This window comes from Pseudogemmobacter lacusdianii (assembly GCF_030848395.1).
Classification (GTDB): Bacteria; Pseudomonadota; Alphaproteobacteria; order Rhodobacterales; family Rhodobacteraceae; genus Pseudogemmobacter; species Pseudogemmobacter lacusdianii.
Map to the genome: position 1 here is coordinate 109,678 of NZ_JAVDBT010000008.1, position 55,668 is coordinate 165,345.

The following is a 55,668-nucleotide window of genomic DNA, read 5'->3' on the forward strand; positions in this document are numbered from 1 at the left end:
TAACCAACAGGCTGAGGACGAAGGAGAGCGTCACACGACGACCTTCCGCATCCTCAAGGACCGATACACGGGTCAAGCCACCGGGGTCACGTTCCCTATGGGCTACTTGGCCGCAACCGGACGAGTGATCCCACCTGAAGTCATGGGCTTCGAGAAACCTCAGAAGGACGAAGAGTTCTAATGGATCAATCTAAAGCAGGCGTCCCTGATCAGGTCAGGGTCGTCGCACTCCAACTCGCCATCCAAGCTCACGCAAGCATCAAAGACGGCTACCCCGATGGGGTCATCTGTCAGGCCCGTGAGTTTGTGGAGTTTGTCACCAACAACGACCCCGTTCTGGACTGTGGTGTCCCTGAGGATGGGGTCGAAGTCGATGAAGATGGCAACACCGTAATCCACCTGAGCGAATACCTCAGGGGATCAAACAAAACCGACAACACATAAGGAGAGAGATGATGTTCGGGAAGATGCTTGAGAAACTGAGCGGTGGCTTTTCGCGCCTTTCAGGCCGCACTGACCTGCTGGAAGGTATCGCCGCCGCTGCTGCCCTTGTCGCCGCTGCTGACGGGGACATCGAAGATGAAGAAGTTGTCGCGGTCCTCGCCGCCCTTGAGAACCACCCGGTCCTCTCAAAATCCTTCAAGTCGAGCGAGATTGAGCGCATTGCTGACACCATGCTGAAGCGGGCGAAAGCCGGGGCTGCTGGCCGTCTGGGCCTGATGCGTGAAATCGAAGAAGCCAAAGCACGTTCCTCGGTCGAAGACCTTGAGATGCTGCTGGTCATCGCCATCGACGTTTCCAACTCGGACGGCGAGATGGAGCCGCAGGAGAAGGTCGTTCTAGGCAAGATTGCCAAGACGCTGAACCTGAACCTCAGCACCTATCTGGACCTCTGAGATGCCGGAATACCTGAAGAACCCTTGGGTCTACGGGGCCATGGCCTTGGTTGGCCTTCAATTCACCGCAGGCATGGTCATGGATGTTATCCTTGGCGCTGCTATGGTGGGTATCGTGGCCTATCAGGCTAATCGGATGTGATCCAAAGGGAGGGGCTTAGGTCCCTCCCAAAATCCCCTGAGGACAGATGACAGAACTTCTCTTCGCTGACTGCGAGGGGGACAACTTCCTAGACGACATCACCAAGATGTGGACTTTCCAGCTTGCCAGTGGTGTTGACGGAACAGTTGAGGTCTATGCAGACCAGAAGGGCTTCCCCTCACTTAACGAGGGCTTGGAGCGTATGAAATCAGCCGAGAAGGTCGTCTTCCACAACGCCTTCGGCTTCGACTTCTTTGCCATTAACAAGCTCTATCCCGGCACCCTTCGTCGGGAACAGATCATCGACACGTTGATCATCAGTCGCCTTATGGACTCGACCTCCATGCGGCACAACCTTGCCGAACTTGGTGAGGGTCTAGGCTTCCCCAAGGGCCATCATACGGACTTCTCGCGGTTCTCTGCTGAGATGGTGACTTATGGTAAGCAAGACGTTCGCATCTTGCAGGAGGCATGGAAGGGGAGCGTCCACCGCAAGTTCCGGTCGTTCGGTAAGTTCTACGAGGAATACAAGGACGCCTGTGAGCTTGAGTTCTATGTTGCTTACTGCATCGAAAAACAGCGCCAGCATGGGTTTAGGTTCGACTACGACCGAGCCTTAGAGCTTGAGGCGCAGTTCAGACAGGAACAGAGGGACTTCCAAGACCAACTTCAGGAAGCCTTCCCGACGATCATCACACCCCGTTACTCGGAGACCCAAAGGGACAAGGCCACAGGTCAGTTCAAGCGGCTCAAAGATGACGTGGATGTCTTCAATCCCGGCTCTCGGGACCAAATCGCCCAGCGCCTGATCGCCAAGTATGACTGGAAGCCTAAGGCTAAGACCCCCAAGGGGAAGCCTCAGGTGGACGAGACTATCTTGGAAGCCCTGCCCTACCCTGAGGCCAAGCTCTGTGCTGCCTACATGAAGACGGGTAAGAAGCTGGGGATGATCGCTGACGGCGAGAACGCATGGCTCAAGCTGGCAACTCAAACCAACACCGGATGGCGTTTACACGGCCAGATTAACACTCTGGGCGCACGGACCCACCGGATGTCCCACTTCAAGCCTAACATGGCTCAGGTGGACTCGGATCACAGGCTGAGGGAACTCTTCCTGCCCGATCTTGGTGACGACTTGGTTGGTGTTGACGCTGAGGGTCTTGAGCTTCGTATGCTGGCCCACTTCTTGGCTCCCTATGATGGCGGCTCCTATGCCGACACCGTTCATAACGGCGACAAGAAACTGAAGACGGACATCCACTCGGTCAACCAAAGAGCCGCTGGGTTGTTCTCAAGGGACAGCGCCAAGACCATGATCTACGCCTTCTGCTACGGCGCCGGAGACGCCAAGCTGGGTCAGATTATGTTGGACGATCTAAAGGAGGCTGGGGAACCAGCACCTAAGGCGTCCCCGTCGAAGCTCGGAGCGGGCCTTCGTGCGAAGCTGCAAACTGGGATTACAGGTCTCGGTGAGTTGGTGGCTAAGTGTAAGCGGACCCACCAGTCCAAGAACGCCCTACCGGGTTTGGATGGCCGATGGATACCCAACCTGTCCGACCACGCCGCCTTGAATACCCTGCTGCAAGGCAATGGGTCGATCATCATGAAGAAGGCTTTGATTGTCTTCGATGAAGAGGTTGAGGTTCGTGGTCTGAGTGAGAAGGTAAGCTACTGCGCCAACGTCCATGACGAGTTCCAGCTATCGGTCGATCCTGATTATTCGACCTTGGTGGCTGAGATTGGTCAAAAGTCCATCACCCGAGCCGGGGAACTCCTGAAAGTCCGTTGCCCCTTAGTTGGGTCTGCTGACATCGGGAAATCGTGGGCAGACACTCACTGATGCTCTTCGATCCCTCGCAACAAACAACGGCCCTCTTCGTATCGGAGGGGGCTGCGTCTCGGGCTGCGACTATGGTGGCCCGCCAACACATCGACAAGGTTTCAGGGACCAGTGTTCGCCCTCACCGCCGTCAAGGAGAGATGCTGGGCTACAAGGTCCTCGTCCACTTCAAAGACGGAAGACAGACCTCGCCGCTGACCAACAGCGACTTTGAGCGTCTGCATTAGATCACATCCAAAGGAGAGAGAAATGGATACCCAAGAATTAATTGGCCGCAAGGTCAAACCCCGCTCGACGTTCAATTTCAAAATCTACAGCGGCCCCGGCAAGCCTGAAGATGAAGGTGTCATCGCCCGTCTGGGTGACGAGACCGACTTCGACGGCATCGTCTGGGTGAAGTGGGCTGATGACGTTGAGACTGATCACCTGATCATCGCTGAGGATGTCACTCCCGACGACGAATACGACACCCACTACGCTGTGGTGCTGATCGACTGATGGCAAAGATCACCGCGTTCATCGACGCCGACATTCTGCTCTATCGGGCAGCTTCGTTCTGCGACGACGAGTTCGATGGTGAACCTATGAGAGACGTGCGTCAGGCAATGACCATGTTCGACATGCTGCTGAAGAAGTGGCTCAAGGATGTCGAGAAGGCGGTGAAGCTGGATGACTACTTCTTGGTTGTGTCCAAGGGTAGAACCTTCAGGAAGGACCTGTATCCCGAATACAAGGCCAACCGGAAGGACATCAAGCCTCACCCCGTCCTCTTCCCCTTGAAAGACGAAGTGATGGAGCTTCAGGCTACCATCTGGGAAGACGACATGGAGGCCGACGACCTGATCGGCATTAGGGTCACTGAAGACCCCTCCATGCGTCTCGCCGTCTCTGCCGACAAGGACTTCGCAACGCTTCCCTGTCAGTTGTTCACCCCAGCCTCACATGGGAAGACCCAAGGGTCACTCACGTCCTACAACGAGGACGAGGCTAACTGGAACTGGCTGATCCAAGCCATGACCGGGGACACCATCGACAATTACAAAGGCATCCCCGGAGTGGGGCCGAAGAAGGCCGCTAAGGTCATACCAGCCCCTGCCCCATTGGATGTCATGTGGCCTGCTGTTGAGCGGGCTTTCATCGACGCAAAGATGACCAAGGACGATGCCCTAACGATGGCCCGCTTGGCTCGGATTTTACGTCACGGCGATTACAATTTTGAGACCAAGGAAACGAAGCTATGGACACCTTCAAGGTAGGTGATCTGGTCGAGTGCGTGAGCAAGGACCCCCTTACCTCCCGCCTGCACAACGGCAATCTCTATACGATCACCAGAATTGCGAATGGGTTCTGTTGTGTATGGGATGAATATGGAGATGAATCTGGGTGGTATCCACACCGCTTCAAGAAGGTTGGGCAACCGACCGCTGGGATCAACCCTAAGGACGCCATAGGCTCCCTGAAGCCCTCCCTCCGGTTCGTCCCTATGGCCCCGATCTACATGGCCGGGGAGGCTATGGCGGATGGTGCGGAGAAGTATGGCCCCTTCAACTGGCGTGAACAGCCTGTGAACGGCTCGGTCTACTTCGATGCCGCCCAGCGCCACTTGAACCAATGGTTCCACGGGAATGACCGGGCTGAGGACTCCAATGTCCACCACCTCGCTCACGCCATCGCCTGTCTGCTGATCATTCTGGATGCCGAAACCCAAGGCACCCTGAACGACGACCGACCGAAGATTGGTAAGCCTCTGGATGACTTCATCGCAGCCAACACCAAGACCAAGGTGGCGGCATGAGCGATCCTGAAATCCACGGGACGATCAAGGATGCTATCATCACCGACTGGGGTATCGCCGTGGGCTACATCCATGGGGATACCAAGGGTCGCTTCATTGACGGGACGTTGATCAGCACCTCTCGCATCCTCAAGCAAGAGGGTGACATCATCCATACGCGCAACTCGGTTTACCGGGTCGAGCGTAAGCAGGGCAACTAGGGTCGCTCCCTAGGACCACACGGCTGCGGGGCAACGTGTCTAAACAAGCCCGCCCATCATCTCCCCAAAGAGTGCTGTGGGCAAAGCCTCCCTCTAGGCCAAGAGGGGCAATCGGTTCGACTCCGTGCGGGGAGCCTTCTTTAGACTAAATCCAATGGAGAGAACGAGTGGCTGACATCAAGCTGAACTTCAACTGGGACATCAACGAAGACGGCGAAGTCGAAATCACCCTGTCTCCGTCCAAGGACTCGGGGGTTGTTCTTGGGACATTCACCCTTGACGACGACCTGTTCATCCAAGGTCTCCAAACCGACATCAACGCCTTCACGACCGAGGGCGCTGGTGAGGAAGTCTTCTATGCCTACGAGGACTTAGCCGACAACCTGACCGACATCGCTGAGACGATCACCAAGATGATCGAAGAGGCCAAGAAAGGCCGTGAGGTCGCTCGGTTCAAAGTTTACCACAACAAGCGGAGAGCCTGAGATGCAGGTCGATTTCCTTAACCACTGGGGTAGCGACCTTGACGTGGTGAATAATGCCCGAGTGAGCTTCGACAAGCAGTCTACGCTTAACCATTTGGGCAACCTAAGCCTCGAAGACCAACGCCTGATTGGCTACCTCGCTCGGGGCTGTAAGCAAGGCTATTGGAACGACCTGATCCTCGAACTGAAGGCCACTTCAGAGACCGAGCAGATCATCGCCATCCTGAACGAAGTCAAACACATGCCTGAGCATTGGGCACCCTTTGCCAACGGCATTGGGGCTAAGTTCCGCATCAAGCATACCATCCCGATCATGCGGCAGTTGTTCAAGACGAAAGTTGGCACGGTCGAGAGCGAAGTCAGCCGCCGCTATGTGGACTACACACCCGAGGTGCATGAGCCTGTCTGGCGGAAACGGGCCGAGGATGTGAAGCAGGGTTCTGGCTCCCAGTTCCCTGAGGACCGTCAGTGCCTCCTGAACCTGATTTATGGCACTGCCACGGATGGCGCTGTGAGGGCTTATGACGCTCTCTTGGAACTCGGGGTCTGCCCTGAGCAAGCCCGCTTCGTTCTGCCTCAAGGCGCCTACACCGAGGCCGTCATCTCGAACAGCCTCTATGGCTGGGCCAGAGTTTATAACCAACGGTCTGACCGGAAACATGCCCAAGGCGAAATCGCTGACGTTGTGGACATCATCGCTAACCACATGAGCAAGCTCTTTCCGGTTTCGTGGAAGGCGCTGACCCGCTCGTGAAGCTCTACTACGTCGAAACAAAGGTTCGCTGCCCCTGCGGGTGGCGACCTCTCCGCATCATTTCAGGCACCCTCTCTGTCCGGTGTCTCGAATGTAAACACCCCATCCAAATCCCAGAGAAGGATCAAAAATGACGCCTGAAGATATTGCTGCCCTACGGAACACCGCGAACAAACTGCGCCAACTCTGGGGCAATAACCCGGATTCCGCTCTGATCGACAAAGCCGCTGACCTGCTCGACCAACCCCCAGCAACCGAAGTCCCGGCTGCTGACAAACCTTCCAAAACCGCCAAGAAAGGCTGAGACCATGATCATGAACAACCCCTTCGCACAACGCTTCATCCCGCAAGTCGTCGCCTTTATGGAGGCGGCTGGTCAAACCCCGAATATGGGTCTTCAAGCCCAGCTTATGCTGGAAGAGTCTCAAGAGGCTTTGGAAGCTCTGGACGCCTATCATGCCAACCCCTCTGTCGAACTCGCCGCTGCCTTGCTGAAAGAAATCGGTGACGCCCTCTATGTGTCGGTCGGTGTTGCAATTGCGGCTAATTACTACCGTGATAACAATCTGGTCTTTGAGCGGATTGAAGCCAGCCCGGAAGGGGTCATGGCCTTGGACGGCTTCGGTAACATCCTCCATGAAACCGCAGCCATGATCGGTGACGAAGGTGTGGCGGAAATCCTACAACGGGTTGTGGACTCCAACATGACCAAGGTCGCTGGCGGCGTGGTCCGTGACCCAGAGACGGGGAAGGTTTTGAAAGGTCCGAACTATGTAGCCCCGGACCTGACTGATCTTGCCGTGACCGTCCATGAGAAGGTCTCCAAGATGAACGAAGAGCTTGAGGGTCTTATGACAATTCTTGCCGCGCTTGGTATCGCACCTGAACAACCTGCCTCAACCGAGTTGGCGGCGTAAGAACACCCGGCGCAACCGGAAGTGTGTGGGTCTCCTTTGGATCGTCCAAGGGAGACCCTTTTATTTCAACCATCAAGGAGAAAGATTTGACGTTTAAGTCAAACACCAACCCCATGTTCCGCTCGGCCTTTTCCGAGGACATCTTCAACCACAAGTATGCCCATAAGGCGGACTTTTCTGGTGCGGAAACTTGGGACGACCTCGCTGCCACTCTGGTCATTGACGTTTGCGCGGGCTTTTTGACTCCCCATGAGATGATCGCCCTTTACGAGTTCATCCGCGATCTGAAGTTCATCCCCGGTGGCCGCTACCTCTACTACGCTGGCCGTCCGAACAAGTTCTTCAACAACTGCTATCTGTTGCGGTCGGAAGAGGACACCCGAGAGGACTGGGCCAACCTGTCGTGGAAGGCCGAGAGCGCCCTGATGACTGGGGGCGGTATTGGGAACGACTACAGCCGCTATCGCGCCGAAGGGACCCCTATTGCCCGCACTGGTGGCAAGGCATCCGGCCCCATCCCGAAGATGCAGATGATCAACGAGATTGGTCGTCGCGTCATGCAGGGTGGAAGCCGTCGATCCGCCATCTATGCTTCGCTGGATCGGACCCATCCCGATGTCTTCAAGTTCCTCGCCGCCAAGAATTGGCATGAGCAACCTGTCGGCACCACTGGCCTGACCTATTGGGACATCAAGCAGCAGGACTTCAACTTCCCTGCCCCGCTCGACATGACCAACATCTCGGTCAACTACAAGACTGACTGGCTGGTCCCTTACAACGATCTGGGTGAACTCAAGTATGTCGGAGACGCCGCTGACCCTGTGTTCCGGCAGAACGTCCTTCAGGCGCTTCAGACTGGTGAACCGGGCTTCAGCTTCAACTTCTTCGAGAAGGAGAATGAGACGCTGCGGAACGCCTGCACTGAGGTCACTTCCGAGGATGACTCCGATGTCTGTAACCTTGGTTCCCTGAACCTTGGACGCATCCAAAGCAAGGAAGAGTTGGCCCAAGTCACCGAGCTTGCGGCCAAGTTCCTCCTACTCGGGACCCTCAAGGCACAACTGCCCTACGAGAAGGTCTACCGGGTGCGGGAGAAGAACCGCCGCTTGGGTCTTGGAATTATGGGTGTCCATGAGTGGCTGCTGAAGCGTGGCTATCGTTACGAGGTGACACCTGAGCTTCACGAGTGGCTGACCGTCTGGAAGACTGGCACCGACTACCATGGCGACAAGTTCGCTGACGAGCTTGGGATCAGCCGTCCGGTCGCTAAGAGGGCCATCGCTCCGACAGGCTCCATCGGCATCCTCGCCGGGACGACCACGGGGATCGAACCCCTGTTCGCCGTTGCCTACAAGCGCCGCTACCTGAAGGGCCAGAACGACTGGCACTATCAGTATGTGGTCGATGGGACGGCCCAAGAGTTGATTGAGGTCTACGGTCTTGATCCTGAGTCCATCGAAACCGCTGCCGACCTTGCGTTGGACCCGGAGCGGAGAATTAGGTTCCAAGCAGATGTCCAAGATTACGTCGATCAGTCGATTTCCAGCACCATCAATCTCCCTGCATGGGGCAGTGCCGGAAATAACCCTGACACGGTGGATGGTTTCGCTCGGACCTTGGCTCAGTATGCTCCCCGCCTTCGGGGCTTCACTTGTTACCCTGACGGGTCTCGGGGCGGTCAACCACTGACCCATGTTCCCTACAGTGAGGCTAAAGCCCAACTCGGGGTCGAGTTCTCGGAGGCTGTCCAGACCCACGACATCTGCGACATCTCGGGTAAGGGTGGGAGTTGTGGTGTCTGATCGTCTGTTCGAGATGATGGACGACATCGAAGTGAGGACCGGGGCGTTTGAACCCGGCCTCGCCGTCGAAGCCCTTAGGGAGTCTGGGGACCATCTCATAGCCGATCTGATTGAAGGCTTGGTGGACCGGATCGAAGAGCTTCAGAGAAAACTTGAGAGGACGGAAGCCCGTCTTCCATTGAAACAATCCAAAGGAAGGAAGAGACGATGACCCGTAAATTTGAGGTCAGCGCCGTTCGCTGGACAGGTGACGAGGTTTCTTTCGAGACCATTACCGATTTCAAAGCTGATGGTAGCTTGCTGATCATGCAGCATGATGGCGAGAGAATTACCGTTCTCCCTATGCAACACTATGAGGCAGTCCACCTGACTCCCATCCCGGTCCACTAATGGCTCTGCTGGATAAGCGGATGCAGGACGCCACCAAGTTCAACCGCAATCTGCTGGTCCCTTGGTATCTCATGGCGTCCTACGCCTACTATGAGTTGGACGAGCCTTTCCTAACTGACGCTGCTTTCGATGCGATGGCTAAGCGTATGCTTCAGGGTTGGCCCGCTATCCGGCATCGCCACAAGCACCTGATCACCGAGGACGACCTGAAGGCAGGCACCCTGCTCAACCGGGATTTTCCGGGGATCGTCAAAGGTGCTGCAATGGACCTGATCCAAAGCACGAAGAAGAGGAAGACCGATGGTCGTAATCCTAAAGCGAGGGAATCCCCCATCTGAGCGCCGACATGCTGTGACGTGTCGATACTGCTCGACTGTTTTTGAGTTCAAAGAGTTCGAGGCCAAATATCATAGCGACCAGCGTGACGGTGATTTTTTCGAGATTAACTGCCCGGTCTGTCTCAAGCCTGTGACAAAGAGCGCAAGAACATGAACGACAACCCCTTTCTGGGTCTGCTGTTCGCCATCGCCGTATTCTTTTGGCTAACGCTGAAAGACGATGATGACGACATGACGCCAGTATGAAAAAATAAGCCCCACCTTGGAACCTCTTATGAGGAACCTTGGTGGGGCTTATTTTTCCTTACCCGCCGATGCCTAGGATCACTAGGTCGAACATGGCTTGAATAACGCTGACAGGGACTTCGGTGGGGCCTAGGCCAAACCAATAGAGGCCGATCAGGAGACCAAACCATAGCATCATCAGTGGACGCCAGTTACGCTGTAGCCAGCTTCCGTCCTTATGGTCAGTTGCGACAACTTTGGCGGCTGTCTCAATCATTTCCTTACTCGAACGGATAGCACGGGCCTTCTCGCCAACGGCGCCGACAACGGTGCGAACTACGCGGGGAAGGATCACTTTAGCAATCTTCCCGACAGCCATTTTACATTCTCCAAATACGAGCCAACAAGGAGGGTTCCTCATTGTCATTTGCAGGTTCTGTCTTGGACTGATCCAACCCAGCCATAGCTAAGGCAGTAACAGTCGTATCAACCCCTCGGCGGAACCAGCCAAGACCATAGGTCTCGAAGGTGCTGATGTTGGCCCAGAACATGAGCCTTTGAACTGAGAACTCCTTGACCAGCTTGGTGAGGTCCTTCTTGGCGACAGCGGCCAAGGTTTTAGGACCGAGGATTCCATCCTGCCCAGCGCCTGCCGCTGCTTGAAGGAGCTTCACGGCTCGACTTACACCGTGGTTCACCGCAGCATCGAAGACGATGTAATCAAGTCCAATAGCCAGTTGATCACAACCAGCCTTGCCCCAAAAGTCCTTCGCATAGATGGCCTTGGCCTGATCCAGCGTGATATTCTTGATGTCGAGGTGTGGGTAGGACATGGCAGAGATGCCGAACTTGGTTCCCTTGAGTTCACCTACGCCGATCTTCCCGGTGGTCCAGTTTCCCCGATCCCGCCGATCATTGGTAAAACCCCCCTCATGTCCAACGACAAGTTCAAAGGACTTCTCGAAGTTGCTTCTCATAGGATTTTACCCTCCTTTCCGAAAATACGGACCCGGCCCCATTCGTAAATGCGGATCAGCGTCCAGATGATGGCCAGCAGAGCGGCAGTCTCGGGTAGCCATGCTAGGTAGCTACCCAGAGCGGCAGACCCAGCAGCCACGTCCCCAACGTCTTTCATATCAATAGCCTCTATGCTGAAGTCTGGTTTGCTCATGTTTTCACATACCCTCACTGATTGAGGTTATTGGGTGGTAAGGGGTGAACGTCCCGCTGTTGGCAATATCGCGGAAGGCAGCTTGTGCCCAATCCCGTATATGCCTCAGTTCTTCCAGAGTGGTTGAATTGGTTAGCAGAACTTTACAGGTCCGTCTGACCTCTTTTATTTTTGCCCCCACCGCCCGCCACAAATCTGTCTGGAAATTAACATCATCCAAGACAGCCTCAATCGTAGCTTCAGGGTCTGCCGCTCTTAATGCGTTCAATTCAGCCCGAAGCATTGGGTAGTTGTCTAAATCCGGGTTAGGGTCCTTAACCCAGCTATCTGCTTCGAGTCGAGTTTCGCTGTATTCCAGAGCTTGACCACCTCCCGTGGAGGTGAGGAAAACAGAGCGACACTGTTCAGCCGCTTCATCAGCGAGGTTTATAAGCTCCGCTTGGACTGCAATATAGGATCGAGTCTCTACGACATAACCACGAACCACTTTGTCCTCATAGATCACCCAATCGGACTGATCTTGGAGGGAACATCTCTCGAAGTGGGGATCAATCTCAGGAGGCGGTTGAACTATGACAGGAACCCAACCGTCCCGTCCCTCAGCCAACCTAGGTATCCCCATGTCATCTAAGACCACCTGCCCAGCAGAGTCTGTCATGAACCCACCTGCCCGCAAAACATCGTCGGACACAGGCGCATCTTCGTAAATCCAAGTCGGCCTCTCTCCCACCGATAGGATTTTAGACCTATCGGCAGTTACCAGCGCATAAGTAGTCATAGTTTCCAAACTCCCGCCTCTTTCAGATATTTCTTAGCGGGTTTCCAAATACCGCCGTCTTTAACCCATCCCGTGCCTACTTTCCAAACACCGGAGTCCTTAACAAAGACCCCATCATTCGGCTCATAGTGGATATTGAGTTTAACCCATGACAGAGAAACCGCAGTCTTGTTATCTCCAATGGGGGCTGTGAAGGCGCAGACAACTCCGAACGTGGGGCTATTAACCATTACGTCTGTCAAGTTAGACACGCCCCAGAGGTCCGCTGCGCCGCCTACTGTCAATTCGTAGAGAACGGGATTATTAACGATAGATACTGGAATTGTCGGACTACTTTGATTACTACCTATAAGAACACCACCATGCGTCAGTTGGAGAACATGTGCGGCGCCATCTGCCCCGGCGACCCCTACCCGCATCTTCATCTCAACACCGACAATACGGGAGCCACTGGGAATGGGTGGAAAGCCTGTAATCCACAGTTGTTGAGTTATCGTGGCGGAGTTCTTAGGCGCTGCGGATGTGGCTGTCGATGTTGAGTCAACAATTACGTTACCGGGGTTTGCCCAAACTAGAGAGGACCCACCTGTGGCTGTAACTACAGCGGTTCCTATTTTGAAGTCAGTCTGAGGCATAGGCCCTCTCTAGTGCCGAATTGATCAGCTTTTTGACTTCATCATCGCAGAGGTGCCAAACCTTCATTTTAATATTCTCCGCCGCGTCAACGATCACCCCTTGGACTGGTCGTGTGAATAACTCTGCCAGTGTCTTATCCCCCCACCGTCTCGTCCTAATCGTGGTCCGACACATATCGTTGAGCTTGATTAGGGGGTGTTGCATCACCTCTTCAGGATGCGTCTGTAAAGTGAACATAGTCACACCACCTTGAAGTAAATGTCCCCATTAGCGCCTCCTGTCGGGTCGGCGGCGCCAAAGGAGAAGGCCCGGTTAGCCATGGTTCCCACAGCATCCAACTTCGTCTTGTCCTCTTTGGACATGAGGCCGTCAGCGGTTTGTGAAGCATTACTAAGGACAGGGGTAGGTCCTGTTGGGCCAATATCCCCTTTATCACCCTTATCACCCTTATCGCCTTTATCGCCTTTGACGCCTTGGATACCTTGGATACCCTGAGGACCTGCCTCGCCTTGAATACCTTGGATACCCGGAGGACCCTGAGGACCTTCATCCCCCTTGTCCCCTTTATCGCCCTTATCGCCTTTGACGCCTTGGAGACCTTGGATACCTTGGATACCCTGAGGACCTTCATCCCCCTTGTCCCCTTTATCGCCTTTATCGCCTTTGACGCCTTGAGGTCCTGCTGGGCCTTCTGGTCCTATGAGTGAGGCTAAATAGTCATCTAGGGTGCCTGTGTTACCGACTGAGAGCCAGAGGTCGTATGCGTTATCAATCGTGAGTAAGAACCTCTCGAAGAGTTCCTGATCACGTTTTTGACCACCCCGCAGTGCGTAGAAGGAAGTGCTTTCTTTCATGCGATACCCCCACCGTAGGGAGTGACAACAAGTCCACCCGCGAGTTCATCAAGAGCAGACATTTCATCAATCTCAGCCTTCAGCGCCGCCGCGACTTGCTCGAACTCAGCCTTTCGTGCATCAGTGTAATAAGTGGCGGCGAAGATCAGACCGGAGAAGATAACAAGATCAGACAACACCAATCCGTAGTTGGTCGTCCCACCGGGGTCCGGCGTCTTGTCAAACTCTGCGTAATACTCGATTTCGATGACGGACTGGGGCTGGAAGGTTCCGTAGAGCTTGAAACCATCAATACCCAGCTTGAACCCAGACATCGCGTCAGTCTGCCCGCTGGTTAGTCTCTTCAGAGGACGCCCATCAAGCCTAACCTCAATCAGACCTAGGTAGTCCCGAGGGACATCTACAATCCCGTCAAAGGCTTCTGGGATGATGAAGCTTTCAATTGCCTTCTGTAGCGGGGTGCGGAGAAGTCGCTCGACCCGCCGAAGTCCCATACTGATGAACTGATCGGCAAGTTCGTCGGAGCAATCGTCTCGGTTCAGGAACCCATGAAACAGGGTCCGAAGCTCAGTGTAATCCATAGCGGCTCCTTTGGGGTTTATCCAAGAAGCTCAGTGGTCGAAGGTCTTGTCGCCTGAAATGATGAAGGCGTCATAATGTTCGAGGCGGAGCTTTTGGAGGATTTCATTAGCTGGCGCCGACCAGAAGTCGAAGCCTTCGCGTATCCATTTGTTGACCAGCCCCTCAGGGATGGTTGCGACTGGGGTTAGACCGTTGAGGCGGAACGAGAAGTTCTCTTTAGCCTCTTGCAAGTCGTCCCAAAAATCTTTGCCGAGTTCTTGCTCGGACGTGATGACATCCTGTTCGTCGCCCTGCCCCAGTATGAGGTCTTCAGTAGCTCCAATCAGGTTCGGGTATGCTGTGCGGTGTGTCATTGCCTCTCCAAAAAAGAGAGGACCACCTAAGCCGGGAGAGAGACGGCTCAAGTGGTCCTCAGGTGCCTTGGATTTAGTCCAAGGTAGACTTGGGTGGGGCCTTAGCCCCTACCCTTAGGTCAGGTTGGTGATCAGGGCGGTGGCCTGTTTGTTGTTGTGCTTCAGGCCGAACTCACCAAGCATCATCCAACGCTCAGCGTCACCGACTTTCGCCAGCTTCTCGCGGAACCAGTTACGACCCTTCAGGACAGCCAGCTTCCAGTTGGCCGGATCGTAGAGCAGCGCATCGGAAGCACGGAGGCGGCGGTTCTTGACCACTCGCACAGTGCCGAACGGCGACTCATAGACGTTGACCACGTTGGTCAGCTTGGTGTCACCGTTGTCGGTGGTGTGGGTCCGACCCGAGGATTGCAGCCAGCCTGCGATCAGCTTCGAGTCCGAAGGCTTGATCATCAGCGTGGTGGCATCCGAACCAGCGTTGTAGAGCTTCTCGTGAGCCGAGATGACCGCAGTCTCAGTCAACGGGCCAGCTTGGTTGCCAGCAGTCGAGCCGTCCGAGTCGATGGTTACGGTCACAGCCGAGTCGATCTGAGCTTGAACACCAGCGAACTCGCCAGCAACAGCACCAGCAGCGGCGACATAGGTCTGACCAGTGCCGACCAGAGAGTGTTCAAGGTCCATCTTCAGGAGCTTGCCAGTCTTCATGGTCTCACGGGCGGTCACTTTATCACGGCCATAGAGCTTCACGGCGTCAGCGGTCCCCGAGACTTTGAAGGTCTCTTCGAGGATTTGAGTGCCGTTCTGACGCATGGTCGGCTGGTCGCGGTTGCTGTCAGCGGCGTCAGCGCCTTCGAGCTTGGCGTTCTTAGCGACAGCCCGCAGTTGGTCTTCCATCCACTGGTAGAGCGTGTTCTCGACGGTCTCAGTCTTGATCGAAGACAGGAACGGAGTGTCGCTCGGGGTGATCATGGAGATGTAGTCCGAGACCTCTTCTTTTTTGCCAACGAGGTCGAACGTCTTCAGGTGAGTGGGCATTGTATATCCTTACTTCTTGGTGGCGGCGAAGAACGCTTCAGCCACGTCATCAACAGAGCCAGAGGCGGCGGCAGCTTTGCGGAGCTTCTGAACAGCGGAAGCTTCCCGATCTACGGTCTCCGATTTCTTCAGAACCTTGGTCGGGGCTTTCGCCACCTTCTCCTTGACTTCCGTCTTCTTCTCTTGGGCGAGGTCGTAGAGTCGGGCCTTGTTCATCATCACGATGGCACCGGGGTCCACGATGGTATTCACAGTGTCCCGGTCCATGCCTTGGGCCACTGCGTAAGTCCTGATCTGGTCGTAGAGCGCGTCATTCCAATCAGGGATGGCCTTGGCGATGACTTTCATCGACTCCTTGGCCTGTTCACGGAGAAGACGTTGATGTGCGTCACGGCTCCGTTGGACGAACTCCTTACCCTCAATTTCAAGGGCCTTGAGTTCACTTTCGGCACTCTCCTTGGCGGCGCGGAGGGCATCGAACTCTTCTGGGTCAAGCTCACGGGAGGCGCGGAACAGGTCCACGTCCTTGTATTTCTCAACCTTCTCCTTGGCCGCTTTGAAGCGATCATCAAGGACTTTAGCGAGATAGAGACCTTGCGTCTCCATAACCCGGCGTTGGGCGGCGAGAGCAGCGGCAGTGGTCTCAAGCTGGGTCTTCTGCGCTGCGAGGGCCTTCAGGTCTTTGACGGCGAACTTCTGTTCCTTGCCATCGACCGTGACAACGACCTCAGCGTCATCTTCAGCGACCTTTGGTGCAGGGTCTTCATCACCCTCACCTTCTTCAGCAGCTTCAGAGCCATCACCTTCATCCTCACCACCATCATCTTCGGCGGTTTCAGCCTCGGTGGAGACCTCTTCCTCTTCATCCTCAACTTCAACCCCAGCTAGGGCTTCCTCGTCAGGGGTCGATTTCATAAACGCTTCTACAGCGTCATCTAGGCTTGTTTCAGAGCCTGTCAGTTCAGGGTCCATGTTTTCTCTCACACGATAATAGGTTCATCTTCGTCGCTGTAGACCAGAGACTTCATGGCCTCATGGTCAGCGTGGGCGACAAAGGAGCGGAGGGTAGCAAGCAGGTTGTCCAGACACCGGGCCTCTAGGTAGAGAAGCTGACGCTTGTCGGTCTCATGCGGTAGGGTGCTGAACAGGACAGTCTGGTATTCGTCCTTCAGAACCTGAACCGCTGTCTCAAAACCTTCGTCTTTCATGAGGTTCCGAAGCCCAGCGCCTACTCTCAGGGCCTTCTCTTTTGTTAGCTGAATGGTTCTCTCTCCATCGGTGGGAGCCTCCCTTGGATAATCCAAAGGAGGCCCTTAGGTTTAGATGTCAGGCGCGAAGGTTGCCTTCTTGTCGGGGACGGTCTCAGCGATCCTGAGTTCTTCACGACCGATGTGGATTTCGTTCTCGACACGCTTGGCTTCGATCACCGAGTCAGCCTGCTTATGGCTTGCATCGGCTTGGGCCTTGATCAGAGCGGCTTGAGCCAGCATCCGGTCGCTTTCGCCCTTCATGATCATCGCCTGAGCTTGAGCCTTCTGATACTCAATCTGAGACTTCATCTGCTCCATCTGAAGCTGTTCAGCGGGGCTTGGTTGCGCCGGAGGCAGCTTGTCAGGCGGGGTCAGGAAGGACTCGATGTCCTCAACGCCACGTAGCTCTAGGCCACGACGAAGGACCTCATACCGTTTGGTATAGTCATATGCCGGGGCAAGCTGAGGATCGGTCCTGAAGTATTGGTCGATTTCCGTCCACTTCATTGCCTCCCTCTGCTGATCCCCATAACCAAGGGATAGCTCAATGGAGGCGGCAGAACGCTCAATCCAATCCGCAGGCTTGACCGGAACATAGTTCCCAGTCACGTCCAGATATTCAGCCTCTTCTACGAAGTCGATGACAGTATCGTAGATCAGGCCGAAGAGTTCTCGAACGAACTTACCGAAGCGGCGGGCCACAATCTTCTGACGCTGCTGCGACTGGCTGATCAATTGCTCAACCATGCCTTGGGAGTTTTGCGTCGAGATAGCATCCTTGTTCATCCCTTGGGACAACTTGGAGATGCCTGTGACCTCTTCCTTGTCTTCATCAATCATACTGATCAAGCTGAAGACGTAAGGGTTAAGTTGGCCCTGAGGGATGGGAGCGATCCCGTCCATCCTGCGGACGTTCACGATACCACCGATGCGGTTCTCGACCAGTTCTGAGGCGTTAGCCACAGTGCCTGTCATGACCATCTGACGTGGGTTGTTGGTGATCAGAGCGTGGTTGATAATCTGCCGGATCAACACCGTGCGGGCGTTCTGAACCGGGATCACAGCCTTGCCAAAGTTCTCACCAAAGAAGGTGTGAGGGACTGGCAGAGGAACAAACACCGCGAAAGGCTTACGTTTTACTTGTTCCTTGTGAAGCACCACATCCTGGGACATCGTGATCTTCCAGAGTTGGGTCTTACCCTCCCCCTCCATGTCAAGGTCGATGTAGGCTTCGTAGACCGTGACCTCTTCGACAGCGCCTTGGTAGGCGTCATTGTTCGAGAACATGTCGTCCACGACTTCAAACCGAGACTGCTTCTCATAGTTCTTGTCGATGTCGAAAGACGCTGAGAAGGTCAGTTCCTCTACCTTGGACTTATCCAAGCCAGCCTTCAGAAGCTCAGACTTAGATTTGGTCATCCGGTGGATCAGATACTTGGCATCACACAGCTTGGTGGTCCGAGAGGAAATTAAGATGTCCTCAGGTTGAACCACTTCGCAGACAACCCGGCGTTTACGGTTGGTGACGATGAAGGAACCGGAGAACAGTCCCTCAGGTGTCACCTCAGCCTCATTGAACTCATAGCTCGGGTAATCAGCTACAGCCGCCGTGAGTTCATCCTCGGTAAGAGCCTCGAACTCGTAGGTATGGTCGTCGGTAAGCTCTTCTCCAAAAACCTTGACGATACTAAAGCGTTTCATCAGGCCGTCCGTCAGGACATCGTAGAGAAGCTGCTCACCGTCATTCTCTTTGAACAGGACGTGACGGCAGTAGTCAGTCGCCTGTTTGGCATCATCGACAGTCTCACCCTTTTCGGGGCTGAAGTTCACAATCCGAGAGTGGGCTAAGAAGGCTTCAAGAACCGTGGACCTCATTGAGTCCACAGCGTCGAAGACATCTCGGCTCACATACTTGGAGTCGCCTGCATGGAGAGGCGCAGGTAGTTCGCCACGGTAGTAGCGTTCTACTTCCTGCCGCTCACGGGAGAGCCGACCATCGGTAATGTGTTCGCTGTCACTGATGGCCTTTTGGAGAATGGTGACGATCTTTTCGTCGTCCATTTTCTTAGCCATAGGTTTCCTAGATTGCGTGGACGTAGTGGGAAGCCGTCACAGGGATCGGTTTCCAAACTCCGTCATGGATGTGGTTGCAGATAGCGAGGGACATCACGCAGTCGTCGTGACAGTCACCTTCAGCTTCCAGTTTGCCGCTCTCCTTGACCACGAAGGTCAACAACTCGGAGATTGTCGTCTTGTCGTTCAGTTCCAACTCACCCAGCCTAAGAGCGGCCCTAAGGTCGTCTATGATCAGAGGCTTGGTTTTGGCGTTGGTGATGAACCCAAGATTAGGGGTGTCCACGTCTGTAATCTTGTCTTCGACCACGTTCATGTAGACGTTGGGATAGTGCCATGTCTTGAACAGGAGGTTGACCGTCAGGAGGCCGTGGTTGTTTGCCTCGACCGCGATCTTGGCATTGTTGAAGAGGGTCCCTAAGCGGAACAGAACCTCAGCATAGTAATCAGGGTGAACATGCCCCCGCCACACGGCGACTTGACGCTTCTCTGAGTCCAGAACCTGAGCTACCGAGTAGTCTCCACCTCGGACGCCCATCGCCACGTCTGCACCGATGAAGTAAGTCTCACCGGGGTCAATCTGACGATAGAGCAAGAGTTCCCCAAGGGGATGCTCATTCCAGCTAGTCAACTCCAAGGCCAGCCGAGAGATGGGTCCCTTGAGTTCAGCGGCTCGTTTAGTCAGTTGCTCGGGATCGAACACGGGCCGACCAGTCGTCAGAAAGGCTTCTTCAGGCTCACAGGGGTATTCCTGCTTGAACATGTCGAGGCCGTTCTGATTGACCTTTAGACGCCTCCAATAGACCTGTTCGTCATCTAGGCCATACTTGAGGGCAATCTCCTGCTCCTGAGGTGTCTTCTCAAAACCTTCGGGGACAGGTGTGCGGTATTCGGTCTGAAGGAACCAAGGGATGAAAACAGCCTTGTAGCCGTTCTCCCCCGCAACCGCGCCCTGCCACATCTCGTAGAAAGGCCCAGTCACACCGTTGGCAGTGCTTTCGATAAAGACCGCTGTATCGTCGGCATCGGGGATCGACTGAAGAAGACCGTTTAGGTTTTCCCTAGCGAACCCTTCCTTCCAGAAAGCCAACTCAGATAGATGGGCATGGGTGATCGTCTCACCCCGAGCGATGGCCTCCCCACCAGCCGTTGCGACAATGTAGGAAGAGTCCAAGAGGTCGAACACAAGCTCCTTCCGAGAAGAGTAGCTGGTGCTGGGCTTGAGGATTTCTGGGACGTTCTCGTGATACCGCTTTGTCATGTTGAACAGAGCAGTGGTCGAGTCCGATTTGTGCGTCACCACGATAGCCTTCTTGGCCGTCGATTGTGAAACACGGGAGTAGAGGTAGCCGCCAACATAGGTGGACAAACCCTGCTGCCGCCCTTTCAGAATGATGATACGAACCCGACCTGTCTCGGCCATAGAGTCGTCAATAGCTTTCTGAAGGATGCGCTGCGCTGCGTTCAACTCGAATGGAACGATCTTGGCATCCTTGGTCCTGATCTTCAGGGCATTTCGGGCGTAGTAGGGAAAGTCTTCCTTCAGCTTTCGGCGGACCTCTAAAAGAGCCGCCTGTTGGTCAACCATTGTCTACGTCCCACTCCGCATCTTCGATACCGTCAGTCATTTCATCGACTTCAGCGGCGCCGTAGCCAGCTAGAGCCGATTTCTCAGCGAGGCGTTTAGCCTGCCGCTTCTCGAACTCGACGTGCATCCCCCTTTCGACGGGCTGCATCGGCTGGGGCATGGGGATGTCCTTACCTAGAACCTTGTATTCGTCCTTAGCCAACTCAAGGAGCCAGTCCTCAGGCTTCAGGTGGGTGGTCGTGCTGTGGCTGATGTTAGGAGCCTTGGAATGGGTATAAGCCGCCAACTCCTTCAGAGCGGCGACCTGTTCCTTGGGCGTAAGAAGCCCTGAGCGGACTAAAGCCTCCATCATCCAGAGAGGGTTAATCTCTAGTCCGGTGCGTTCCCTCACATCATCTGGAAGGAACTTGAAATTCGTGGGGTCGATCATCTTCGTCGCCTCGTTAAGTCTGAACTGCACTTCCTGCTTGGTCATGCCGTTAGGCCATGTCCTGCGGCGGCGGGCGGCGATGAAGGCATTGATCTTCTGTGCGAGGTCGGCCTTTTCAGGGTCTTCCTCTCTGATCCTGAAGGGCATCCCCATAGGACGATCCTCAACGGCGATGCCGTAGTGGTCGCAAGCCATCTTCTCTAGCTGCTCGTCCGTGTATTCGGGGTGTTCAAACCACTCAGTCAAAAGACGACCTGTGGTGACGCACATCTCTGGCGTAAAAACGGTCATCATTCTCTCCTTGTTCCCCCTCCCTTGGATTCGTCTAAGGAAGGGGGATTTTTTTTTTACGACAGCGCGGTCGGGATGGACCGTGCCGGGACAGGCTCCACGCCCTGACGACCCCAGACCATTTGGTCCACGGCCTGCCGGAGTGCGGCGTCCTTGATCTGAGCCAAGAACTCTTGGCGGCTGATCTGGTTGGCTTCCAGAATGTCGAGGAACAGGTTGTAGTCACCTGAGCCAAGCTCTTGCATCACCTGAACCCAAGTCTCTTGACCGACCTTTGCGTCCGAAGGGTGGAACCCATAGGAGTCGTGGATCGGGTTAAAGCCCTTCAATTCCGGCAACCGCTTCATGGTCTCCCTGAGGGACCAAGCGTCATTCTGGTGAGTCATGAGGGCAGCAAGCCCACGACCAGCAAGTTTGAACTCGTCAGTCTGGACCCCAAGCGGCACCACCCTGCCTGTAGGCAATTTGGTCTCAGCCGCAATGAAGACCGGGTTCTGGTTGAACTCATACCGCAGCATCATCCCGTCCTTGGTAGGGACGTTGACACCCATCTCACCGCGACCTTTAGCAATCTCAGAGACCACCGAAGCGAACTTCAGATAGTTACGGATTGCCGGATAGCGGACATTCATGTCGCGGATCAGTTCGTCATTCATCCTGACGTAAAGGTCCATCTCATAGGCATAGGCCATAGCCTCACGCGCATCAGCGAAAGCCTTTCGACTCGACTGGAAACCAGCGTTGTCGCCCTTCGCCGTCTGAAGGACCCACTTACCGTTGACCTCAGCCACACGCTTACGGACTCGCTCGGTCTTCTTGACGTTCCCTTCAATGTCGTATTTTGGCACGACAAACATAGCGCCTTGTTCGGACTTGAGGTCCGCTACAGTTTGCTCAGGAATGTTAATCAGACCATCACCGTCGATACCGATGATGGGAGCGTCCCCAGCCAGCTTCGTGAAGACATCGCGGAAGGATTCCTCACGGGAGTTGAACTCAGCCGCATAGAGATAGGTCCCGATGGCCTTTTTGAAGAGCTTTCTCAACTCAGTATCCGGCAAACCGACTGCTGCCAATTCGGGGATGCGTTCTGCAATCGCTTTCGCAGGTTGCAGGTAGATGTCAGCACCTTGGATCGAGTCCGGGTCCCCCTCGAATCCCTCCCGAGGCAGTAGCCCGGTGGCTCGGAGGACACTGCTCTCAGCCATCGTCATGCCAGCAATCTGGTAGGCGTTGTTCGAGGCGTCGAGTTGGACAATGAAGTCAGTCGTGTAGTTCTCAGCCAGATCGGCTTGAACGTCAGGGTCCTGAAGCAGTTGGGCGTTGGTTAGCTTCGCTTTACCCTTATGACGGGCGCGGGCGAAGTCGATCATTGCCTTAACCTCATGGGCAGCGTTCAGGACTTGGAAGAAACCTTCCCCGTTCTTTACCAGCTTCCCAACTTCAGTCTGATTACCGTTCCGGTCCTTCATTGTCAGTCGGCCAAAGGGGTCCTCTGCGAACTTGATCAGACCGTCAGCCACACCCGGTTGGAATAGAGCGTTACGCCGCTCAGCCGGGGACTTCTTATCGAAGCCCAGCAAGTTCCCGATACCGTGGAAGACGAACTTGAGACCATCAGCCCCACCCACAGGATGCTTCTCAGGGGTGCGGAGAATACCTTTCATAAGGTCCCCCGCCTGAGAATGGGCCAAACCGTTCCGCGAGTAGATGCGCAGGTTTGCGCCCGCAATCCACTCCTGACGGATCAGATTGGAGGTTCGGCTATCCTTGTCACCCAGTTGGAACAGTAGCTGAGCCACAGTCCTCATGGTCGTATCGTCTGCCCGCCCGAACTTGTCCTTACCGATCAGGACAGAACCAATGGTCCCGACCTTCTTATCACCAGTCCCCTCAAGCCCTTCTTCGATCTGCCGAAGCATGTTCGAGTTTACTGCCATATGGGACGACCGGAGTCGGTTCAGGGTGTCCAGAATAGGCCGGAAGGAGTCATCAATCCTCTCAGCGGGAATGTCCTTAATGGCCCTGAAGGCACCCTCGGTCAGATTACCGGGAGCATACATGGTATCCGGGTAATCCTGATTGACCATGTTCTCAGCCTGTCGGACGGCCTTCGCAACTTCGATATTCTCAATCAGTTGCGGGTCCTTGAAGTTGATCTGGACGACCTCAAGGCGCCTGCCCTCAGGGTCCTTCACATAGGAGCCATCATACCGGAGACTGTTCGAGCCGCTTGGGCTGAAGCGTTCAAGACGACCCTCAGCTTCCATGTTAGACAACGCATCGTTGACGATACGAGCCGCTTCCAACGGGGGCAGGCCAAAGCTCTTGGCGAATTGGTCCACCAGTTGGTTGACTGTCACCCGATCAGAGGCGAAGTCATAGAGCATCTTCTCTACCCGGCCCTCAGTCGTCGGAGGAAGGGCTGCGATGTATTCTGCCAGATTCTGAGATTCACCCTCAGCCAGTGCCAAGGCGTAATTGATTTGATCAATCCGATCCTGAACACGATCTTTCAGGCGTTTACGCGCCCGACTGCTGACAGGCTTTGCAACCTCCTTTGGACTGGGTTCAACGGAGACCGGAAGTTGAGGCTCGGTGGCCTCCACGACTTTAGTGACCTCAGTCTTAACCTCGACATCTTCTTTAGGAGCCGGGTTCTTGAGTTTTGCTAGAGCGCGGTCTTCCGTTGTCTGCGGAGGACTTTGGCCAACGTCAGGCTGTTGATTGTCATTCGCAGCGGACGGCTTGGCTCCTTTCTTCACACGCTTTGAGACAGCTTCGAGCGTCTTCTCGAACTTCTCTTCTTTCTCGACCTGCTCCTGATCAACCTGCCGTTCGATGGCATAGTCGTTCCCAATCGCTGCCAGAGGCGTAAACTTGTTCCGCCAGAACTCAACCATGACCGGGTTTTGGAAGATTTGAGGCAAGACCTCATTCATCATCCTGAACCGATCAGCACGGGTCATATTGGCCTGATCCAAGTCGGACCTAAGGGCATAGAGACCTTGGTATTGCTCAGAGGGGATGGTCCCTTCGGCCTTTTCAATCTCAGCCGTTAGGTTGGCTACGATCCTCTCGCCCTCACGGGCTTTGAACTTCCTGCGGTCTCCGATGGGTCGGTTGTCGGTCGCTTGGAACTTCTTGAGGACATCCTCAGGGTTCTTGGTTGGGTTGAAGTTGGGTCGATGGTCTGGGTTCACCCTCTGCCGGATCAACTCCTGAATGGCATAGGTTTCATCCTCCTTGGTCGAGAACGAACGGATGTCTTCTCGGAAACGCTGGGGAGCGTCAGCCGGGATCACACCCTCTTTAGCCAGCGCCTCCATTACCTGAAGGGTCGTATCAGGCCCAGCGCCCGTGGCCTGCTGCCAGCGGAGGTAGGGTTCCATATACGGAACGCCTTCTGGGACCTTATCATCTGCAAAGATTTGCTCGGTCGCCTTGCTGTTCATCGAAAGACGCTGAGCGTTTACGTCAACCTGTGCCTGCTGTGCGGCCTGTTGCTGGACGGCTTGGGTCTGCTGAGCTTGAGCAACCGTAGGGGCAGCTTGTGCCATCTTGGCCTGCTTAGCAGCGGCTGCGGCCTGTTCTTTGGACTGATCCAAGGCAAACTTACGGGCGGCGGCTTCTGCCTTCTGCTGAGCCTTGAAATCCTGCAAGGAGTCGAAGGCGGTTTTACCTTCAATCTCGGTTGGCAGTCGTCCGGCCCTATCTACGGAGTCCACAAAACGCTTCACCCGAGAGCGGTTATTTGTCTTCCGGTCAATTGCCCGTGCGATGCGGTTGACCATCCAAGCACTACCAATTCCGCCCAACCCAGCACCCACCCCAGACAAACTTACCCCAGCCGTAAGGGCCGCATAGGCGCCGAGCTTCAGAGAGTTACGCTTGTCCGTGATGTCAAAGTTTCGGGTGAACTGGCTAAGACCACCCATGTCGCGGGTCCCGTTCAGGGTGAAATCCTGAATGGTGTTTGCCTGCTTCGCCAGAGAGGCTAGTCGCTTTACGTCTGGCTCATTTGGGAAGTATTGTTCCAGCTTGGATACGAAGGTCGTCGGTGTAGGGGAACCTTGGTGGCCCAGAGTCCGCATCACAGCGTCAACTGCGGCCTTACCTTCCCGATTGCCCGTGGCAGCGGCTAGTGAGCGGAGGCTAGTGGCGATGGTGCTGGCTTCAGCCCTCACCTCACGAAGAGCGGCGTTTGCCGCGCCTTTAGCGGTCCCCTCGCCCACATCATCTACGTTCCCGAGGACATCCATATTCTGGTCCGAGGCTTGCCAGAGCCTATCTGCGGCCCTCACCTCGTCTTCAGAGAAATCACGGTTATCGTATCGGATTTTGTCAGAGACGGCACCTACGGCATTGCCTACGCCATCCTTGACGGCGGTTGCACCAGCCACGGTGGCGTCGAACATACCAGCCGAGCCTGCACCAGCGATTGCCTCAGCACCTGCTTGACGGAGGTCAATGTCGAGACCCTTATCGGTCCCAGCGGTCTCACCCGTCTGTTGGATAATGGACTGACCACCCTCAGTGACGCCCTCAATCAGCATACGGCGTAGGATGCCCTCAGAGCCGGGAGCAAGAGCGTTCAACGCGCCCGATGCACCAGCCGTTGCGAAGGCATATGACCAATCTTCGGAGTTGGGCTTCTCGCGGCCATTATTCCGAGCGCGTTCAATGGCAGTCGGCCCGAGGATTTGCATACCCTCGAACAACGCTGGCCCAGCGAAAGCACCTACAGCAGCGCCCACACCAGCACCACCAATAGCGCCGGGGCCTGTGATAGCAGAGGAGGCACCACCTACAGCAGCGCCAACACCAGCACCTGCGGCCCGAGAGGCCAAAGACCCACCCCACTGACCCAACTGCTCAACGGCAGCGCGGGGCAAATAAGATAGGTCATAGAAAGTGCCGCCCTCGTTATAGAGGCCCGTCATTGCACTTTCGTAATTCTCAGGCTGATCTGTAATCCCCCGCAGTGCGCCACCAGCGGACTCCATCCCAAGAGCTTCGAGAGTGATCCCGATATTCTCAAGAGGTTGATCCAGACCAGAGGACAAAGCACCGAGGAAGCTCGTATCTGCTTCAGGGGCTTCAGTGACGCTGGCTTGTCTCGCCTTCAACTTAGCTTGCGCTTCGGCCAAAGCCTGAGCTTTTTGTTCTTCCAGCGTCACTTAAAGTCTCCTTAATTCATTGGGTCATTCCCAGAGTTTGCGCTGTTCAGGGGTCATCACCTCCCATAGTGCAGGGTCCACACCTTCAGGCACTTCCGACGAGAGAGCGCCCTTGTCGGTCTTACCCTTGGTGATCGACGTGAAATCCGCGTTTGGGGTATGACGGGGGATGTCGATGAAACCTGCACCGGGGATATTCCGATACATGTCATACTGGTCGTGCATCTGTCCGTAACGGCGGGCCATGCCCTCATACCGTGTGGTCAGCAACTCAGTGGCAACTTGCGGATTAGAGAAGATACCTTGAGCGTCACCACCTAGAGCGGACAGAACGCGGAGGGCATCTGCTTCGGTCATAACACCGGGGCCAACGACCTCAGTCCTTGCTTGTCCGATCAGCCCTTGGATGTCCCCTTGAGCGGCACGGCGAAGGATTTCTTCCTCAGATAGACCAACAGTTCCTGAGAGGGTCTTCAGGTTGATCTTCAGGTCTTCAACGAAGCCGTCCACACCGTAGTCCATCGACTGGATCGTCGGGAGGATACGCTCAATGGTCCTCATACCCGTCTGAAGCTCTTGGACCTCAGCCTGAGCTTTAGCGACCATGTTTCCAGTCACAAGTTTATCACCAGCGGCGGTTGAGTTGTTCAATGGGACAACACCCGGCATAGCCTTGAAGGAGCCGTCAGCTTGGACTTGACCATACATCCCCGTATTAGGGTCAAAGGCCACGCCACCGATGATTTCACCTGTGGTCGGGTCCATTGCGGAGCCTACACGTTGATAGCCCCCTCCCCCGGCTTTCCGCGCCTCTGCGGCTGCTCCCAAGCGCCGTTCCTGCATCAGCCAATCGAAGCCACGGTCTTCTTCCCGGCGTTCGCCCTCACGCTCTTCTCCGCGAAGACCCATGAGGTTGTTGGCCGCGCCTGCGAAGCCATCGTTCCAGTTGGTCCCTGAGAGCAGTCCTGCTCCAATCGCCAAGAGGCGGTCTTGTCGCTGCTCCTTGGTCATGTCCGGCATGAGCCAAGCCAAGAAGCCTTTTTCCTTCTCGGTCATATCGTCTTCGTTGAGTGCGCCTCGGGTAGAAGCATGGACAGGACCAGAGCCACCACCAAAGTCGCCAAAGCCCGGTGGCATGGAAGGCTCGGTGAAGGCTCCAAAGCCCAGTGCATCACTCTCAGCCTTCCGTATCCCCCACTCGGCCCGTTGGGCTACGATTTCAGGAGGGAGTGGACTACCGTCGAGGGTCTGGACATCGAACAGATCATCATAGACACCCATTCCCGGCCCCTCACCCCCACCTTTTGAGGACTTGGTGATGCTTCCACCGCCAGTAATACTAGCGATGTAGTTCCGCGTTTCTTCGGGAAGACTGTTAGGGTCTCCGCTCCATTTGTCGGCGTTTCCAGCACCCCAGTTGTAAGCAGCCAAGGCTCGGGGAACATCACCGTTGTAGCGGTTAAGCATGGTCGAGAGATATTCCGCGCCGAACCGTAACTGGTCCGTAGGGTCTTCGACATTTGTTAGGGGAGTAATCCCAAAGCCGGGGTCGCGGGCGGTATCTGGCATAACCTGAGTCAGACCATAGGCACCCTTAGGGCTGGTCACGTTAGGTCGCCAACCGCTTTCTTGAGTGATCAGAGCAGCGAAGAGGTTCGGGTCAATGCCATACTTCTGCGCCATCTGGGCGGCAGTTTGACGGTAATCCATGAGTGGTTTTCCTTAACCGAAGGGAGACCAACCCAAGCCACCGAGCGTTGCGGCACCGCCGAGAAGGGTCTGGAAGGGGCTGGCTTGCTGGTAAGTCTTGGTCTGATAGCCGTTAGAGCCGTAGTTCCCACCAATCGCCGCCATATATTGGCTGATCATATCCATATCGAGGCCCGCTGCTTGGAGCTTACCTTGGATTTCCGCTTGATCCTGACCTTGGATAATCCCTGCTGCATTAAGCGCATCAGAGAGACCCTGAGCGCCCATTGAGACACCACCACTTGCGAGATTGTAACCAGTGAGGGCTGAATTACCCAGTTCAGAGTTGATACCAGCCATTCGGTCGAAGGTGTTCTGCTCAATCCCCATAGCCCGGTCGAGTCCAGCCTGATAAGCGTCACCGCGCATGTTTGCAGAAATGCTGGCCGAGCGATCCATAGCGTCATCCAAGGCCAGTGCCTCAAGTGCGCCTGTGCGGGTCGAGTTCATGTTACCAGTGCCAACAGCACCGGAGTTGATCCCGGCAACCTCACGCTGGAAGCCTTTGTTCACGTCACCGATGGCGGCGTCGATCTGAGCTTGGAGGTTAGGGTCATTCCCGAAGGCGGCGGCGTTATCTAGGATACTTTGGGTGGGGTTTGCGCCCGCTTTCCCGTAAAGGTTCTGAAGATTGCCGAGATACTGGCTCATACCTCCGAGAGCTTGTGTCCCGGCACCGATGGCCGCACTTGATACCGAGCCTGCTGTCCCGGTCCCGTGGTTTTGGATTTGGGAAATCAGCGCGAGTTGGTCAGGGGTCAGGTTGGCAGTGAGGTCCCCGAGGTCCCCCAATTGCTGTAGTCCACTTGAGAGAGCGCCCGAAGCCGCGTCAAAACCTTCGATAAGGTATTCTTGCTGCGGTTTCCAAGGATTAGACTCGAATGGCTCCTTGACTGTTTTGGTTTTGCTAGAGAAGAGGCTACCCATAGCGTTTTCCTTTGGATAGGTCCAAGGGAGGGTAGAGGTAAAACTCAGCCCATTCCCCGGAAGGCATGAGCCTTTTGTGGTGAAATACTCCCCCAGTCATCTTGATGAACTTGAGTAGCTTGGTGTCGTGAAAGGGGGCGTGAAAGGCGTAGACAGGACTTCTCGACCGGAGAGAGATTTGCGCGAGTGCGTCCCGAAAGCGTTTCAACACCCCCTTAGTCCACGGCACATGGACATCCGCATGTAGGATCAATCCGAACCACACAAATTCACCAGTGATTGAGAACTCAGAGTTCTGAACCAAAGGTGTAACTATCATGGGGTTGATGCTGCGTGTGTCTGTAGCTCCTTGATGGCTTCAACCGCTTTGGACAGCACTTGACTAATCCTGCGTAGCTCTAACTCAAGGTGGCGGCGATCCGTCCCCTCCATTTTGGGACTTGGGGACGGAACATAATTTTCAGGGATGTGGACGGGAGTGAATGGCATTATCTCCCCGCAATCTTCTGAATGTCGGCGTCAAAGCCATTGATTTCCCCAAACGACCCAGCCGGAAACTCGAACCTCACTGAGAAGTATCGGTCGTTAATCCTTGAGTCGTATTTTGAGTCTACATACCCGGTGATTGTCTTCATCCGGCCCCAGTCAGTAATTCCAGCCGGGACGTTTGTCTTCCCGACCGAAACCCGAAGTGAGTATTCCTCGTCGCCAAGAGAATATTGGATGACCAACCGCCTCAGCAGCTTCCTACCCAATAGGTCTGGCGCAATCTCGTCTAGGTCGCAGAAAATCCGTTCGCAGTAAGCATCCCAAAGGACCTCAGGGACAACCTCTGTCGAATGGAGACCACCAGACCCAGAGTCTAGGAAATATGGCTGCGGACTTACCGGAGCGTCCCCACTACGGCCCCTAGAGCAGAGAACCAATCCCTCAGGTGCTACCCCAGAGACCGAGGACCATGCACTAACGGTGCTGCCCCAGCTACCTTCGATGGCTTCCCAATCAAGGATTTCGGAGAGGGATACCTCAGTCCATCCTACGAGACCGGGTAGGTCCACAAAGGTCCATGTGAGGTCCTTGTAATTGTAGACCGCGGCCTTGTTGCAGGACTGACAGTCAACAGCCGACCATTTGTTGTCATCCCCCTTACTGGGATAGCAGAAGGCAATCTCGTTATTCACCCGGTCATGGTAGACGAAGCATTTATAGGCAAGCTCTTGATCAATGTCCGAGAAGATGCGTTTGGCCACCTTTTTCGTCACAATCGACTGCTTACTGACTCCATCGTGCATATAGATGTCAGTCCGCCCGAAGACGTAATGGACGTTATCCACATATACGGCGCAGTTCTGCGCGATGGCCCCTTGGTCCTCGAAGAGCTTCTGAACTTGGAAGACAAAGGGAGCGCCTATGAAGTCCATACGGAAGGTCTGGTTATTACCGTAGAGGATGAAGGTATCGCCCAGCGCGAGACCATCTACTAGATGGCCCCTAAGGTCGTTCAGGACGGTCTCACCAGCGAGGGAGCTTGGATCAAGCACATCCCAATCATCAGGAGGGAGGCCATACTGGGCAGCATCGGACCACTTAATCATCCCGTGATAGTCGATACCTCCTTTGGATACGTTCAACGCAACTAGGAAGTCTTTATACGACCTGAGGGCCTGACAACGATCTGACGGGTCCCATCCTGTTAGCTTCTTGAACGCACCTTCACCGGGGTCTTTCCGGTAGTAAGGAACATCAGCAACTCGGTTGATATAGGTTAGGCCCCCTAGGGTAGTGGTGGTCATCTGAACATCAGTGACGCCGGAGGCGCCTACTGGTGTCACATCCATAGACGCACCGTTGGTGATCTGAGAAATCGTCCCATCGGTGAATACAGTGACCAGATAGCCCTCATGGTTGGCCCCTCCCTTAAGAACCCCGACCGGAGTTTTCGCGTAAGTATTGGCCGAGGAAACTTTTTTGAATACGGAGTAGCGGCTTACGGTCTTGTTGGAGAACCGGATGTTTCGGGCATCAGTCCAAGCATGGATTGGGAGGTCCTGAGGGCTTTGATCGGTGATGACACCAATTTCGCCCACCCCTCGGATCGGAAAGACGGGCATAGGTGATCCTTAGATTTCTTCGGTTACAGAACCGTGGCGGAACTTCTGATGGGCCTTAGTCATTGAGACGTTCTGAGTTAGAGTTTCATGATGTAGGCAAGGGCAAAGTATGGCGGGCGGATGTCCACCGAGGCTGCACCAGCACTGGCTGTGCTTCCGGTCAGGGTATGCGTATGTTCCCCTGTGTCCGTGGTGGTGATTGTGTGGCTATGAGCACCAGCGGTGCCAGTATCCCCAGAACCCGCCCGTGCTGAGGCGGTGTAGTTTTCACCCGAGGCAAGATTGTTCCTATTACTAGTCGGTGCACCGCTGTGCACGTGGTTGCCATCAGTCGAGGTCGTCCCAGTATGGGTGTGACCACCGCCGACTGCCGTCAGGGTGCCTGAGCCGTGACTGTGGGCAGGGACTTCGGTAATGGCGTTAGCGCCACCTGTATCCCCCACGGAATAAGACCCACCAGCGCCTACGATAAAGCGATTCCTGAGGTCAGGTGTGCCATTGGTGCCGTCACATAGCGCCCACCCTGCTGGAATAGCAGCGATAGGGCCGGACCACATTACGATCATCCCGGTGTCAACCAAAGCCTTACCGGAGGTGCCCCCACCCGCCAACAAATTTAGCTCAGCAGAGGTAGCTTGGAGTCCAGCCAGCTTACTCAACTCAGCAGCGGTCGTCGGGAGACCTGTGAGCTTGTTTAGATCAGCGGCAGTAGCAGTCACTGCGCCACTTACATTGGGAAAAGTATTCTTCAGAACCGACTTGAGAAGGCGGATATGGTTGTCGCCCTCTGACATGGCGTCAGTCGATAGTGGGTAAGCGGTATTGAGGCCGCTCAGAAAGGATGCTGTCTCAACAGGCACTGGGTCCCCTAAGGATTACTCAGGGGACGCTTAGGCCCCCTTAGGTGGTCGCCTCAGCCGGGAGATAGTCCCCAGAGGCTACTTTGGATTCGATCCATTGTTCGAGGTCAAATTGACCCAGATCGTGTTGGCCGAAGATGGCCTTGAGTTCTTCGTCGGTGTTGCCCCCGGTCTCCCAGAGGCGGGTCTCATGAGCCAAGTGGTCGATCACGAAGCGTTCTCGCTGTGTCGAGGTGGGGTCATAAGGGGTCCCAAGGAGATGATGGCTCAGGAGGTCTTTAAGTTCTGGAATGACATCAGCCATTGGGTTTCTTTCCTACCTATCAGGTCGTTTACGGTTACAGCCTTAGGAGTTCAGGTCTCTCACTGCTCCACCAATCTTTAATAACAATAATAATAACAATAAAGGCCCCGGCTTTTTGAAGTCGATTTTTGCAACCCCCACCCCCTTCGGAAAGCCTTTGAAAACCGGGGGTCATCTAATGTCCAATCAGTTGACCTGCCTAAGATTATCCTTAGTTATCAATGACTTAACCATCATGCTGCTGGTGTTGTGCTTATATTGTGCTGGGATGCTGTCACCGTAGACGGACTGACAAGGGGCAGCGTGACGCGCTGTGGCCATAATGGACGGAAAGCAACGGGGCAATCCCAACGTCCAAACCCTGCAATCGCTTTTGAGAGGCGCAAACCATGATTTATATTCTCGACCAGAATGGAATGGTCATTTTCCTTGGGAAACCTAAAGGCCGCAAAGGCTAGGCTTCTGATCCTACCTATCAGGCCGTTTACGGTGACGCATTGGCCCTAGCCTTAATTGGCTGGGGCTTTCTCAATTCATCCCAAGGGGAAACCCAAGTCATGCCTATGCACGAAGCTAAAATCATCCTGCCGAAATTCGACAATCAAGGCAAAGCCATTGATCATCTGCATCCGCTGATCGCTGAGTCAATCCTTGCCAACTTTGGCGGCTACTCTGTCCAAGACATTTGCGGAGTCTGGAAAGACCCAGATTCTGGCCGAGTCTATCAAGACAAGTCTTCTGCCTATGTGATCGCTGCTGATTGGTCTGGAATGAACCCGGTTAAACTTCGCTGGATTGCCCGCCGTGCTGCTGTGCTGCTGTCCCAAGAGTGCATCTATATGGCCTTGCCTTCCGGTGTTGAGTTTATCGGACAAGAGGCTGTGCAACCTGCAATCGCCGCCTAAGAAACTTTCTTGCCTCAGTCCTTAATGGGCTGGGGCTTTTCCTTTGGATTATCCAACGCAAACCCTGTGCCGCTTTGTGGGCATATTGAACAAAACCCCCAAGAGAGAGACAACCAAAATGAACGCTATGAATCCCGCTGACGCAATCGCCCAAGACATCATCAACGCTGGCATGGCTGAGGCTGTGGCCGATCTATTCCCAAACGCTGAAGAGGCAAGCCCGAAGAAGGCCAGCAAGGCCAAGCCTGCAAAGCCTGCCAAAGCCAACGCTGCAATTGCCAAGGAAAAGGCCGAGGCCGCTAAAGCCATCCAATTCAAGGCTGCATCGGGTGAAGTCTATGACCTCGCCGCTGGGGCTGATCCTAAGGCCCTAAAGTCGGCTGCTGCTGACGCTGCAAAAGCCCTTGGCGCCATTGGCAAGAAAGACGCTGACCTGCTGAGCCATTATCTGGCCCTTGGCAAGTTCCAGTCTTCTGCCGCCCCTCTGTTCAAATCTTCCAAGCTGTATGGCCAGTTTCTGGCTAAGGAATTGCCCGCAAGCCAAGACCTTGACGCTGCACTGAGGTCCAATTCCAAGTGGCTTTGGGAAGCCTTGAACAAACCCGGCGCTGAAGGTGGTGACTTGCTTGTCGTCCTGAACGTCAACCGGATTGAAGACTATAAGTCGAAGAATCCCACGGTGATCAAACGGGACTACAAGGCTGCAAAGGCTGAAGCCGAGAAGCTGGCCGCTGCTGAAGAGATGGGCCTGAGTGTCGAAGAGGCTGAGGCTCAAGCCCAAGCTGAGAAAGAGGCCGAGGCTGAAAAGCTGAAAGCCCTTGTCTTGGAGTTTGCAAAGGCTGTGGCCAATAAGAAAGACAAGGCCGAGGCTGAGGCTGACATCCGTGATGCTCTGCTGCATGGCCTATTCGGTAAGAAGAAAGAAGCCTTTGAGTTCATGCAAAGCGTGATGCCCTAAGGCCACCTGAGCCAATCCCTAGACTGCCCTAAGTGGTGGTCTAGGGTTTTTTATCCATTGCCCGCACCAATTGGGCCGAACAATCGCAAACCCTAGGTTAATAACCTAAGTTATCTCTTTAGGTATAAACTTTGGAGGGCTGGGGCAGGTCTTCTGCCTATCAGTCCGTTTACGGTTACAGCCTTCCCAAGTTTGCACCTATCGCCGCGCCTCAAGGCGACTACTCCCTAGCTCTGGCTCACGCTGGACTAGGGTTTTTTATTCACAGGAGAGGCCCTGAGAGGCCCAAGCCTGCAACCCATACCTTACCCACACGACAACGCGACATGATGCCCTGAGGGGCTGCTGTGGCGCCTTATGGGCATAATGGACAACCAAGGAGGTCAAGCAATTGAGCCTGACCTTTGGACTCAATCCAACGGAGAACCTGAGCAATGCAAACCGAACAACGCTATTTCCGCGCCAAGGTAAGAAACCAAGGGGCGTTGGGCCGCTTCTATCGCCGTGACTTTTGCCTGACGGTGGAGGTCCAAGGAAGCCATGACAAGCTGATAGCCGAGGCAATCCAAGGGATTACAGCCAAGGGTTACGAGGTCCAAAACATCCTGAGCCATTCAGCCAAGAAGGATTGCCTGTAATGCCCGCGCAAATCCAATTCAGCCTGAGGGGTTATAGCTTTTGGCAGGACACCGAAAAGGACGGCTGGAATGTCACTGAGGCCAATTCAAGCCAACCCCCGAATTGCGCTTATGCCACGCCTCAAGCCATTGCCGAATTGAAAGGCATACCGAAACACCTGATCCCGCGTCCTTGGAATATCCTAGGGCCTGCATTGGACCAAATCCAAGGGAGAGAGAATTGACCCTCTTTATCCTGTCGGTCCAAGAGACCTACGAAAAACACCTAGAAGAGAGGCGGGCTTATGGCTTTGCGCCTCTTTCCCGCGAGACTTGGCAAATGTGGCGCACCCACGATCTGCAAAGGCTGAAACACCTGAATATCGAAAGGATGAAAGAATGACTATCATCGTTCTGAATTGCGCACTCAACCCTGTGGACGAATTGAAGTTGAAACACTGCACCTCCGATCCCACCAAAGTCCTTCTGCATGTCGCGGAACATGCGGGAAACAATGAGGCAGGCTTCTTCCTGACTCAAGCCACCGCAACCGAATTGCGGGACAATCTTGATCAAATCCTTGCCAAAATGGAGCAAGCCAATGCTTGACAATCGCACCGCCCAAATTGCCGCCCTGAATGACAAGCTGAGAACGACCTTCTTTAACGGTGGCCGCACCATGATCACCCGGTCAGTCGCAAGTCTTGACGAAGACACGCGCCAGAAGGTCCTCCGGGCTGTCCAAACCTTCGACAACTTCAACGAGGACAACAACCCATATGGGGAAAGGGACTTCGTGAGTGTTGAGGTTGATGGTGAGAGATACTTCGCCAAGATCGACTACTACGGAATGACTTTTGACGAGGGCAGCGAAGACCCTGCGAACCCTGAGGTCACGACTCGAATCATGACCATCATGCACTCAAGCGACTACTGAAATGGTCGCCTGAAGGGTCAATTGTGACCCCACGTCAGACTGAAAAAATCGTCCAGAGAATCAGACGCTTGGCCCAAAGAGGTCAGACTCTGGAAACAAACCTCCGCGCCTGAAGGGATTATCCATGCGTCAGCAACTGCTCGAAGAAAAAATCAAACGCATCAACAAGATCGCTAAGGAGGCTCTGACCAAGCCAGATGGGGCCAGAGTCGATGCCCTTATGCAAATCCTGAAGCTGGCCGATAGGGAGTCACCCATCCCCGGCTGGTCGCAGCACTGAACAAACCTAAGCCCCTGACTTTTCGGGGGCTTTTTTGTGTCTTGGACAAAATCCAAAGGAGAGGCTATGTCAGAATCAAGGCAACCGTTTGATGAAGTAGGCTTCATCATGGAAGTGGAAAGCGAAGGTTTTGATGCTCAGAACGACAAACACATCGCAGGCGTTCAGGAGATGATCAGGACCAAGCTGATCTGGCAACTACAGGGTTCATGGCAGCGACTCGCCACGGCCTTAATCAACGCCGGGCTTGTCAAGCCCTAGATACAACCCAGACGGTCTTGCAAACCCCTCTCGCGCATCTGTATTCGATTGCACAGTGATGACGAGGGAGGGGAGTCCCGTTATGCTACGCCTTGAAAGGTTTTTCGATTCTATATTGGAAAACGGTGGGATTTTAGATTTAGATGGCCTGAATGAAGCCATGAGGCTGAAGCAAGTCCTCAGTGATTTAAGGCTTGAATACGGCCCCCAAAAGATAGGGAACTTATATGCTGTCAGAGAAAAGAAAGGAGCGCAACCGGGGCAATCTTGGGACCCGCCTGAAGGAATCTCGGATTGCTGCGGGATTTACCCAGAAGGCTTTAGCGGAAGCTGTGGGCCTTGAATACTATACCATGATCAGCCAAATGGAATTAGGCTATATTTCAATACCTGCGGCGCTTTGGATACCATTGGCCGACACCCTCCGATTAAATGTGGGGGAATGGGCTTTAACGTGCCTGAAGGAATACCAGCCTGAAGTTTATTCCGCTTTATTCTCGCGTGAGAATATAAGTGATGCGGCCTTAATTCTAAATCTACTCCGTCAAGGGCAATTGGACGAAGTAATTAAGGCTCACTCCAATTAAATAAAACCCCCTGTGCCAATTACCTTGGATTTAATCCAAGAGTGCTTTGCTAGTATGGGCCTACTAAACTAGAACTGACACAATATGTCACCGTAAACGGACTGACAAGGAGATGAATCCGTGAACCTTTTCAAGAAGCCGGGATCACCCTTCTGGTGGGGGTCTTATACCGTCGATGGGAAGCAACACCGCTTCTCGACCAAGAGACCCTTCAGCGACAAGACGGGGGCCATGAAGGTCCTCGCCCAAGAATACAACCGACACCAAAACGAAGCACAATTCGGGCAGAAGCCTCAAATCAGCCTCCAAGCCGCAATGGATCGGGTGGTCGCCTCAGTCGATGGGAAGACCCAAGAGAGCTACAAGACAAGCCGGGATCGCTGGCTTGGGCAGGGTGCTTTCAACGTCAAGGGTCATTGGAGCTTGGACCCTGCCATGCCCTTATCGAAGCTGAACCAACACCACCTAGAGGATCATCTGGTGGCGCGGTCGCAGGAGGGTCTGAAGGCCAATTCCATCATCGTTGAGGTCCGCTTCATCCAGAGGGTCTGCAACATGCTGGCCCCACGGTTCGAGGTCAATCGGGACCTAATCTTCAACAAGCCCAAGCCCTTCGCAAAGACCCGATACTTGAGCGATGAAGAGGTCCAAGCTGTGATGAATAGCCTACGCGACAAGGCGCCTTCCCCGGCCTACGTAAAGGCGCTGGACCTGATGATCTTCCTCCTGAACACCGGGGTCCGACTTCATGAGGCTACGGCGCTTGAGTGGTCCGCTATCAGCTTCCCAAGGAAGACGATTGAGGTCTACAGGGACAAGACGGACATCCTGTCTCTGATCCCTATGTCGCGGGCAACTGAGGAAGTGCTTCAGCGCCTCCACAATCAGCCCCGGCCCTTTGAAAACATGTCGAGAGCTATCCGCATCCTTCGGACGGCTATCGACACCCACTGCAACACCAACGCAACTATCGTGCGGCAGAGGGGAAAGGCCACGATCCACACCCTTAGGGACACCTATGCCACTCGTTTGGATATGGCAGGAGTGAGCCTAGGGAAGATCGCAAAGCTGCTTGGTCATACTTCGATCAAGATGGCTTCCAAGTATGCTCAAACGGAGTCCAGAGACGCCGTGGCGGCAGCATTGGCCGTGCTGGATGCACAACCCAAAGTGGCCTAGCACAATATTATCACCGTATGTAAAGTCCATACAGGAGGCAGTGTCTAAAAGAGTGCTAAAGCGTTGAATTTTCAGGGATATTTGGTGCCCCCAGACGGTCTCGAACCGCCGACCCCCTGATTACAAATCAGGTGCTCTACCAGCTGAGCTATAGAGGCATGCGGGCTAAATAGCGGGCTTAGGGGGGCTTGTGCAAGAGGGGCGTTGCGACTTCGGCACGAAGTTTGGCTCAGCGCCCTTCGCCTTTGGCCACCACCGCCACGGCAACCAGCCCAACGGCCATCACCAAAAGCGCCGCCGGTGCCGCTTCAGACAGCCGCTCAAGCGAGGCCAACTCAAAAACCCGCGTTGCTAAGGTATTGTAGTTAAAGGGCCTTAGCAGCAAGGTCGCCGGCAATTCCTTAACGCAATCCACGAAAACCACCAAAAGCGCCACCAGAACAGACCGGCGCATCAGTGGCATATAGACCGCGCGCAAAGCCCCTCCGGCGCTGCGCCCCAAGGTCCGCGCTGCCAACGGCAATGAGGGCGAAACGCGACCAAAAGCCCCATCGACCGCGCCTTGGGCAATGCCGAAGAACCGCACCATATAGGCCAGCCCCAAGGCGAATCCGGTGCCGGTGATCATCAGCCCCGGATCAAAGCCCGTCAGCGCCAGCACGGCATCCGCCAGCCGGTGATCCAAAGCCGCCAGCGGGAACAAAAGCCCAACCGCCAGCACCGCGCCGGGCGTGGCATAGCCCAGCATGGTCACCGGCAGCACCCATTTCGCCAAGCCTCGCCCAGCCAAACGCACGCCGTAGACCAGGAAAATCGCCGCCGCGACGGTGGCAAAAGCCGCCCCACCCGCCACCGCCAAGGTATTGCCAAGCGCCTTCAAAAGCCCCGGCGCCAGCCACTGAGCCGGAGCCGCCGCCGCATGCCAAAGCATCACCGCAACCGGCAAGACAAAGCCCGCCATCACGGGCGCAAGGCAAGCCGCCAGCGCCAAAGCCGCCCGGCCGCCGCGCAAGGCATGCCGCTCGACCGGGCGATGCGCCCGTGCTCCGGCATGGAACCGCGCCCCGCGCCGCGATACCCTCTCCAGCGCCACCAAGACCAAGATCAGCGCCAAAACCACGCCGGAAAGCTGCGCCGCACCACCAGCATTGCCGCCATCCAGCCAAGTGGTGAAGATCCCCGTGGTCAGCGTTTGCACGCCAAAATGATGCACCGTGCCGTAGTCGGCCACCGTCTCCATCAGGGCCAAGGCGACCCCAGCGGCAATCGCGGGGCGCGCCAACGGCAGACCGACCCTGCGAAACACGCCCCAAGGCCCCTGCCCCAAAGCCCGCGCCACCTCATAGGTCGCCCCCGATTGCTCGGCAAAAGCCGCGCGCGCTAGGATATAGACATAGGGATAAAGCGCCGCCGAGAGCACCAAAGTCGCCCCCCAAAGCGAGCGCGTCTGCGGAAACCAATAGTCCCGCGCCGAGGCCCAGCCAAACCAAGACCGCAAGGACGATTGCAAAGGCCCTGCATAATCAAGCACATCGACCAAAGCATAAGCGCCGACATAGGCCGGGATCGCCAAGGGAAAGGCCAAGGCCATCGACACTGCCCGTCGCCCAGGAAACTCATAGACCGAGACGATCCACGCCGCCCCCGCTCCAATGCTCGCCGTCAGCACAGCGACACCCAGCATCAAAAGCACCGTCGTGCGCAGGTAACGCGGCAAGACGGTCTGCATCAGATGCGGCCAAATGTTTTCGGTCGGATGCAAGGCGATCCAAAGCACCGAGATCACCGGCGCCAAAACCAAAGCCGCAATCAACAGTGCGCCCAAGCTCCAGCCATCCAAAGGCAACCGCCACAAGGGGCGAGCTGCGACAGGCTGGGGCAGAGGTGAGGGATCGCTTGGCATCTTGCCCCATGCCTAGGCCGGAACGCCCGCCGCCGCAACCTCTCCTCCCGCCGCGCTCATTTTCTGTCGCTAAATATCCCGGGGGCCCGGGGGCTGGCCCCCGGCCGCCGCCAGCAAAGCCAAAGCCACGCGCCCGGAAAGGAAACCTATTTAACTGCCAAAGCTCTGCCCCTATAATCGCCCCCTAAAGAACGACCGGGCAGCACGACATTCATGCGCATCGTCTATCACCTCGGAGCCCATTGCACGGATGAAGAGCGGCTCGTGCGCTGCCTTTTGAAAAACCGCGCCACTCTGGCCGATCAGGGCATCTTGGTGCCCGCCCCCACGCGCTACCGCAAATTGCTGCGCGACACCGCCGTGCAGCTCAAAGGCGCCGCCGCCACCGTCGAGACGCAATCGATGGTGCTTGAGCAGATCATGGATGAAGACAGCGCCGAGCGGCTGATCCTGTCTTGGGACAGCTTTCTGTCCTTCCCGCAATGGGTGCTGCGCGGCACGATCTATGGCTTTGCCGGTGAGCGGATCCGCGCCTTCACCCAGATCTTCCCACAGATCGAGGCGGAGTTCCACCTCGCCATCCGCAACCCCGCCACCTTCCTGCCCGCGCTTTTCGACAAGCAAAAGGCCAAGACCCATGCCGAGTTCATGGAAGGCTGCGATCCCCTTAGCCTGCGCTGGTCCACCGTGGTGGCACAGATTGTCCAGCAAAACCCCGGGGTGCCGCTGACGATCTGGGCCGATGAAGACACGCCGCTGATCTGGCCCGAGGTTCTCGCCGCGGTCTCAGGCCATGCCCCCGGCACCAAACTTGACGACACCGATGAGCTGTTGGCCCTGATCATCTCTGCCGACGGCCTGTCACGGATGCGCAATTACATTGCCAAGCATCCGCCGGAAACCCCGGCCCAACAGCGCCGCATCACCTTGGCTTTCTTGGATAAATTCGCCCGGCCCGATCGGGTCGAAATGGCCTTTTCGATGCCCGATTGGACGGCCGATATGGTCGCTGCGATGACTGAGACCTATCTCGACGATATCGCTCAGATCCGTGCGATGCCGGGCGTGACCTTCCTAAGCGCTTGAGGCCGTGACAGAAGGCTGGGGGCATTCTGCCCCCAGACCCCCTGAGGATATTTAGAGACAGAAAATGAGCAGGGTTCTGCTGCTATTGTCTGCCTATGCGGGCCTGTCTGGGCTGCTTTGCGGCAAAGAAAAAGAGCCGACCCGGAGGCGGCTCTTTCAAAAGACCCTCAAGGGGCTCGCGCCTCAGCTCATGCCAAGAGCGGCCTTATAGAGCTCGAGAACAGCCTCTTCTTCGGCAATCTCATCGGGCTTGCGCTTGCGCAGCGCCACAACTTTGCGCAGAACTTTGGTGTCATAGCCGCGGCCTTTGGCCTCGGCCATCAGCTCTTTTTGCTGTTCGGCCACATCCTTTTTCTCGGATTCAAGCTGTTCAAACCGCTCGATGAACTGGCGCAGCTCATCCGCGGTGACATTATAGGGATCATTCGCGTCGGCCATAGCGTCCTTCCGGGAAATCTGGGATCTGCAAGCTTGCGTGATAGCCTGCCGAGGATGGGCTGTTCAACCCCCGCAGTGGGGCCCCCACAGGATGAGACGCGCCGAAATGGCGATCCTCCGCTGCTTTGCCGCAAGGCCAAGCGCCGGTCTTGGGTCTTGCGCCGCCACGCAGCTCGGGCTAGCGACGGCAGAGAGTTTCGGCACAGCGAAAGGAATACCGATGCAGGCTTTGGTCTGGGCAGGCGCAATCGTCTCGCTTTGTGGCGTCTTTGGGCTGTTTTACTGCGTGATGCGCGCCCTGCGGCTGCGCCGGGCAGAGCTGAGCGATGAGGCGATGCACGCCGGATTGCAACGGGTTGTCTTGATCAACATGGCCGCGCTTGGCGTCTCGGCCTTGGGGTTGATGATGGTCGTGATGGGGATTTTCCTGAGCTAACGCTTTGTGAAGTCAGCTCAATCTTGATCGAGATCGGCCAGCTTAATCCCTTCGGCGATCAACCGATCCAGCAGAGCATTCGGGGCCCAAAGTGCCGCGGCTTCTGAACCGGGCGGTGCCGCTTCCACCCATTTCCGCAGATCGCGGCGCAGCACCATCAGACCGCGCTGCCCTGCCTCATGCATCGGCCCGCCGCGCCAGCGCGGAAAGCCAAAACCCAAAACCATCACCAAATCGATGTCCGAGGGGCGCAGCGCCACGCCTTCCTCGAGAAGGCGCATCCCCTCTTGCGCCATCGCGCCGAGCCAGCGGCGCAGGATCTCTTCTTGCGGCATCGCCCGCATCTGCGGCGGCGCGAGATCGGCCAAATCCGGCACAGCATGACCAAACCGGTCCAGAGCCGCTGCGATCGCGCGGGGCGGCACGCCCATCACTTGCAGTTCTTGCAATGCGCGCCGCCCGGCCTGCGCCACCCGCCGCCCGGCCATAGGCAGAGCACCTTCGATGACCGCGACCAGCCCAAGCCGCCGCAAAAGCTGCACCGCCAAGGCCAAATCGGCCGCCTTAAGCTGCGGTGGCACCGCCAACTCCGCCACCCGCATCGAGGGCGCAAGGCTCAGCCCCAGCGCGCCCTCGCCGCCGCCGCTGACGAGATGCGGCACTTGTGGCAGCCAACGGCTGAGCCGCTCGAAATCCTCACCCGCCGCGGCATGGATCACCATCTCGACACCGTCCAAGATATCGGCCGCATTGGCAAGCCGCAGCCGCGCCGTCTGGGCCTCATACTGCGCCTGCGACAAGCGCCCCGCGCGCTGCTCGCCTGCCTGCCAATCGGCCAGCCATTGCGCATTGGCCGCGCGCGCTGCGGCATCGGGCAAAAGCCAATGCACCTCAAGCCCCAGCGTCAAAGCCATTGCGGCAAGCGGTGCCATCTGCGGCCCGGCACCTGAAAGTCCTAAGCAAGTCAATACCTTGGGGCGGATCTCCGCCACCGCTGGCGGCAAGGCTGCAGCCCGACGTTCCGCCAAAGCGAGGGCCACCAAAGCCTGTGCCTCTGCACCAGTTTCCAGATCCTGTCGCGTCACCGCCTCAAGCGCGAGGCCGCTTTCAAAGGGCAGCACCAAGGCCGCCTCCAGACAATCGATCAGCCGCTCTGGCGCGAGCATTGGGCTGCGCTGCACCTCGGCGCGGGCCGCCGAAAGGGCGGCTTGATTGGCGGCGAAATCCAAAAGCCCCTCATTGCGCGCCCGCACCGGGCGCGGAGCTCCCAGCGTCAGGGCAAAGCGCGCGGCGCTTTCCAAAAGCGCCGCATCGTCGCCCTCGAGCAAGGCATCAATCAGCTTGGCCTCCAGCCCCTCTTCGGCCGCCAAAGCCCGGGCCGAGAGCAAAAGCGCCAAGGTCTGAGCCATGCCGATCAGACGCGGCAGGCGTTGCGTGGCGCCCCCTTGCGGCACAAGTCCAAGGCCGATTTCGGGGAAACTAAACCGCAGATCGGCCCGCGCCACCCGGCCATGCGCCGCCAGGGCCAGATCCGCCGCCGGGCCGCTGACAATGCCTTTCAATGCCACAACCACCGGCAGCGGGAGATCCTCAATCACTTGGCAAAGCTTGGCCAGAGCAAGCCCAGCCTCGCGCGGCTCCAACCCGGTTGAGATCGAAAAGTGCCGACCTTCGGCCCCGAGAACCACCGCGCGCGCGCCCCGCGCCTCGGCGCTTGCGAAGGCTGCAAGCAAAGCCGTCTGCAAAGCGCCGGTCAGCGCATTGCTCGGCGGCTGCGCGATGGTGATTTGCAGCACCCCATCTTCGCGCAAAAAACTGCGGACCGCTGCCCCGCCTGTCACCATAACTTGCCCCCGTGGCGGCGCCGACTGCCCGACCTGCCGCGTCCCATCGCTTTGGCAGTTAAGGACAAAGCACCCCAGATTGGCAAGCATTTGCCGTGAAAGCGTCGCTTCCGGCGATGCCTATGCCGGCTGCGCGGGCGCAGTCAGCCCCGGCAACGCCCGGCGCAACGCCTCCATTTCCGCCAAAAGCTGCGCAAGTCTGGCCGAGCGCGCCTGATCTGCCGCAGCCCTAGAAACATTGGTCATCACAAACACCTTCTTTAGCAAGTGGCCTGAGCCGTAACATGCCCTTGCCAAAAGCCGCCTTGCGCCAGATCAAACCGGATGCGGGGCTTTCGTCTGCCGTAGCCGCGCGTTATCTTTAAGATCGAAAACCGGCAACGCCGCCCCAACAACCGCCTCAGACGCAAGGACCGCACTGCATGGACATCCGCCAGCTTACCGAGGACTACGCCGTCTCGCCGCAAATCCAGCCCGAGGATCTGGCCGAGTTGAAGGCTGCAGGCTTCACCACCGTGATCGACAATCGCCCCGATGCCGAAATCCCCGACGCGTTGCAAACCGCCGCGATGCGCGCTGCAGCCGAGGCACTGGGGCTTCGCTTTGTCGCCAATCCGGTCATCGGTGGCGCGCTGACGATGGCCAATGTCGAGGCGCAAGAGGCCGCCATTGCCGCCTCAGCAGGTCCGGTCTTCGCCTATTGCGCCAGCGGCAACCGCAGCTCGGTGGTCTGGGCGCTGGCGAATGCCGGCAAACGCCCGACCGATGAGCTGATCGGCCTTCCGGCGCGTTTCGGTTACAACCTCGAGCATCTGCGCGCCACTTTGGATGCAGCCAGCAACAGCTAAAGCGACCCAACAAAGACGCTTACCTCGCGAAGGCAAGCGGCAAGGCTGGCAACACACTAAATGCCCATCAGGGGGCCTGTTCGGCCCCTTGTCTGCCCCACCAACGCGCCCCTAAGCCATCCGCCTTTGGCCTTGCGCGGCGCGCCGCAGTCGCTATGGCCCCCTTTCGCTAGCCTGTCGCCCGCAAGCCGCCATCGGCCTCTGGGTCCAAGGCAAAACCCGGGAAATCAGCACCCGCATCCATAACTGCCGGATCCGTGACCAGCCCAAGGCCTGCGCCGTCCAGATCCGCCATTCCTGCAAAAGCTGCCATCTGACCCATTCCCAAGCCCTCGGTCAGCTCTGATCCAACGCCCAATGCCATGCCATCAACGCCAGCTTCAGGCAGCCCCACCGCAGAGGTCTGCGCCGTTGCCACAGGCGTTCGACCAGCCGCCCCCTCCGCCTCCTCCAGTCGCAACGCCCGCATGCCACGGTTCTGCCCCAACCGCGCCCGCGCCAATCGCCGCCCGTCGATCGTCTCAAGCTGGATCCGGTCCAGTGCGGCGTCAGGCAAGGACAAAACCTCATCCACTTGCAGCGCCATCACCTGCTGCAAGGGTAGCGTCATGCGGCCAATCACGCCTTGCAATTGGCAGGCCACGCTTTGCACCGCATCGGCCAAATCGAGTGGCAGATCCGCCGCAGCGGCCCCCGAAGGCAGCGGTCCCGCCCGGCCCAGAGGATGTGAAAATCGCCCCTCAGCCGGCAGCGCCAAGATCAGCTCCCCTTGCCGCGCGCCATCGGCAAAACTGATCTGCGCGACCATCACCCGATAGGGGTGATCTTCGAGCAAAAGCCCCAAGGGCCGCGCATCTTCAAGGAAAGAGGCATAACGAAAACCGCCGGTCCATATCAGGTCAGGCTGCCCTTCCATAAGCACTTCAAGCTCTTGCAAGGCGCGATCCAAGGTGCCCGCCACCATCGCCGCATCCGTCCGCGTCGGGCGGCGCGGCAAAGCCGGCTGGGTCGAGACCCTTCCGGTGGTTTGCATCTCAATCAGCGCCGCCATCAGCTGGGATGAGAGCATCATCACCCCCAGCCCCGCCTTCGGCCCATCCAGCATCGCCAAAAGCGCGCGCTCTGGCGGCAGTTCCAGCAGCTCTGCCAGCGACTGCCGCAACAGCCGCAGCCCCGTCACTTCAACCAAAAGCCCCGTGCAATCGCGCGCCGCGCGGGCAAAGGCCAGACGCCAATTCGGATCCACCCCCGGCCCGGCCCGCCTCGTCGGCCCTTCGGCCAATTTGGCCTGCGCTACCTTGCGCTGGAGGATGCCATTCATCACCGGTTACCCCCTAACAAAAGCCCTGATCGTCTGGGCCGCACTCAGAGTTATGCCAACATTCTTGCCAAAGGGTTAACCGCCTTGCCCCTGCGCGCCCAGATCCAGCCGCAAGGGCAGGATCAACCGAAAAGCAGCGCCGCCTTGGCCCGGCAGATAGGCAATCGTGCCGCCCAAATTCTCGGTAATTTCACGGCAAATCGCCAGCCCCAGCCCGGCCCCCTTGGCCCTGCCCTCCTCCGGCAGCCGGGTGAATTTCTCAAAAATCGTTGATTGGGCGTCTTTTGGAATGCCGCGACCGTTGTCGATCACATCGATGATCACGCGCCCCCCCCGCATCCGCAAATTGATACGAATTTCTGGGAATTCTGCCTCACAATACTTTCGCGCATTTGAAATAAGGTTGATGAAAACCTGCGTCAGACGATCGGCATCGGTGCGCAAGAAGATGTTCTCGCGCATCAGATCGCGTCGAAACACCACCTCGCGCTCAGGCTTTACCTGCTCTGAGGCTTGAATCGCCCGATCAATCATATCGCGCAGGTTCGACAGCGTCAGGCTCAGCGTCACCTTGCCGTTTTCCAGCACCGACAGGTCCAAAAGATCGTCCAAAAGCCGGGTCAGGCGCTTGGTTTCTTCATGGATAATGCGCCCGTTGCGCGCCACCATTTCGGGCGGCAAATCGCCCTCGGCCAGGATCTCGGAGAAGGCCCGGATCGAGGTCATCGGCGTGCGCAATTCATGGCTGATCTGGCTGAGAAACGCGTCCTTTTGCACCGAAAGCCGGGTGAGCTTCTCGTTAACCTCTCGCAATGCGCCGGCCGTGCGGGCCAGTTCAGCGCGCTGCGCCTCAAGCTGGGCGGAGTGCTCGGCCCGCTCGGCCGATTCCGAGGCCAGCGCCATCAGATCCCCAACCGAGACCGCCGCCCCACCGACAAGCTGGCTGATCATCGCATGCGCCGTTGCGGCCCCAACCGAGCCTGCAAGCCTTTGTTCTAACGTGGAAATAAACTCAGGCGTCGGGTCGGGCAACAGGCTTTGCGTCTTGCCCTGGCCGCGAGCTTCAGACTCAAACAGGACTTGCGCTTCTTCATCGCCCAAGATGCGCTGCGCCATGACCAATAGCTCTTCCGGCTCTGCCTCGCCCCGGCTCCAACGCCGTGGCGCACCGGACCCTTCGTCAAAGACGTTAACGAATGCCGCCCCTTGCAGCCGCTCGACCGGTGAGGGGAAGGTCAGCACCGAGATCACAAAGAACGCGGTGCCATTCAGCATCAAAGACCAGAAAATCGCATGGATCAGTGGGTCCATTCCGGCCACGCCAAACAACGCCTGCGGGCGCAGCCACGTCACCCCCCAGGGCCCTTCGGCCAAAAGGCTGGCTGACAGCACCGCATCGGGCCCGAAGGAGGGCAAAAAGAGCGCGTAAGCCCAAGTGACAAAGCCGATCAACAGCCCCGCCATCGCACCGGCTTTCGTCGCCCCGCGCCAGAAAATTCCCCCCACCATCGCGGGTAAGAACTGCGCCACCCCGGCAAAGGCGATCAGCCCAATCGAGGCCAAAGCCGCCGACCCACCCGACAGCTGGTAATAGCCATAGCCCATCGCCATCACCGCCGCGATGGAAAGCCGCCGCGCGTTCAGCACCACGCCGCGCAGATCGTCCGCGACCGCCGCTTGCGGGCGCAGCCGCAGCCAGCCGGGCACCAAAATATGGTTCGACACCATCGTCGACAGCGCGATTGCCTCGATGATCACCATCGAGGTGGCCGAGGAGAAACCGCCCAGAAAAGCCAACATGGCCAATGCGTTCTGCCCTTCATGCAAGGGCAAGGTCAGCACGAACATATCAGGATTTGCATGGTCCGGCAGCCGCTCCAGCCCGATCACCGCAATCGGCACGATGAAAAGGCTCATCGCCAAAACATAGGCCGGGAAGGCCCATGACGCGGTCGCCAGATGCCCCTCATCGGCATTCTCAACCACCATGACTTGGAACATCCGCGGCAGGCAAATCACCGCCGCAGCGGATAGGAAAATCAGCCCCGTCCAGCGCCCCGGCTGCATCGTCCAAGCCGACAGCTCCGAGGCATCAATCCGGTCCAGCATCGCGCCCACGCCGCCAGCAAGGCCCCAGACCACGAAAATCCCCACCGCCAACAAAGCCACCAGCTTCACCACCGCCTCAACCGCAATCGCCGTGACGATGCCGTGGTGCTGCTCTTGTGCATCCAGGTTGCGGGTGCCGAAGATGATGGTGAAAACCGCCAGCCCCCCTGCCACCCAGATCGCTGTCTGCCCCGCATCAAGGCTATCGGCCGCATTGGAGAACACGCCAAACGACAGCACAACCGATTGAAGTTGCAGCGCAATATAGGGCGTGGTCGCCACCACCGCCATCAAGGTCACCACCACGCCCAGCGCATTCGACTTGCCAAAACGCGAGGAGATCAGGTCCGCGATCGAGGTCACCCGATGCTTGCGCCCAATCCGCACCAGCTTGCGCAGCACCCACCACCAACCGATGAACACCAAGGTCGGGCCCAGATAGATCGTCAGGAACTCCATCCCCGAGCGCGCCGCATAGCCCACCGCGCCGTAAAACGTCCAAGCCGTGCAATAGATCGACAGCGAGAGCGTATAAACCAAGGGCGAGCGCAGCCAGCCAAACCGCCCAGCATAGGCCCGCCGCTCGACCCAAAAGGCCACGCAAAAGAGGAAAACGACATAGGCCAGACAGGCCAAGACAAGAAGGTTGAAGGGCATCGGCTAGTCCTCCTCCTCCTCATCTTGGGTCGTGGCAAGGCCGGGGGCAAAAGCGGCAGAAACCGCCACCAAACCGGCCCAAACCCCAAAGAAATAGACCACGTCTGAGGACAAAAGCCGCGCGCCAGCCTCGGCGCCGGGTTCAGCCGCCGGGGCCCAAAGCACCGGCAAGATGAAGAGAAAGCCCCCGAAAACCGGCAAAAGCCGCGCCGCATCGCGCAAGCGCCGCCGCCGATAGGGCAGCCGCGCCAAAAAGAGCGGCCGGCGTGGGCGTCTCATGCCACGGCTGCGCCGCCCGAGGGGCCAAGCCCGGTCTTGCGCCCTGCCGCCAACTCGCGCACCACCGCCAGAATATCGGCATTGGCAAAGGGCTTGGCAAGGAACCGATCCGCCCCGGCACGCTCGGCCGCCTCACGGTCGCGCGGCTGGCTCTTGGCGGTCAGCATCACCACCGGCAGATGCGCGGTCAGCAGGTTCGAGCGCATCTCGGCAAGGATTTCCAAGCCCGAAGCGCCGGGCAACATCGTGTCCAAGATCACCACGGCGGGCATCAGCTCAGCCGCGCGCCGCGCCGCACCGCGCCCTTCGGCCAGATGCACCACCTGCCAGCCGTCGCGCGTCAGGATGAAGCGGATCGCCTCGGCGATATTCTCTTCATCTTCAATGAGCAGCACCTCTCGGCCCATCGCTCCCTCCGCCTCCCCTTCGGCCTTGCAGCCCCCCTGCGCGTCAGTATCGGCTGAAAATTAAGCTTTTGTCAAAAGCAGCCTTGCATGGGCGGGCCTTAAATCCCCTCGCGGGTGATCGAAGGCTCGCGCCGCGCCGGACAATCGGCGCGCGGGCAGATCCGGCAGGTGGAGCCAACGCCCAGCGCCGGACCGGCCTCAGTGCCAGTGACCGGCAGGATCAGCATCGCCGCCTCCCGCAGCTCTGGCCCGCCAAAGCCGCCCGCAAGCGCGGGTTGGCAATAGGCCAACACCTTGAACCGTGCGCCCGAGGGGCCGGGCGTCTCGACCTGCGCCTGCACCGGCTGCATGGGCCGACCAAGGGCGGCATAAAGCGGCCAAAGCGGGCAAGCGGCGCCAAAACGCGGCAAGGCAAAGCCGGCAATAGGCTTGCGAAAGGTCAAAGTCCCCGAGGCATCGCAAGAGACAAACCCCGCCGCCGCCCCCGGCAGCAGCGCCATGCGCCGCATCACCGTTAAAGGATCGCTGCCAAAGCGTGCCGCCAAAAGCGCAGGATCCGGCCCCAGCTCTTTCAACGCCGCACGGAAGGGGTCTAAGGGCAAAAGCCGCGCCTCAGCCGCGCTGCGTTCAAGATGCGCCTCCGCCAAAGCCCGCGCCGCGGTCGAGGCCAAAGCCTCCATCCCGGGTGCCAAAGCCGCCAGATCGCCGTCTTCAAGGGCTTGCAGGTGCCAGCCCTGCCCGGCCAGCCACGCCTCCACCTCCTCCAAGGGGGCAGACAGGCCCTGCTCCCCTGCCGCCCCGCCGCCATCAGTGCCCTCAAGATAGGCCACCAAAGCCTCGGCCCCGCCGGCAAGCCGCTCGGCGTCGAGATGCAAATTGCGGTGAAAGCGATGGCGCAGATCGGCGGCCAAATCGCCGGTCTCGGCCAAGATCTCCGCCGTGGCCCGCACCGAGGTGAGGGCCGAGAGAAGTTCATGCAACGCCGCCGAAAGATGCGGGTCATGCGTCATGCGGTCGTTCAACGCTTCGACCGCGCGCTCAAGCTGGCCCGCGCGCGCCTGCAATCCGGCGGTGACGGCGGCCCAACCGGGAAAGCGGCCGGCGAATTCTTCCAGCCGGTCGACCTCAGCCGCAGCATTGGGAAAGCCCGCGGCGGCGGCACGCAGATCCTCAGCCAAGGGCTGGCCCGCGCCTTCCGAGAGGGCAGAGAGCTCGCTGCCCAAAACCTGCGCCAATCGCGCCAAAATCTCTGGTGTCACCTTGCGGCGATTATGCTCAATCAAATTGAGGTACGAGGCCGAAATCTCAGCCTCTTGCGCCAAATCCCCCTGCCGCAGCCCCAAAGCCATGCGCCGCTCGCGCAGCCTTGTGCCGATCAAAGAGGAGATGCCCATCTTGGCCTCTTGTAAATTTACAAGGAGTTTACAAGGGATCCACCGCCCCGCAAGCAAAAGGAGGCTGGGGGCATTCTGCCCCCAGACCCCCTGAGGATATTTAAGGACAGAAAATGAGATTGCGCAGGTATTTTCTGTCTTCAAATATCCCCGCCGGAGGCATCCCTGAGCCGTTGAGCCTGCCAAGGCTCATAAGGCGAGGACCAAGCTTGCGGCCGCAAGGCCGCGCCGCATAGCCGGGCGCAGATCGCTCTGCGCCCGGCCGGTGAGAGTTACTCAGCCAGCGCTTTATCGGTGATCGCATGGGTCCAAGCCATGCCTTCCGGGGTTTTGGTGATCGCCGGATTGTCGGGCGAGACTGCCGCGAGCAGCGCTGCCACCGTCGCCTCATAATCCGCCGGATCCAAAGCGCCGTTGCCGGTTGCGGTCAGCTTGGCCACTTCGCCCATCATATATTGCTGATGCTCCAGCGATTGCGCGCCGGAATCGTCATTGTCGATCACGATCTGCGCCGCTTCATCGGGATTGGCCTCGGCATATTTCCAGCCCTTCATCGAGGCGCGCACGAACTTCACCATGGTCTCTTGGAAGGCCGGATCTTCCAGCCGCTCTTCCATGACGTAAAGCCCGTCCTCCAACACCGTCACCCCTTCCTCGCGGTAGGTGAAAGTCACCAGCTGATCCGGCGTGATCCCGGCATCCAGCACCTGACCATATTCGTTATAGGTCATCACCGAGATGCAAGCCGCCTGCTTTTGCAACAATGCATCGACGTTGAACGCCTGTTTCAGCACCGTCACCCCACCGGCCGAGCCATCGGTGGCCAGACCCAGCTTCGCCATCCAAGCGTAGAACGGATATTCATTGCCAAAGAACCACACGCCCAGCGTCTTATCGGCGAAATCAGCCGTCGTCTCGACGCCCATCTCCTTGAGGCAAGTCAGCTGCAACCCCTGCCCCTTATAGGGCTGCGCGATATTGACCAGCGGCACGCCACGTTCGCGTGCAGCCAAACCTGGCGACATCCAAGTGGTGATCACATCAGCCTGACCCGAGGCAATCACCTGCTCGGGCGCGATATCGGGGCCACCGGGCTTGATCGTGACATTGAGGCCCTCTTCATCGTAAAAGCCTTTGTCTTTCGCCACATAATAGCCGGCAAACTGCGCCTGCGTCACCCATTTCAGCTGCAAGGTCACATCCTCGGCCGAAGCCGAGCTGGCCATTGCCGCCATCAATCCGGCCGTCAAAATCCGCTTCATTCTTGCTTCTCCATGTTGCCGCCCGGCTCGCTTCACCCTTGCAAAGGGCCCTCCGGGTCTGGGTTTTCATCCTCAAATAGTCACGTCTTTCAAAAGCTTAGCCCCTTTGCGACGGGTGCCAAAACGTCACCCCCCGCTCCACAATCGCAATCACTCCGTAAAGCGCCGAGCCCGCCAGCGCCGCCACCGCAATCTCGGCCCAAACCAGCTCAATGTTCAGCACCCCCACCGCGGTGGAAATCCGAAAGCCCATCCCCACCACCGGCGAGCCGAAATATTCCGCCACAATCGCGCCGATCAGCGCGAGCGAGGCGGAAATCTTCAACCCGTTGAAAATAAACGGCATCGCCGCTGGCAGCCGCAGCTTCCACAGGGCTTGGGTATAGCTAGCCCCCCAAGTCGCCATCAGATCGCGCTGCATCCTCTCGGAGGCCTGCAAACCCGCCACCACATTGATCAGCATGGGGAAAAACACCATCGCCACCACGACAGCGGCTTTTGACTGCCAGCCAAAGCCGAACCACATCACCAAAATCGGGGCGAGGCCGACAATCGGCAAAGCCGCGACGAAATTGCCAATCGGCAGAAGGCCTGCGCGCAGAAACGGCACCCGGTCACACAAGATCGCGGTCACAAAAGCCGCCGAGCAGCCGATCACAAAGCCCGAAAGCGCGCCCTTCACCGCCGTTTGCACGAAATCGGCCCAAAGCACATCGGTGGAAGAGGCAAATTTCGCTGCAATCGCCGAAGGTGCGGGCAGGATCACCGGCGGCACCCCAAGGGCCCGCACCAAAGCCTCCCAGAGCACCAAAAGCGTCAGACCAAACAAGAGCGGCATGAAAATCCGCCCCGTCCTCGTCCGGCCAAAAGCGCTGCCCGCCACGGCGATGTTCAGCCCCCAAGCCGCGCCCCAAAAGCCAAAACCCATGAGCAAAATCAAAGCATTACTCATGCCCGCACCCCCATCTTCACCGCCGCCAAACGCTCAACCAGACCCACGGCCAAGATCAGCGCCCCCGCCAAAATGGCCGATGCGAACAAGGCCGCCCAAGTGATCAACGGCTCGCCATATTGGCTGCCGAGCAGCATCCTTGCGCCCAGCCCTTCCACCGCGCCAGTCGGCAATTCGCCGACGATGGTGCCGACCAAAGCCGCCGCCACCGCCACCTTCAGCGAGGCAAAGAAATAAGGCATCGAGGCCGGAAGCCGCAGCTTACGGAACGTCTCCCCCTCACTCGCGCCCCATGTTTTCAGAAGGTCCAGCTGCATCTGATCCGGCGCGCGCAAGCCTTTGACCATGCTCACCAAAACTGGAAAGAAGCTAAGGTATGAGGCGATAATGGCCTTCGGCACCTCACGCCCTTGGATGCCAAGTTGATTGGCCACCACAAGGATCATCGGCGCGATCGCCACGATCGGAATGGTCTGGCTGATGATCGCCCAAGGCATCACCGATTTGTCGACCACGCGGAAGCGCACGATCGCCATCGCCAGCCCCACGCCCAGCAATATGCCCAAGGCAAAGCCCGCCATCGTACCACGGAAGGTGATAAAGCCATGATAAATCAGGCTGCGTTTTGAGGTGATGGCCTGCGCCGTCACCCCTTCCCAAAGCTTGGCCGCCACCTGATGCGGCGGCGGTAAAAGCGGGCGATCCTGCGCCATGGCCGCCGGGATCAGCTCGGCCAAAGTCACCTCGACCCCGGAGCGCTGCGCCTGATCATAGACCCAAGTCGCATTCATCCAGATCGCAGCCAGATACCAAAGCGCCAAAAGCGCCGCCAGCACCGCAAAGATCGGCCCGACCCGCCTCATGTCGCACGCCCCGAGGGCCAAAGGATCATCGCGACCGCCAACACGCCCAAGGCAATGCCGCCCCATTGCAAGCCCGTCGGACGTTCGGCGAAGATGAAGACCGCGACCAAAGTTGCCAAGATCAGCTGCACGACCGAGGTGATCGAGATCGCCAGCGCCATACCTCCCTCTCGCATGATGCGTATCATCAAAAGGTTACCAAAAACATAAAGCGCCAGTGAGGCGAGCAGCATCCAAAGCGCGCCCTGCCCGACATAGCCGCGCATCGCCGAGGCGGCGGTCAGAAAGATCAGGCAAGCGCCGATCAGCGGAAAAAGCGTCGCGCTGCTCATGCCACGGCCTCCGCGCGTTGCATGCGTTCGGTTTGCCGCGCGCTCAGCGGCGCAGATTGCTGCGCGCGCATTGCCTGCGCAAAGCCAGACGCCCCCCATACGTTAGCCATACCTAAGCCATACATGCGGTTTTTGCTGCAGCTGCAGCCTTTGTGCTCAGTCATCGGCATGCCCCGCCCGCAAGCCTTCGCGCACCCGATGCGAGATCTCAATGAACTCGCGGCTGTCGCGAATTTCCAGCGGCCGCTCCTTCGGAAGCGGGCTGTCGATGATATCGGTGATCCGCCCGGGGCGCGGGCTCATCACCACGATTTTGGTCGATAGATAGACCGCCTCGGGGATGGAATGTGTCACAAAACCAATGGTTTTTCCGGTGCGAGCCCAGAGTTTGAGCAGCTCTTCATTCAGCCGATCGCGGACAATTTCATCCAAAGCGCCAAAGGGTTCATCCATCAAAAGGATGTCGGCATCAAAGGCCAAAGCCCGCGCGATCGAGGCCCTTTGCTGCATGCCGCCCGAGAGTTGCCAAGGGAATTTGCCACCAAAGCCTTTGAGTTCGACAAGCTCCAGAACCCGCTCCACCCGCTCCGCCTGTTCGGTTTTAGAAAACTCCATGATTTCAAGGGGAAGCCGGATGTTTCCCGCAATCGTGCGCCAAGGATAAAGCCCCGCGGCTTGGAAAACATAGCCGTAAGCCCGCTTTTTGCGCGCCTCATCCGGCGTCATGCCATTGACCGTCAGCTGACCTGAAGTGGGGCGCTCCAATGCTGCGATGCAGCGCAGGAATGTCGTCTTGCCGCAACCACTCGGCCCGATGAAGGAGACGAGTTCTCCCTTTGAAATCGATAAGTTAACGTCTTTCAACGCCTGCACCGGCCCATCCGCCGTCTCAAACACAAGGTTCAAGTTTTTGGCCTCAACCACCACCTGACTGCTTTGATTTGTCACGCGCGCATTCCCATCAACACCACGCCCCAATCCATTGTTTTATAATAATTTTGCCATCAAACGCCCGAGGCCGGAATCCCACTGCGCTGCACCGGACGGGGTGCGGTCAGCTCTTTCCAAGCGCTCAAAGCCTGATTGACAGCCCCCCGCGGCGCCCGCGGCACAAAGCGCCCATGCCCTTGCTGCACCTGCATTCTCCCCTCAACCACGGCGACCTGCCCCCGGCTTAACGTGAATCGCGGCAAGCCTTTGACGCGCTGTCCCTCGAAGACGTTGTAATCAATGGCAGATTGCTGTCCCTTCGCCGAGATGACCTTCTCTTTCTGCGGATCCCAAACCACCAAATCCGCATCCGCGCCCACCAAAACCGCGCCTTTTTTCGGATAACAGTTCAAAATCTTCGCAATATTTGTGCTGGTAACCGCCACAAATTCATTCGGCGTTAACCGGCCCGTGTTAACACCATGCGTCCAAAGCATCGGCATCCGATCTTCCAACCCGCCCGTTCCATTGGGAATTTTGGAGAAATCGCCCAAACCATAGCGTTTTTGTTCCGTCGTAAAGGCACAATGATCCGTCGCCACCACGGAGAGTGAGCCTGATTGCAGCCCGGCCCAAAGGCTGTCTTGGTGTTTTTTGTTACGGAAAGGCGGTGACATCACCCGCCGAGCCGCATGCTCCCAATCAGCGTGCTGATATTCGCTGTCATCCAGCGTCAAATGCTGGATCAAAGGCTCGCCCCAAACGCGCTTGCCCTGCTGGCGCGCCCGCCGGATCGCCTCATGCGCCTCTTCGCAAGAGGTGTGCACCACATAAAGCGGCACGCCGGCCATATCGGCGATCATGATGGCACGGTTGGTCGCCTCTCCCTCAACCTGCGGTGGGCGGGAATAGGCATGCGCCTCAGGG

The 55,668-nt window shown here is 57.2% G+C and carries 63 protein-coding genes and 1 tRNA gene (2 of these 64 cut by a window edge); 29 read left to right on the forward strand and 35 right to left on the reverse strand.

What is annotated here, in order from left to right:
• From Q9295_RS10025 to Q9295_RS10105, 17 genes are all read left to right on the forward strand, one after another.
• Window positions 1-181, forward strand: the 3' portion of a protein-coding gene (locus Q9295_RS10025) for a toprim domain-containing protein (RefSeq protein ID WP_306680424.1). Its footprint begins 1,310 nt before the window's first position; only the last 181 of its 1,491 coding nucleotides appear in the window; the start codon falls outside the window, past its left edge; its stop codon occupies window positions 179-181.
• Complete coding sequence (locus tag Q9295_RS10030; protein WP_306680425.1) at window positions 181-444, forward strand: hypothetical protein; 264 nt, start codon at window positions 181-183, stop codon at window positions 442-444. Before Q9295_RS10025 ends, Q9295_RS10030 begins: the two co-directional genes overlap by 1 nt.
• A gap of 11 nt (window positions 445-455) precedes the next feature.
• Window positions 456-896 (forward strand): TerB family tellurite resistance protein, encoded by a 441-nt coding sequence (locus tag Q9295_RS10035; protein WP_306680426.1) that lies wholly within the window; start codon window positions 456-458, stop codon window positions 894-896.
• A 1-nt stretch (window position 897) separates the two neighbouring features.
• Window positions 898-1,038, forward strand: coding sequence for a hypothetical protein (locus Q9295_RS10040; RefSeq protein ID WP_306680427.1), 141 nt, complete (start codon window positions 898-900; stop codon window positions 1,036-1,038).
• A gap of 46 nt (window positions 1,039-1,084) precedes the next feature.
• On the forward strand, window positions 1,085-2,878 hold the full coding sequence (locus tag Q9295_RS10045; RefSeq protein ID WP_306680428.1) for a DNA polymerase: 1,794 nt from the start codon (window positions 1,085-1,087) through the stop codon (window positions 2,876-2,878).
• Window positions 2,879-3,127: 249 nt separating this feature from the next.
• Complete coding sequence (locus tag Q9295_RS10050; RefSeq protein ID WP_306680429.1) at window positions 3,128-3,376, forward strand: hypothetical protein; 249 nt, start codon at window positions 3,128-3,130, stop codon at window positions 3,374-3,376.
• The gene (locus tag Q9295_RS10055; RefSeq protein ID WP_306680430.1) at window positions 3,376-4,134 is read left to right on the forward strand and encodes a hypothetical protein; all 759 of its coding nucleotides are present in this window, start codon (window positions 3,376-3,378) and stop codon (window positions 4,132-4,134) included. Before Q9295_RS10050 ends, Q9295_RS10055 begins: the two co-directional genes overlap by 1 nt.
• Window positions 4,116-4,673, forward strand: coding sequence for a dATP/dGTP diphosphohydrolase domain-containing protein (locus Q9295_RS10060; RefSeq protein ID WP_306680431.1), 558 nt, complete (start codon window positions 4,116-4,118; stop codon window positions 4,671-4,673). The genes Q9295_RS10055 and Q9295_RS10060 overlap by 19 nt, the downstream gene beginning before the upstream one ends.
• The gene (locus Q9295_RS10065; protein WP_306680432.1) at window positions 4,670-4,873 is read left to right on the forward strand and encodes a hypothetical protein; all 204 of its coding nucleotides are present in this window, start codon (window positions 4,670-4,672) and stop codon (window positions 4,871-4,873) included. Before Q9295_RS10060 ends, Q9295_RS10065 begins: the two co-directional genes overlap by 4 nt.
• Before the next feature lie 167 nt (window positions 4,874-5,040).
• Window positions 5,041-5,358: a hypothetical protein gene (locus Q9295_RS10070; protein WP_306680433.1), complete on the forward strand. Its 318-nt coding sequence runs from the start codon at window positions 5,041-5,043 to the stop codon at window positions 5,356-5,358.
• 1 nt (window position 5,359) lies between these two features.
• Window positions 5,360-6,112, forward strand: a complete 753-nt coding sequence (locus Q9295_RS10075) for an FAD-dependent thymidylate synthase (protein WP_306680434.1) — start codon at window positions 5,360-5,362, stop codon at window positions 6,110-6,112.
• A gap of 130 nt (window positions 6,113-6,242) precedes the next feature.
• The gene (locus Q9295_RS10080; protein WP_306680435.1) at window positions 6,243-6,416 is read left to right on the forward strand and encodes a hypothetical protein; all 174 of its coding nucleotides are present in this window, start codon (window positions 6,243-6,245) and stop codon (window positions 6,414-6,416) included.
• 4 nt (window positions 6,417-6,420) lie between these two features.
• A complete protein-coding gene (locus Q9295_RS10085; protein ID WP_306680436.1) occupies window positions 6,421-7,029 on the forward strand; it encodes a nucleoside triphosphate pyrophosphohydrolase family protein in 609 nt (202 codons plus the stop codon).
• An 86-nt stretch (window positions 7,030-7,115) separates the two neighbouring features.
• A complete protein-coding gene (locus tag Q9295_RS10090; protein WP_306680437.1) occupies window positions 7,116-8,831 on the forward strand; it encodes a ribonucleotide reductase barrel domain-containing protein in 1,716 nt (571 codons plus the stop codon).
• A complete protein-coding gene (locus tag Q9295_RS10095; RefSeq protein ID WP_306680438.1) occupies window positions 8,824-9,042 on the forward strand; it encodes a hypothetical protein in 219 nt (72 codons plus the stop codon). Before Q9295_RS10090 ends, Q9295_RS10095 begins: the two co-directional genes overlap by 8 nt.
• Window positions 9,039-9,221, forward strand: a complete 183-nt coding sequence (locus Q9295_RS10100) for a hypothetical protein (RefSeq protein WP_306680439.1) — start codon at window positions 9,039-9,041, stop codon at window positions 9,219-9,221. The genes Q9295_RS10095 and Q9295_RS10100 overlap by 4 nt, the downstream gene beginning before the upstream one ends.
• A gap of 20 nt (window positions 9,222-9,241) precedes the next feature.
• Window positions 9,242-9,559 carry a DNA ligase LigA-related protein gene (locus Q9295_RS10105; RefSeq protein ID WP_306680440.1) on the forward strand — a complete coding sequence of 106 codons (318 nt, stop codon included), beginning with the start codon at window positions 9,242-9,244 and terminating at the stop codon, window positions 9,557-9,559.
• Window positions 9,560-9,863: 304 nt separating this feature from the next.
• Here the strand turns inward: Q9295_RS10105 and Q9295_RS10110 are convergent, their stop codons facing one another.
• The 19 genes from Q9295_RS10110 to Q9295_RS10200 form a co-directional block, all read right to left on the reverse strand.
• Complete coding sequence (locus tag Q9295_RS10110) at window positions 9,864-10,163, reverse strand: hypothetical protein (protein ID WP_306680441.1); 300 nt, start codon at window positions 10,161-10,163, stop codon at window positions 9,864-9,866.
• A 1-nt stretch (window position 10,164) separates the two neighbouring features.
• Window positions 10,165-10,761, reverse strand: a complete 597-nt coding sequence (locus Q9295_RS10115) for a glycoside hydrolase family 108 protein (protein WP_306680442.1) — start codon at window positions 10,759-10,761, stop codon at window positions 10,165-10,167.
• Window positions 10,758-10,955 (reverse strand): hypothetical protein, encoded by a 198-nt coding sequence (locus Q9295_RS10120; RefSeq protein ID WP_306680443.1) that lies wholly within the window; start codon window positions 10,953-10,955, stop codon window positions 10,758-10,760. Before Q9295_RS10120 ends, Q9295_RS10115 begins: the two co-directional genes overlap by 4 nt.
• A 4-nt stretch (window positions 10,956-10,959) precedes the next feature.
• Window positions 10,960-11,733 carry a hypothetical protein gene (locus Q9295_RS10125; RefSeq protein ID WP_306680444.1) on the reverse strand — a complete coding sequence of 258 codons (774 nt, stop codon included), beginning with the start codon at window positions 11,731-11,733 and terminating at the stop codon, window positions 10,960-10,962.
• Window positions 11,730-12,368 (reverse strand): hypothetical protein, encoded by a 639-nt coding sequence (locus tag Q9295_RS10130; protein ID WP_306680446.1) that lies wholly within the window; start codon window positions 12,366-12,368, stop codon window positions 11,730-11,732. The genes Q9295_RS10125 and Q9295_RS10130 overlap by 4 nt, the downstream gene beginning before the upstream one ends.
• 240 nt (window positions 12,369-12,608) lie before the next feature.
• A complete protein-coding gene (locus Q9295_RS10135) occupies window positions 12,609-13,223 on the reverse strand; it encodes a collagen-like domain-containing protein (RefSeq protein WP_306680447.1) in 615 nt (204 codons plus the stop codon).
• The gene (locus Q9295_RS10140) at window positions 13,220-13,804 is read right to left on the reverse strand and encodes a phage adaptor protein (protein WP_306680448.1); all 585 of its coding nucleotides are present in this window, start codon (window positions 13,802-13,804) and stop codon (window positions 13,220-13,222) included. Before Q9295_RS10140 ends, Q9295_RS10135 begins: the two co-directional genes overlap by 4 nt.
• Window positions 13,805-13,834: 30 nt before the next feature.
• Entirely contained in the window at window positions 13,835-14,158 is a 324-nt protein-coding gene (locus tag Q9295_RS10145; RefSeq protein ID WP_306680449.1) for a hypothetical protein, read from the reverse strand.
• A 114-nt stretch (window positions 14,159-14,272) separates the two neighbouring features.
• On the reverse strand, window positions 14,273-15,193 hold the full coding sequence (locus Q9295_RS10150) for an SU10 major capsid protein (RefSeq protein WP_306680450.1): 921 nt from the start codon (window positions 15,191-15,193) through the stop codon (window positions 14,273-14,275).
• Window positions 15,194-15,202: 9 nt separating this feature from the next.
• Window positions 15,203-16,165, reverse strand: coding sequence for a hypothetical protein (locus tag Q9295_RS10155; protein ID WP_306680451.1), 963 nt, complete (start codon window positions 16,163-16,165; stop codon window positions 15,203-15,205).
• Between the two features lie 8 nt (window positions 16,166-16,173).
• On the reverse strand, window positions 16,174-16,497 hold the full coding sequence (locus Q9295_RS10160) for a hypothetical protein (protein ID WP_306680452.1): 324 nt from the start codon (window positions 16,495-16,497) through the stop codon (window positions 16,174-16,176).
• 15 nt (window positions 16,498-16,512) lie between these two features.
• Window positions 16,513-18,504, reverse strand: coding sequence for a portal protein (locus Q9295_RS10165; protein ID WP_306680453.1), 1,992 nt, complete (start codon window positions 18,502-18,504; stop codon window positions 16,513-16,515).
• Window positions 18,505-18,523: 19 nt separating this feature from the next.
• On the reverse strand, window positions 18,524-20,104 hold the full coding sequence (locus tag Q9295_RS10170; protein ID WP_306680454.1) for a terminase large subunit: 1,581 nt from the start codon (window positions 20,102-20,104) through the stop codon (window positions 18,524-18,526).
• Entirely contained in the window at window positions 20,097-20,825 is a 729-nt protein-coding gene (locus Q9295_RS10175; protein WP_306680455.1) for a hypothetical protein, read from the reverse strand. The genes Q9295_RS10170 and Q9295_RS10175 overlap by 8 nt, the downstream gene beginning before the upstream one ends.
• A 56-nt stretch (window positions 20,826-20,881) precedes the next feature.
• Window positions 20,882-26,005: a hypothetical protein gene (locus Q9295_RS10180; RefSeq protein WP_306680456.1), complete on the reverse strand. Its 5,124-nt coding sequence runs from the start codon at window positions 26,003-26,005 to the stop codon at window positions 20,882-20,884.
• A gap of 24 nt (window positions 26,006-26,029) precedes the next feature.
• A complete protein-coding gene (locus tag Q9295_RS10185) occupies window positions 26,030-27,715 on the reverse strand; it encodes a lytic transglycosylase domain-containing protein (RefSeq protein WP_306680457.1) in 1,686 nt (561 codons plus the stop codon).
• A gap of 12 nt (window positions 27,716-27,727) precedes the next feature.
• Window positions 27,728-28,681 carry a hypothetical protein gene (locus Q9295_RS10190; protein ID WP_306680459.1) on the reverse strand — a complete coding sequence of 318 codons (954 nt, stop codon included), beginning with the start codon at window positions 28,679-28,681 and terminating at the stop codon, window positions 27,728-27,730.
• Between the two features lie 488 nt (window positions 28,682-29,169).
• Window positions 29,170-30,792 carry a hypothetical protein gene (locus Q9295_RS10195; RefSeq protein WP_306680460.1) on the reverse strand — a complete coding sequence of 541 codons (1,623 nt, stop codon included), beginning with the start codon at window positions 30,790-30,792 and terminating at the stop codon, window positions 29,170-29,172.
• Window positions 30,793-31,692: 900 nt separating this feature from the next.
• A complete protein-coding gene (locus Q9295_RS10200; protein ID WP_306680461.1) occupies window positions 31,693-31,956 on the reverse strand; it encodes a hypothetical protein in 264 nt (87 codons plus the stop codon).
• Between the two features lie 557 nt (window positions 31,957-32,513).
• Between Q9295_RS10200 and Q9295_RS10205 the strand changes: the two genes are divergently transcribed.
• The 9 genes from Q9295_RS10205 to Q9295_RS10245 all read left to right on the forward strand — a co-directional run bounded on the left by Q9295_RS10205 (window position 32,514) and on the right by Q9295_RS10245 (window position 37,680).
• Window positions 32,514-32,861 carry a hypothetical protein gene (locus Q9295_RS10205; RefSeq protein WP_306680462.1) on the forward strand — a complete coding sequence of 116 codons (348 nt, stop codon included), beginning with the start codon at window positions 32,514-32,516 and terminating at the stop codon, window positions 32,859-32,861.
• Between the two features lie 118 nt (window positions 32,862-32,979).
• Window positions 32,980-33,819, forward strand: a complete 840-nt coding sequence (locus Q9295_RS10210) for a hypothetical protein (RefSeq protein ID WP_306680463.1) — start codon at window positions 32,980-32,982, stop codon at window positions 33,817-33,819.
• A 434-nt stretch (window positions 33,820-34,253) separates the two neighbouring features.
• Window positions 34,254-34,457 carry a hypothetical protein gene (locus tag Q9295_RS10215; protein ID WP_306680464.1) on the forward strand — a complete coding sequence of 68 codons (204 nt, stop codon included), beginning with the start codon at window positions 34,254-34,256 and terminating at the stop codon, window positions 34,455-34,457.
• Between the two features lie 378 nt (window positions 34,458-34,835).
• Window positions 34,836-35,045 (forward strand): hypothetical protein, encoded by a 210-nt coding sequence (locus Q9295_RS10220; RefSeq protein WP_306680465.1) that lies wholly within the window; start codon window positions 34,836-34,838, stop codon window positions 35,043-35,045.
• Window positions 35,038-35,373 (forward strand): DUF3768 domain-containing protein, encoded by a 336-nt coding sequence (locus Q9295_RS10225; protein WP_306680466.1) that lies wholly within the window; start codon window positions 35,038-35,040, stop codon window positions 35,371-35,373. The genes Q9295_RS10220 and Q9295_RS10225 overlap by 8 nt, the downstream gene beginning before the upstream one ends.
• Window positions 35,374-35,497: 124 nt before the next feature.
• Entirely contained in the window at window positions 35,498-35,653 is a 156-nt protein-coding gene (locus Q9295_RS10230) for a hypothetical protein (protein WP_306680467.1), read from the forward strand.
• A 66-nt stretch (window positions 35,654-35,719) separates the two neighbouring features.
• Window positions 35,720-35,914 (forward strand): DUF7417 domain-containing protein, encoded by a 195-nt coding sequence (locus tag Q9295_RS10235; RefSeq protein ID WP_306680468.1) that lies wholly within the window; start codon window positions 35,720-35,722, stop codon window positions 35,912-35,914.
• A 227-nt stretch (window positions 35,915-36,141) separates the two neighbouring features.
• Window positions 36,142-36,501, forward strand: a complete 360-nt coding sequence (locus Q9295_RS10240) for a helix-turn-helix domain-containing protein (RefSeq protein ID WP_306680469.1) — start codon at window positions 36,142-36,144, stop codon at window positions 36,499-36,501.
• A 120-nt stretch (window positions 36,502-36,621) separates the two neighbouring features.
• A complete protein-coding gene (locus Q9295_RS10245) occupies window positions 36,622-37,680 on the forward strand; it encodes a tyrosine-type recombinase/integrase (RefSeq protein ID WP_306680470.1) in 1,059 nt (352 codons plus the stop codon).
• 82 nt (window positions 37,681-37,762) lie between these two features.
• Here Q9295_RS10245 and Q9295_RS10250 read toward each other — a convergent pair.
• Together Q9295_RS10250 and Q9295_RS10255 are read right to left on the reverse strand one after the other, a co-directional pair.
• Window positions 37,763-37,838: transfer RNA gene (locus Q9295_RS10250), tRNA-Thr, on the reverse strand.
• Between the two features lie 71 nt (window positions 37,839-37,909).
• Window positions 37,910-39,583 (reverse strand): ABC transporter permease, encoded by a 1,674-nt coding sequence (locus Q9295_RS10255; RefSeq protein ID WP_306680471.1) that lies wholly within the window; start codon window positions 39,581-39,583, stop codon window positions 37,910-37,912.
• A 213-nt stretch (window positions 39,584-39,796) separates the two neighbouring features.
• Here Q9295_RS10255 and Q9295_RS10260 point away from each other — a divergent pair, with 213 nt between their 5' ends.
• Entirely contained in the window at window positions 39,797-40,669 is an 873-nt protein-coding gene (locus Q9295_RS10260; RefSeq protein WP_306680472.1) for a hypothetical protein, read from the forward strand.
• 183 nt (window positions 40,670-40,852) lie between these two features.
• Here the strand turns inward: Q9295_RS10260 and Q9295_RS10265 are convergent, their stop codons facing one another.
• Complete coding sequence (locus Q9295_RS10265) at window positions 40,853-41,107, reverse strand: DUF2312 domain-containing protein (protein WP_306680473.1); 255 nt, start codon at window positions 41,105-41,107, stop codon at window positions 40,853-40,855.
• Between the two features lie 220 nt (window positions 41,108-41,327).
• Between Q9295_RS10265 and Q9295_RS10270 the strand changes: the two genes are divergently transcribed.
• Entirely contained in the window at window positions 41,328-41,543 is a 216-nt protein-coding gene (locus tag Q9295_RS10270) for a hypothetical protein (protein WP_306680474.1), read from the forward strand.
• Window positions 41,544-41,560: 17 nt separating this feature from the next.
• Here Q9295_RS10270 and Q9295_RS10275 read toward each other — a convergent pair whose 3' ends face one another.
• Together Q9295_RS10275 and Q9295_RS10280 are read right to left on the reverse strand one after the other, a co-directional pair.
• Entirely contained in the window at window positions 41,561-43,387 is a 1,827-nt protein-coding gene (locus Q9295_RS10275; RefSeq protein WP_306680475.1) for an enoyl-CoA hydratase/isomerase family protein, read from the reverse strand.
• A 120-nt stretch (window positions 43,388-43,507) separates the two neighbouring features.
• Window positions 43,508-43,633 (reverse strand): hypothetical protein, encoded by a 126-nt coding sequence (locus Q9295_RS10280; protein ID WP_306680476.1) that lies wholly within the window; start codon window positions 43,631-43,633, stop codon window positions 43,508-43,510.
• A 176-nt stretch (window positions 43,634-43,809) separates the two neighbouring features.
• On the opposite strand from Q9295_RS10280, the gene Q9295_RS10285 reads away from it, so the two are divergent.
• Window positions 43,810-44,235: a protein tyrosine phosphatase family protein gene (locus Q9295_RS10285; protein ID WP_306680477.1), complete on the forward strand. Its 426-nt coding sequence runs from the start codon at window positions 43,810-43,812 to the stop codon at window positions 44,233-44,235.
• A gap of 169 nt (window positions 44,236-44,404) precedes the next feature.
• Here Q9295_RS10285 and Q9295_RS10290 read toward each other — a convergent pair whose 3' ends face one another.
• The 11 genes from Q9295_RS10290 to hydA all read right to left on the reverse strand — a co-directional run.
• Window positions 44,405-45,556 carry a FliM/FliN family flagellar motor C-terminal domain-containing protein gene (locus tag Q9295_RS10290; protein ID WP_306680478.1) on the reverse strand — a complete coding sequence of 384 codons (1,152 nt, stop codon included), beginning with the start codon at window positions 45,554-45,556 and terminating at the stop codon, window positions 44,405-44,407.
• A gap of 75 nt (window positions 45,557-45,631) precedes the next feature.
• The gene (locus tag Q9295_RS10295; protein WP_306680479.1) at window positions 45,632-48,322 is read right to left on the reverse strand and encodes an ATP-binding protein; all 2,691 of its coding nucleotides are present in this window, start codon (window positions 48,320-48,322) and stop codon (window positions 45,632-45,634) included.
• A gap of 3 nt (window positions 48,323-48,325) precedes the next feature.
• On the reverse strand, window positions 48,326-48,601 hold the full coding sequence (locus tag Q9295_RS10300) for a hypothetical protein (protein ID WP_306680480.1): 276 nt from the start codon (window positions 48,599-48,601) through the stop codon (window positions 48,326-48,328).
• A complete protein-coding gene (locus Q9295_RS10305) occupies window positions 48,598-48,996 on the reverse strand; it encodes a response regulator transcription factor (RefSeq protein WP_373457449.1) in 399 nt (132 codons plus the stop codon). The genes Q9295_RS10300 and Q9295_RS10305 overlap by 4 nt, the downstream gene beginning before the upstream one ends.
• Before the next feature lie 110 nt (window positions 48,997-49,106).
• Entirely contained in the window at window positions 49,107-50,402 is a 1,296-nt protein-coding gene (locus Q9295_RS10310) for an XRE family transcriptional regulator (RefSeq protein ID WP_306680482.1), read from the reverse strand.
• Window positions 50,403-50,674: 272 nt separating this feature from the next.
• Entirely contained in the window at window positions 50,675-51,664 is a 990-nt protein-coding gene (locus tag Q9295_RS10315) for an ABC transporter substrate-binding protein (protein WP_306680483.1), read from the reverse strand.
• 97 nt (window positions 51,665-51,761) lie between these two features.
• Entirely contained in the window at window positions 51,762-52,592 is an 831-nt protein-coding gene (locus Q9295_RS10320; RefSeq protein ID WP_373457450.1) for an ABC transporter permease, read from the reverse strand.
• 20 nt (window positions 52,593-52,612) lie between these two features.
• Complete coding sequence (locus tag Q9295_RS10325) at window positions 52,613-53,479, reverse strand: ABC transporter permease (RefSeq protein WP_306680485.1); 867 nt, start codon at window positions 53,477-53,479, stop codon at window positions 52,613-52,615.
• Window positions 53,476-53,811, reverse strand: coding sequence for a hypothetical protein (locus Q9295_RS10330; RefSeq protein ID WP_306680486.1), 336 nt, complete (start codon window positions 53,809-53,811; stop codon window positions 53,476-53,478). Before Q9295_RS10330 ends, Q9295_RS10325 begins: the two co-directional genes overlap by 4 nt.
• 156 nt (window positions 53,812-53,967) lie before the next feature.
• Window positions 53,968-54,759: an ABC transporter ATP-binding protein gene (locus Q9295_RS10335; RefSeq protein ID WP_306680487.1), complete on the reverse strand. Its 792-nt coding sequence runs from the start codon at window positions 54,757-54,759 to the stop codon at window positions 53,968-53,970.
• A 56-nt stretch (window positions 54,760-54,815) separates the two neighbouring features.
• Window positions 54,816-55,668, reverse strand: the 3' portion of a protein-coding gene (gene hydA, locus Q9295_RS10340) for a dihydropyrimidinase (protein WP_306680488.1). 602 nt of this gene lie beyond the right edge of the window; 853 of the gene's 1,455 nt are visible here — the last part of the coding sequence; the start codon falls outside the window, past its right edge — the gene reads right to left on this strand; the stop codon is at window positions 54,816-54,818.

Coding starts and splice junctions, on each gene's coding strand:
- Q9295_RS10255 (WP_306680471.1), bottom strand. CDS start 39,583: ATGCCAAGCGATCCCTCACCTCTGCCCCAGCCTGTCGCAGCTCGCCCC.
- Q9295_RS10045 (WP_306680428.1), top strand. CDS start 1,085: ATGACAGAACTTCTCTTCGCTGACTGCGAGGGGGACAACTTCCTAGAC.
- Q9295_RS10155 (WP_306680451.1), bottom strand. CDS start 16,165: ATGGACCCTGAACTGACAGGCTCTGAAACAAGCCTAGATGACGCTGTA.
- Q9295_RS10125 (WP_306680444.1), bottom strand. CDS start 11,733: ATGACTACTTATGCGCTGGTAACTGCCGATAGGTCTAAAATCCTATCG.
- Q9295_RS10325 (WP_306680485.1), bottom strand. CDS start 53,479: ATGAGGCGGGTCGGGCCGATCTTTGCGGTGCTGGCGGCGCTTTTGGCG.
- Q9295_RS10310 (WP_306680482.1), bottom strand. CDS start 50,402: ATGGGCATCTCCTCTTTGATCGGCACAAGGCTGCGCGAGCGGCGCATG.
- Q9295_RS10210 (WP_306680463.1), top strand. CDS start 32,980: ATGAACGCTATGAATCCCGCTGACGCAATCGCCCAAGACATCATCAAC.
- Q9295_RS10220 (WP_306680465.1), top strand. CDS start 34,836: ATGACTATCATCGTTCTGAATTGCGCACTCAACCCTGTGGACGAATTG.
- Q9295_RS10260 (WP_306680472.1), top strand. CDS start 39,797: ATGCGCATCGTCTATCACCTCGGAGCCCATTGCACGGATGAAGAGCGG.
- Q9295_RS10145 (WP_306680449.1), bottom strand. CDS start 14,158: ATGACACACCGCACAGCATACCCGAACCTGATTGGAGCTACTGAAGAC.
- Q9295_RS10230 (WP_306680467.1), top strand. CDS start 35,498: ATGCGTCAGCAACTGCTCGAAGAAAAAATCAAACGCATCAACAAGATC.
- Q9295_RS10120 (WP_306680443.1), bottom strand. CDS start 10,955: ATGAGCAAACCAGACTTCAGCATAGAGGCTATTGATATGAAAGACGTT.
- Q9295_RS10165 (WP_306680453.1), bottom strand. CDS start 18,504: ATGGACGACGAAAAGATCGTCACCATTCTCCAAAAGGCCATCAGTGAC.
- Q9295_RS10060 (WP_306680431.1), top strand. CDS start 4,116: ATGGACACCTTCAAGGTAGGTGATCTGGTCGAGTGCGTGAGCAAGGAC.
- Q9295_RS10330 (WP_306680486.1), bottom strand. CDS start 53,811: ATGAGCAGCGCGACGCTTTTTCCGCTGATCGGCGCTTGCCTGATCTTT.
- Q9295_RS10065 (WP_306680432.1), top strand. CDS start 4,670: ATGAGCGATCCTGAAATCCACGGGACGATCAAGGATGCTATCATCACC.
- Q9295_RS10225 (WP_306680466.1), top strand. CDS start 35,038: ATGCTTGACAATCGCACCGCCCAAATTGCCGCCCTGAATGACAAGCTG.
- Q9295_RS10185 (WP_306680457.1), bottom strand. CDS start 27,715: ATGGATTACCGTCAAACTGCCGCCCAGATGGCGCAGAAGTATGGCATT.
- Q9295_RS10085 (WP_306680436.1), top strand. CDS start 6,421: ATGATCATGAACAACCCCTTCGCACAACGCTTCATCCCGCAAGTCGTC.
- Q9295_RS10100 (WP_306680439.1), top strand. CDS start 9,039: ATGACCCGTAAATTTGAGGTCAGCGCCGTTCGCTGGACAGGTGACGAG.
- Q9295_RS10130 (WP_306680446.1), bottom strand. CDS start 12,368: ATGCCTCAGACTGACTTCAAAATAGGAACCGCTGTAGTTACAGCCACA.
- Q9295_RS10150 (WP_306680450.1), bottom strand. CDS start 15,193: ATGCCCACTCACCTGAAGACGTTCGACCTCGTTGGCAAAAAAGAAGAG.
- Q9295_RS10285 (WP_306680477.1), top strand. CDS start 43,810: ATGGACATCCGCCAGCTTACCGAGGACTACGCCGTCTCGCCGCAAATC.
- Q9295_RS10030 (WP_306680425.1), top strand. CDS start 181: ATGGATCAATCTAAAGCAGGCGTCCCTGATCAGGTCAGGGTCGTCGCA.
- Q9295_RS10320 (WP_373457450.1), bottom strand. CDS start 52,592: ATGGGTTTTGGCTTTTGGGGCGCGGCTTGGGGGCTGAACATCGCCGTG.
- Q9295_RS10035 (WP_306680426.1), top strand. CDS start 456: ATGTTCGGGAAGATGCTTGAGAAACTGAGCGGTGGCTTTTCGCGCCTT.
- Q9295_RS10270 (WP_306680474.1), top strand. CDS start 41,328: ATGCAGGCTTTGGTCTGGGCAGGCGCAATCGTCTCGCTTTGTGGCGTC.
- Q9295_RS10040 (WP_306680427.1), top strand. CDS start 898: ATGCCGGAATACCTGAAGAACCCTTGGGTCTACGGGGCCATGGCCTTG.
- Q9295_RS10315 (WP_306680483.1), bottom strand. CDS start 51,664: ATGAAGCGGATTTTGACGGCCGGATTGATGGCGGCAATGGCCAGCTCG.
- Q9295_RS10140 (WP_306680448.1), bottom strand. CDS start 13,804: ATGGATTACACTGAGCTTCGGACCCTGTTTCATGGGTTCCTGAACCGA.
- Q9295_RS10200 (WP_306680461.1), bottom strand. CDS start 31,956: ATGGCTGATGTCATTCCAGAACTTAAAGACCTCCTGAGCCATCATCTC.
- Q9295_RS10080 (WP_306680435.1), top strand. CDS start 6,243: ATGACGCCTGAAGATATTGCTGCCCTACGGAACACCGCGAACAAACTG.
- Q9295_RS10280 (WP_306680476.1), bottom strand. CDS start 43,633: ATGACCAATGTTTCTAGGGCTGCGGCAGATCAGGCGCGCTCGGCCAGA.
- Q9295_RS10300 (WP_306680480.1), bottom strand. CDS start 48,601: ATGAGACGCCCACGCCGGCCGCTCTTTTTGGCGCGGCTGCCCTATCGG.
- Q9295_RS10290 (WP_306680478.1), bottom strand. CDS start 45,556: ATGAATGGCATCCTCCAGCGCAAGGTAGCGCAGGCCAAATTGGCCGAA.
- Q9295_RS10265 (WP_306680473.1), bottom strand. CDS start 41,107: ATGGCCGACGCGAATGATCCCTATAATGTCACCGCGGATGAGCTGCGC.
- Q9295_RS10215 (WP_306680464.1), top strand. CDS start 34,254: ATGCAAACCGAACAACGCTATTTCCGCGCCAAGGTAAGAAACCAAGGG.
- Q9295_RS10075 (WP_306680434.1), top strand. CDS start 5,360: ATGCAGGTCGATTTCCTTAACCACTGGGGTAGCGACCTTGACGTGGTG.
- Q9295_RS10050 (WP_306680429.1), top strand. CDS start 3,128: ATGGATACCCAAGAATTAATTGGCCGCAAGGTCAAACCCCGCTCGACG.
- Q9295_RS10195 (WP_306680460.1), bottom strand. CDS start 30,792: ATGCCCGTCTTTCCGATCCGAGGGGTGGGCGAAATTGGTGTCATCACC.
- Q9295_RS10055 (WP_306680430.1), top strand. CDS start 3,376: ATGGCAAAGATCACCGCGTTCATCGACGCCGACATTCTGCTCTATCGG.
- Q9295_RS10235 (WP_306680468.1), top strand. CDS start 35,720: ATGTCAGAATCAAGGCAACCGTTTGATGAAGTAGGCTTCATCATGGAA.
- Q9295_RS10190 (WP_306680459.1), bottom strand. CDS start 28,681: ATGGGTAGCCTCTTCTCTAGCAAAACCAAAACAGTCAAGGAGCCATTC.
- Q9295_RS10295 (WP_306680479.1), bottom strand. CDS start 48,322: ATGCCCTTCAACCTTCTTGTCTTGGCCTGTCTGGCCTATGTCGTTTTC.
- Q9295_RS10105 (WP_306680440.1), top strand. CDS start 9,242: ATGCAGGACGCCACCAAGTTCAACCGCAATCTGCTGGTCCCTTGGTAT.
- Q9295_RS10175 (WP_306680455.1), bottom strand. CDS start 20,825: ATGACCGTTTTTACGCCAGAGATGTGCGTCACCACAGGTCGTCTTTTG.
- Q9295_RS10170 (WP_306680454.1), bottom strand. CDS start 20,104: ATGGTTGACCAACAGGCGGCTCTTTTAGAGGTCCGCCGAAAGCTGAAG.
- Q9295_RS10135 (WP_306680447.1), bottom strand. CDS start 13,223: ATGAAAGAAAGCACTTCCTTCTACGCACTGCGGGGTGGTCAAAAACGT.
- Q9295_RS10275 (WP_306680475.1), bottom strand. CDS start 43,387: ATGGTGACAGGCGGGGCAGCGGTCCGCAGTTTTTTGCGCGAAGATGGG.
- Q9295_RS10115 (WP_306680442.1), bottom strand. CDS start 10,761: ATGAGAAGCAACTTCGAGAAGTCCTTTGAACTTGTCGTTGGACATGAG.
- Q9295_RS10205 (WP_306680462.1), top strand. CDS start 32,514: ATGCCTATGCACGAAGCTAAAATCATCCTGCCGAAATTCGACAATCAA.
- Q9295_RS10110 (WP_306680441.1), bottom strand. CDS start 10,163: ATGGCTGTCGGGAAGATTGCTAAAGTGATCCTTCCCCGCGTAGTTCGC.
- Q9295_RS10240 (WP_306680469.1), top strand. CDS start 36,142: ATGCTGTCAGAGAAAAGAAAGGAGCGCAACCGGGGCAATCTTGGGACC.